The 55,402-nt window shown below is 66.9% G+C and carries 57 protein-coding genes (2 of these 57 running past the window's edge); 30 read left to right on the top strand and 27 right to left on the bottom strand.

Features of this window, described 5'->3' with window-relative positions; all coding sequences use genetic code 11:
- Both ACZYZE_RS05210 and proC read left to right on the top strand, forming a co-directional pair.
- On the top strand, positions 1 to 786 hold the 3' portion of the coding sequence (locus tag ACZYZE_RS05210; RefSeq protein WP_459317420.1) for a Ppx/GppA phosphatase family protein. Its footprint begins 282 nt before the window's first position; 786 of the gene's 1,068 nt are visible here — the last part of the coding sequence; its start codon lies off the left edge, out of view; its stop codon occupies positions 784 to 786.
- Positions 787 to 1,248: 462 nt separating this feature from the next.
- On the top strand, positions 1,249 to 2,082 hold the full coding sequence (gene proC / locus ACZYZE_RS05205; protein WP_463906620.1) for a pyrroline-5-carboxylate reductase: 834 nt from the start codon (positions 1,249 to 1,251) through the stop codon (positions 2,080 to 2,082).
- Positions 2,083 to 2,103: 21 nt separating this feature from the next.
- On the opposite strand, the gene ACZYZE_RS05200 is transcribed toward proC, so the two are convergent.
- Both ACZYZE_RS05200 and ACZYZE_RS05195 read right to left on the bottom strand, forming a co-directional pair.
- Positions 2,104 to 2,742: a potassium channel family protein gene (locus ACZYZE_RS05200; RefSeq protein ID WP_028277721.1), complete on the bottom strand. Its 639-nt coding sequence runs from the start codon at positions 2,740 to 2,742 to the stop codon at positions 2,104 to 2,106.
- A gap of 40 nt (positions 2,743 to 2,782) precedes the next feature.
- Entirely contained in the window at positions 2,783 to 4,213 is a 1,431-nt protein-coding gene (locus tag ACZYZE_RS05195) for a TrkH family potassium uptake protein (RefSeq protein WP_459317422.1), read from the bottom strand.
- A gap of 103 nt (positions 4,214 to 4,316) precedes the next feature.
- Between ACZYZE_RS05195 and ACZYZE_RS05190 the strand changes: the two genes are divergently transcribed.
- Positions 4,317 to 5,540: an acetoin utilization protein AcuC gene (locus ACZYZE_RS05190; protein ID WP_463906618.1), complete on the top strand. Its 1,224-nt coding sequence runs from the start codon at positions 4,317 to 4,319 to the stop codon at positions 5,538 to 5,540.
- Between the two features lie 58 nt (positions 5,541 to 5,598).
- Positions 5,599 to 6,147 carry an ArsR/SmtB family transcription factor gene (locus ACZYZE_RS05185; protein ID WP_463906615.1) on the top strand — a complete coding sequence of 183 codons (549 nt, stop codon included), beginning with the start codon at positions 5,599 to 5,601 and terminating at the stop codon, positions 6,145 to 6,147.
- Positions 6,148 to 6,232: 85 nt separating this feature from the next.
- On the opposite strand, the gene ACZYZE_RS05180 is transcribed toward ACZYZE_RS05185, so the two are convergent.
- The gene (locus tag ACZYZE_RS05180; protein WP_463906613.1) at positions 6,233 to 7,561 is read right to left on the bottom strand and encodes an alpha-hydroxy acid oxidase; all 1,329 of its coding nucleotides are present in this window, start codon (positions 7,559 to 7,561) and stop codon (positions 6,233 to 6,235) included.
- A 121-nt stretch (positions 7,562 to 7,682) separates the two neighbouring features.
- On the opposite strand from ACZYZE_RS05180, the gene ACZYZE_RS05175 reads away from it, so the two are divergent.
- From ACZYZE_RS05175 to ACZYZE_RS05160, 4 genes are all read left to right on the top strand, one after another.
- A complete protein-coding gene (locus ACZYZE_RS05175; protein WP_459317426.1) occupies positions 7,683 to 8,372 on the top strand; it encodes a FadR/GntR family transcriptional regulator in 690 nt (229 codons plus the stop codon).
- Positions 8,373 to 8,631: 259 nt separating this feature from the next.
- Complete coding sequence (locus tag ACZYZE_RS05170; protein ID WP_459317427.1) at positions 8,632 to 9,744, top strand: 3-deoxy-7-phosphoheptulonate synthase; 1,113 nt, start codon at positions 8,632 to 8,634, stop codon at positions 9,742 to 9,744.
- A 182-nt stretch (positions 9,745 to 9,926) separates the two neighbouring features.
- A complete protein-coding gene (locus ACZYZE_RS05165) occupies positions 9,927 to 10,139 on the top strand; it encodes a helix-turn-helix domain-containing protein (protein ID WP_138768374.1) in 213 nt (70 codons plus the stop codon).
- Between the two features lie 205 nt (positions 10,140 to 10,344).
- The gene (locus ACZYZE_RS05160; protein WP_003792170.1) at positions 10,345 to 10,443 is read left to right on the top strand and encodes a 30S ribosomal protein bS22; all 99 of its coding nucleotides are present in this window, start codon (positions 10,345 to 10,347) and stop codon (positions 10,441 to 10,443) included.
- Between the two features lie 260 nt (positions 10,444 to 10,703).
- Here ACZYZE_RS05160 and ACZYZE_RS05155 read toward each other — a convergent pair whose 3' ends face one another.
- Positions 10,704 to 11,522: an HAD family hydrolase gene (locus ACZYZE_RS05155; protein ID WP_459317428.1), complete on the bottom strand. Its 819-nt coding sequence runs from the start codon at positions 11,520 to 11,522 to the stop codon at positions 10,704 to 10,706.
- 110 nt (positions 11,523 to 11,632) lie between these two features.
- On the opposite strand from ACZYZE_RS05155, the gene ACZYZE_RS05150 reads away from it, so the two are divergent.
- Positions 11,633 to 11,905 (top strand): glutaredoxin family protein, encoded by a 273-nt coding sequence (locus ACZYZE_RS05150; RefSeq protein WP_459317429.1) that lies wholly within the window; start codon positions 11,633 to 11,635, stop codon positions 11,903 to 11,905.
- Between the two features lie 90 nt (positions 11,906 to 11,995).
- Complete coding sequence (locus ACZYZE_RS05145) at positions 11,996 to 12,691, top strand: redox-sensing transcriptional repressor Rex (protein WP_459317430.1); 696 nt, start codon at positions 11,996 to 11,998, stop codon at positions 12,689 to 12,691.
- 51 nt (positions 12,692 to 12,742) lie between these two features.
- Here ACZYZE_RS05145 and ACZYZE_RS05140 read toward each other — a convergent pair whose 3' ends face one another.
- The 3 genes from ACZYZE_RS05140 to ACZYZE_RS05130 all read right to left on the bottom strand — a co-directional run bounded on the left by ACZYZE_RS05140 (position 12,743) and on the right by ACZYZE_RS05130 (position 15,296).
- Positions 12,743 to 13,417 carry a hypothetical protein gene (locus tag ACZYZE_RS05140; protein ID WP_463906611.1) on the bottom strand — a complete coding sequence of 225 codons (675 nt, stop codon included), beginning with the start codon at positions 13,415 to 13,417 and terminating at the stop codon, positions 12,743 to 12,745.
- Positions 13,418 to 13,654: 237 nt separating this feature from the next.
- Entirely contained in the window at positions 13,655 to 14,494 is an 840-nt protein-coding gene (locus tag ACZYZE_RS05135) for a hypothetical protein (RefSeq protein WP_463906610.1), read from the bottom strand.
- Positions 14,495 to 14,747: 253 nt separating this feature from the next.
- Positions 14,748 to 15,296 carry a YceI family protein gene (locus ACZYZE_RS05130; protein ID WP_463906608.1) on the bottom strand — a complete coding sequence of 183 codons (549 nt, stop codon included), beginning with the start codon at positions 15,294 to 15,296 and terminating at the stop codon, positions 14,748 to 14,750.
- 210 nt (positions 15,297 to 15,506) lie between these two features.
- Here ACZYZE_RS05130 and ACZYZE_RS05125 point away from each other — a divergent pair, with 210 nt between their 5' ends.
- The 5 genes from ACZYZE_RS05125 to ccsB are packed head-to-tail and all read left to right on the top strand — an operon-like array spanning position 15,507 to position 20,521.
- Positions 15,507 to 16,172, top strand: a complete 666-nt coding sequence (locus tag ACZYZE_RS05125) for a histidine phosphatase family protein (RefSeq protein WP_459317434.1) — start codon at positions 15,507 to 15,509, stop codon at positions 16,170 to 16,172.
- A 1-nt stretch (position 16,173) separates the two neighbouring features.
- A complete protein-coding gene (locus ACZYZE_RS05120; RefSeq protein ID WP_463906607.1) occupies positions 16,174 to 16,800 on the top strand; it encodes a TlpA family protein disulfide reductase in 627 nt (208 codons plus the stop codon).
- A gap of 15 nt (positions 16,801 to 16,815) precedes the next feature.
- A complete protein-coding gene (locus ACZYZE_RS05115) occupies positions 16,816 to 17,571 on the top strand; it encodes a cytochrome c biogenesis CcdA family protein (RefSeq protein ID WP_463906605.1) in 756 nt (251 codons plus the stop codon).
- Positions 17,571 to 19,415, top strand: a complete 1,845-nt coding sequence (gene resB / locus ACZYZE_RS05110) for a cytochrome c biogenesis protein ResB (protein ID WP_463906604.1) — start codon at positions 17,571 to 17,573, stop codon at positions 19,413 to 19,415. Before ACZYZE_RS05115 ends, resB begins: the two co-directional genes overlap by 1 nt.
- Positions 19,415 to 20,521, top strand: coding sequence for a c-type cytochrome biogenesis protein CcsB (gene ccsB, locus ACZYZE_RS05105; RefSeq protein WP_463906603.1), 1,107 nt, complete (start codon positions 19,415 to 19,417; stop codon positions 20,519 to 20,521). Before resB ends, ccsB begins: the two co-directional genes overlap by 1 nt.
- 50 nt (positions 20,522 to 20,571) lie before the next feature.
- Here the strand turns inward: ccsB and ACZYZE_RS05100 are convergent, their stop codons facing one another.
- Positions 20,572 to 21,561, bottom strand: a complete 990-nt coding sequence (locus tag ACZYZE_RS05100; RefSeq protein WP_463906601.1) for a hypothetical protein — start codon at positions 21,559 to 21,561, stop codon at positions 20,572 to 20,574.
- A 134-nt stretch (positions 21,562 to 21,695) separates the two neighbouring features.
- Here ACZYZE_RS05100 and ACZYZE_RS05095 point away from each other — a divergent pair, with 134 nt between their 5' ends.
- The gene (locus tag ACZYZE_RS05095; protein WP_463906600.1) at positions 21,696 to 22,535 is read left to right on the top strand and encodes a DUF4158 domain-containing protein; all 840 of its coding nucleotides are present in this window, start codon (positions 21,696 to 21,698) and stop codon (positions 22,533 to 22,535) included.
- 477 nt (positions 22,536 to 23,012) lie between these two features.
- On the opposite strand, the gene ACZYZE_RS05090 is transcribed toward ACZYZE_RS05095, so the two are convergent.
- The 3 genes from ACZYZE_RS05090 to ACZYZE_RS05080 all read right to left on the bottom strand — a co-directional run bounded on the left by ACZYZE_RS05090 (position 23,013) and on the right by ACZYZE_RS05080 (position 24,632).
- Positions 23,013 to 23,582 (bottom strand): sulfocyanin-like copper-binding protein, encoded by a 570-nt coding sequence (locus ACZYZE_RS05090; protein WP_463906597.1) that lies wholly within the window; start codon positions 23,580 to 23,582, stop codon positions 23,013 to 23,015.
- A complete protein-coding gene (locus ACZYZE_RS05085; protein WP_463906595.1) occupies positions 23,579 to 23,830 on the bottom strand; it encodes an SHOCT domain-containing protein in 252 nt (83 codons plus the stop codon). The genes ACZYZE_RS05090 and ACZYZE_RS05085 overlap by 4 nt, the downstream gene beginning before the upstream one ends.
- Positions 23,831 to 23,939: 109 nt before the next feature.
- On the bottom strand, positions 23,940 to 24,632 hold the full coding sequence (locus tag ACZYZE_RS05080) for an ArsR/SmtB family transcription factor (protein ID WP_463906593.1): 693 nt from the start codon (positions 24,630 to 24,632) through the stop codon (positions 23,940 to 23,942).
- A gap of 95 nt (positions 24,633 to 24,727) precedes the next feature.
- Here ACZYZE_RS05080 and ACZYZE_RS05075 point away from each other — a divergent pair, with 95 nt between their 5' ends.
- Both ACZYZE_RS05075 and ACZYZE_RS05070 read left to right on the top strand, forming a co-directional pair.
- A complete protein-coding gene (locus ACZYZE_RS05075) occupies positions 24,728 to 26,122 on the top strand; it encodes an MBL fold metallo-hydrolase (protein WP_463906591.1) in 1,395 nt (464 codons plus the stop codon).
- Positions 26,119 to 27,408: an MFS transporter gene (locus ACZYZE_RS05070; protein ID WP_463906590.1), complete on the top strand. Its 1,290-nt coding sequence runs from the start codon at positions 26,119 to 26,121 to the stop codon at positions 27,406 to 27,408. Before ACZYZE_RS05075 ends, ACZYZE_RS05070 begins: the two co-directional genes overlap by 4 nt.
- Before the next feature lie 91 nt (positions 27,409 to 27,499).
- Here ACZYZE_RS05070 and ACZYZE_RS05065 read toward each other — a convergent pair whose 3' ends face one another.
- The 5 genes from ACZYZE_RS05065 to ACZYZE_RS05045 all read right to left on the bottom strand — a co-directional run bounded on the left by ACZYZE_RS05065 (position 27,500) and on the right by ACZYZE_RS05045 (position 32,616).
- Positions 27,500 to 28,681 carry a cysteine desulfurase family protein gene (locus ACZYZE_RS05065; RefSeq protein ID WP_463906586.1) on the bottom strand — a complete coding sequence of 394 codons (1,182 nt, stop codon included), beginning with the start codon at positions 28,679 to 28,681 and terminating at the stop codon, positions 27,500 to 27,502.
- The gene (locus ACZYZE_RS05060; RefSeq protein ID WP_463906583.1) at positions 28,678 to 29,130 is read right to left on the bottom strand and encodes a hypothetical protein; all 453 of its coding nucleotides are present in this window, start codon (positions 29,128 to 29,130) and stop codon (positions 28,678 to 28,680) included. Before ACZYZE_RS05060 ends, ACZYZE_RS05065 begins: the two co-directional genes overlap by 4 nt.
- The gene (locus tag ACZYZE_RS05055) at positions 29,130 to 29,480 is read right to left on the bottom strand and encodes a DsrE/DsrF/TusD sulfur relay family protein (protein ID WP_463906580.1); all 351 of its coding nucleotides are present in this window, start codon (positions 29,478 to 29,480) and stop codon (positions 29,130 to 29,132) included. Before ACZYZE_RS05055 ends, ACZYZE_RS05060 begins: the two co-directional genes overlap by 1 nt.
- A 311-nt stretch (positions 29,481 to 29,791) precedes the next feature.
- The gene (locus tag ACZYZE_RS05050; RefSeq protein ID WP_463906577.1) at positions 29,792 to 31,063 is read right to left on the bottom strand and encodes a coiled-coil domain-containing protein; all 1,272 of its coding nucleotides are present in this window, start codon (positions 31,061 to 31,063) and stop codon (positions 29,792 to 29,794) included.
- Between the two features lie 1,124 nt (positions 31,064 to 32,187).
- A complete protein-coding gene (locus ACZYZE_RS05045) occupies positions 32,188 to 32,616 on the bottom strand; it encodes a PLD nuclease N-terminal domain-containing protein (protein WP_459317440.1) in 429 nt (142 codons plus the stop codon).
- Positions 32,617 to 32,748: 132 nt separating this feature from the next.
- Here ACZYZE_RS05045 and ACZYZE_RS05040 point away from each other — a divergent pair, with 132 nt between their 5' ends.
- Positions 32,749 to 33,057: a DUF4229 domain-containing protein gene (locus ACZYZE_RS05040; RefSeq protein WP_459317441.1), complete on the top strand. Its 309-nt coding sequence runs from the start codon at positions 32,749 to 32,751 to the stop codon at positions 33,055 to 33,057.
- Here the strand turns inward: ACZYZE_RS05040 and ACZYZE_RS05035 are convergent.
- From ACZYZE_RS05035 to ACZYZE_RS05015, 5 genes are all read right to left on the bottom strand, one after another.
- The gene (locus tag ACZYZE_RS05035) at positions 33,054 to 33,935 is read right to left on the bottom strand and encodes a 1,4-dihydroxy-2-naphthoate polyprenyltransferase (RefSeq protein WP_459317442.1); all 882 of its coding nucleotides are present in this window, start codon (positions 33,933 to 33,935) and stop codon (positions 33,054 to 33,056) included. The two genes, ACZYZE_RS05040 and ACZYZE_RS05035, sit on opposite strands and share 4 nt — an antisense overlap.
- A 48-nt stretch (positions 33,936 to 33,983) precedes the next feature.
- On the bottom strand, positions 33,984 to 35,123 hold the full coding sequence (locus tag ACZYZE_RS05030; RefSeq protein WP_463906574.1) for an AMP-binding protein: 1,140 nt from the start codon (positions 35,121 to 35,123) through the stop codon (positions 33,984 to 33,986).
- Between the two features lie 25 nt (positions 35,124 to 35,148).
- Positions 35,149 to 36,102, bottom strand: a complete 954-nt coding sequence (locus ACZYZE_RS05025) for a 1,4-dihydroxy-2-naphthoyl-CoA synthase (RefSeq protein WP_459317443.1) — start codon at positions 36,100 to 36,102, stop codon at positions 35,149 to 35,151.
- A gap of 21 nt (positions 36,103 to 36,123) precedes the next feature.
- A complete protein-coding gene (locus ACZYZE_RS05020) occupies positions 36,124 to 36,564 on the bottom strand; it encodes a VOC family protein (RefSeq protein WP_463906571.1) in 441 nt (146 codons plus the stop codon).
- 136 nt (positions 36,565 to 36,700) lie between these two features.
- Entirely contained in the window at positions 36,701 to 37,462 is a 762-nt protein-coding gene (locus tag ACZYZE_RS05015) for a CPBP family intramembrane glutamic endopeptidase (protein ID WP_463906569.1), read from the bottom strand.
- Between the two features lie 96 nt (positions 37,463 to 37,558).
- On the opposite strand from ACZYZE_RS05015, the gene ACZYZE_RS05010 reads away from it, so the two are divergent.
- Together ACZYZE_RS05010 and ACZYZE_RS05005 are read left to right on the top strand one after the other, a co-directional pair.
- Entirely contained in the window at positions 37,559 to 39,220 is a 1,662-nt protein-coding gene (locus tag ACZYZE_RS05010; protein ID WP_463906568.1) for an ABC-F family ATP-binding cassette domain-containing protein, read from the top strand.
- Positions 39,221 to 39,498: 278 nt separating this feature from the next.
- The gene (locus ACZYZE_RS05005) at positions 39,499 to 40,959 is read left to right on the top strand and encodes an amino acid permease (protein ID WP_463906566.1); all 1,461 of its coding nucleotides are present in this window, start codon (positions 39,499 to 39,501) and stop codon (positions 40,957 to 40,959) included.
- 302 nt (positions 40,960 to 41,261) lie between these two features.
- On the opposite strand, the gene ACZYZE_RS05000 is transcribed toward ACZYZE_RS05005, so the two are convergent.
- Positions 41,262 to 41,438, bottom strand: a complete 177-nt coding sequence (locus ACZYZE_RS05000; RefSeq protein ID WP_463906563.1) for a CsbD family protein — start codon at positions 41,436 to 41,438, stop codon at positions 41,262 to 41,264.
- Positions 41,439 to 41,573: 135 nt separating this feature from the next.
- Here ACZYZE_RS05000 and ACZYZE_RS04995 point away from each other — a divergent pair, with 135 nt between their 5' ends.
- From ACZYZE_RS04995 to ACZYZE_RS04975, 5 genes are all read left to right on the top strand, one after another.
- Positions 41,574 to 42,047, top strand: a complete 474-nt coding sequence (locus ACZYZE_RS04995) for an SRPBCC family protein (protein WP_459317449.1) — start codon at positions 41,574 to 41,576, stop codon at positions 42,045 to 42,047.
- Positions 42,047 to 42,721 (top strand): pentapeptide repeat-containing protein, encoded by a 675-nt coding sequence (locus ACZYZE_RS04990; RefSeq protein WP_463906560.1) that lies wholly within the window; start codon positions 42,047 to 42,049, stop codon positions 42,719 to 42,721. The genes ACZYZE_RS04995 and ACZYZE_RS04990 overlap by 1 nt, the downstream gene beginning before the upstream one ends.
- 135 nt (positions 42,722 to 42,856) lie before the next feature.
- Positions 42,857 to 44,086 (top strand): thiolase family protein, encoded by a 1,230-nt coding sequence (locus tag ACZYZE_RS04985; protein ID WP_459317451.1) that lies wholly within the window; start codon positions 42,857 to 42,859, stop codon positions 44,084 to 44,086.
- Positions 44,086 to 44,898, top strand: coding sequence for an enoyl-CoA hydratase/isomerase family protein (locus ACZYZE_RS04980; protein WP_463906556.1), 813 nt, complete (start codon positions 44,086 to 44,088; stop codon positions 44,896 to 44,898). Before ACZYZE_RS04985 ends, ACZYZE_RS04980 begins: the two co-directional genes overlap by 1 nt.
- Positions 44,899 to 44,903: 5 nt before the next feature.
- A complete protein-coding gene (locus ACZYZE_RS04975) occupies positions 44,904 to 45,776 on the top strand; it encodes a 3-hydroxyacyl-CoA dehydrogenase family protein (RefSeq protein WP_463906554.1) in 873 nt (290 codons plus the stop codon).
- A gap of 72 nt (positions 45,777 to 45,848) precedes the next feature.
- Here the strand turns inward: ACZYZE_RS04975 and ACZYZE_RS04970 are convergent, their stop codons facing one another.
- The gene (locus ACZYZE_RS04970; protein WP_463906551.1) at positions 45,849 to 46,289 is read right to left on the bottom strand and encodes an SRPBCC family protein; all 441 of its coding nucleotides are present in this window, start codon (positions 46,287 to 46,289) and stop codon (positions 45,849 to 45,851) included.
- A 78-nt stretch (positions 46,290 to 46,367) separates the two neighbouring features.
- Here ACZYZE_RS04970 and ACZYZE_RS04965 point away from each other — a divergent pair, with 78 nt between their 5' ends.
- Positions 46,368 to 46,976 (top strand): GNAT family N-acetyltransferase, encoded by a 609-nt coding sequence (locus tag ACZYZE_RS04965; protein WP_463906548.1) that lies wholly within the window; start codon positions 46,368 to 46,370, stop codon positions 46,974 to 46,976.
- Positions 46,977 to 47,015: 39 nt separating this feature from the next.
- On the opposite strand, the gene ACZYZE_RS04960 is transcribed toward ACZYZE_RS04965, so the two are convergent.
- Complete coding sequence (locus ACZYZE_RS04960; protein ID WP_463906546.1) at positions 47,016 to 47,861, bottom strand: SGNH/GDSL hydrolase family protein; 846 nt, start codon at positions 47,859 to 47,861, stop codon at positions 47,016 to 47,018.
- A 293-nt stretch (positions 47,862 to 48,154) separates the two neighbouring features.
- Between ACZYZE_RS04960 and ACZYZE_RS04955 the strand changes: the two genes are divergently transcribed.
- Positions 48,155 to 48,835, top strand: a complete 681-nt coding sequence (locus ACZYZE_RS04955) for a tyrosine-protein phosphatase (protein WP_459317520.1) — start codon at positions 48,155 to 48,157, stop codon at positions 48,833 to 48,835.
- Positions 48,836 to 48,844: 9 nt separating this feature from the next.
- On the top strand, positions 48,845 to 51,538 hold the full coding sequence (locus ACZYZE_RS04950; protein ID WP_463906544.1) for a S1 family peptidase: 2,694 nt from the start codon (positions 48,845 to 48,847) through the stop codon (positions 51,536 to 51,538).
- Between the two features lie 9 nt (positions 51,539 to 51,547).
- Here ACZYZE_RS04950 and ACZYZE_RS04945 read toward each other — a convergent pair whose 3' ends face one another.
- The 3 genes from ACZYZE_RS04945 to ACZYZE_RS04935 all read right to left on the bottom strand — a co-directional run bounded on the left by ACZYZE_RS04945 (position 51,548) and on the right by ACZYZE_RS04935 (position 54,266).
- On the bottom strand, positions 51,548 to 52,750 hold the full coding sequence (locus tag ACZYZE_RS04945) for a globin domain-containing protein (RefSeq protein WP_463906541.1): 1,203 nt from the start codon (positions 52,748 to 52,750) through the stop codon (positions 51,548 to 51,550).
- A 187-nt stretch (positions 52,751 to 52,937) separates the two neighbouring features.
- A complete protein-coding gene (locus ACZYZE_RS04940; protein WP_463906539.1) occupies positions 52,938 to 53,660 on the bottom strand; it encodes a DUF4397 domain-containing protein in 723 nt (240 codons plus the stop codon).
- Between the two features lie 189 nt (positions 53,661 to 53,849).
- The gene (locus ACZYZE_RS04935) at positions 53,850 to 54,266 is read right to left on the bottom strand and encodes a PaaI family thioesterase (RefSeq protein WP_459317460.1); all 417 of its coding nucleotides are present in this window, start codon (positions 54,264 to 54,266) and stop codon (positions 53,850 to 53,852) included.
- Positions 54,267 to 54,428: 162 nt separating this feature from the next.
- Here ACZYZE_RS04935 and paaZ point away from each other — a divergent pair, with 162 nt between their 5' ends.
- Positions 54,429 to 55,402, top strand: partial view of a phenylacetic acid degradation bifunctional protein PaaZ gene (gene paaZ, locus ACZYZE_RS04930; RefSeq protein ID WP_463906536.1) — the beginning only. It continues 1,138 nt past the right edge of the window; only the first 974 of its 2,112 coding nucleotides appear in the window; the start codon lies at positions 54,429 to 54,431; the stop codon falls past the right edge of the window.

The following is a 55,402-nucleotide window of genomic DNA, read 5'->3' as shown; positions in this document are numbered from 1 at the left end:
CGCGTCAAGCACGAAACCACGGTCACGCTTCGGGAACTCAGCGGCAGCGAAGAAGCCTCCATGACTTTCTTCGCCGTCCGCCGCTGGTACGGCTGGGGCGCCGGAGCCATCCTGAACCTGGACATCGGCGGCGGATCCTTCGAGATGGCCTACGGGGAGGACGAACTCCCCGAACTCGCGACGTCCGTCCCGCTCGGAGCGAGCCGGCTCACCCGGGACTGGCTGGCCGAGGACCCGCCCTCGGCCAAGAGTGTCAAGGAGCTGCGCCGCTATATCAGGGCCACGCTCAAGCCGGTGGTGCGGGACTTCGAGAAGCTGGGCAAGGCGAACCATGTGGCGGGCACCTCCAAGACCTTCCGCTCGCTGGCCCGCATCGCGGGGGCCGCACCCAGCGGCGCCGGCCCCTATGTGAAGCGCGAACTCTTCGCCGCGGACGTGGGGCTCTGGGCCCAGCGCATCTCGGCGATGGAGGTGGAGGACCGGCTGCACCTCCCCGGTGTCTCTGAAGCCCGTGCCCCGCAACTGCTGGCTGGTGCCCTGGTGGCCGAAGCCGCCCTTGAGCTGTTCGAATTCCCGAGCATGGAGATCTGCCCCTGGGCATTGCGTGAAGGGCTCATTCTCCGACGCCTGGACCAACTGGTCTTCGAGGGCCCGCTGGAGCCCGTGCTGCACGTCGTTGAGGGGCCTCCCGCTGTGCTTCATGGACCGGACGCAGAGGCACCGGACGCGTCGTCAACCAAAGCCCAGTCAGCCGCCAGTCGGTGGGCGGGTCCTGGGATGTCGTGATTTCTGGCAAGGAAACCTGAATGGCGAGTTAAAAAGAGTAAGCGCCGGGCGGCTTCGCAGAAGGAATTGGGGGAACTCCTCTGCTGCCACCCGGCGCCGCGCCGGTCCCGGAGGGCCGACTATCATCACTCGCACCTTGGTTGAGGCACTTTCAACGGTAGGCGCCGATCTTGGGTGTTCCAGCAGATTTGCCTGTGCGTTGGCTGGAAATGCGTCGGGACGGGTTCAAAGCCACCGGCCCCACCAATGCTGCCGTTAAACAGTGAAGGCACCGGCCGCCCGCTGCGGGAAAATGGGGGAAAACCCGCTGCAGACCACCGGTACCGGGCGGACATCCGCATGTCCGCCGTATCACTCGCACCCTCAATGAGGTAGCCACCACGTTAGTTCCGGAGTTTGTGAACAGGCTGCGCCGAGCATGTGCGCTGGCTGTGAATCGGGACGGACTGCAATGATGGGGGCATGAGCAAACGAATCGCATTCCTGGGCTGTGGGTCAATGAACGAGGCAATTATGGGTGGACTGATCGAGGGCGGCACCGACCCCTCGGACATCGTCGCCACCGTCCGCCGCGCCGAACGCGCCGCCGAACTTGCCGAACGGCACCACGGCATCACGGCCATCGCTGGTGAGGAAGAGCCTGAGAACAACAAACAGGCAGCCACCGGTTCGGACGTCGTTATCCTGGGCGTCAAGCCCGTGGGCATCGCGGACCTGGCCTGGGAAATCAGTGATTCGTTGGCACCGGACACCATCGTCATCAGCGTCGCCGCCGCCGTCTCGATCGAGCAGCTGGAAGCGGCACTCCCGGCCGGCCAGCCCGTGATCCGCACCATGCCCAACACACCCGCGAAACTGGGCCGCGGCGTCGTCTCGGTGTCGCCGGGGACCAGCTGCTCCGCCGAGCAGCTCCAGCGGGCCAAGGACATCCTCTCCGCGGTCGGAACCGTCGTCGAGATCCGCGAAGAGCAGGTGGACGCCCTGTCCGCGATCAGCGGTTCGGGCCCTGCGTACGCGTTCTATCTGGCCGAAGCGATGGCTGCGGCCGGCGTCGAACTGGGCCTCGACCCGGAGCTGTCGCTGCTGCTGGCGCGGGAAACGGTCGCCGGAGCCGGCCTGATGCTGGCCGAGCCGGGCGCGGACCCGACGGCGCTGCGCAAGGCGGTCACGAGCCCGAACGGCACCACCGAACGCGCCATCGCCACCTTTGACGAGCGCGGACTGCCGGCGATCATTGCCGACGGCGCCCGCGCCGCCGCCGCCCGCGCCGGGGAGATCACGAAGCAGCTCGCCTAGCCGCCGGCAGTCGAGGAGACGCTACGGCCGCGCGGCGAACCGTTCCAGCAGATCCACGTGCCCGGACACAATGAGCATGTCCCGTGAGGACACCTTCGTCTCCGGCCGGGCATAGGTGAAGTCCTCCCCCGGGGATTTCACGCCCACAATCGTGACGCCGTACTTGGAGCGGACCTTGGATTCGTCCAGGGTGAAGCCCACGGTTTCGCGCGGCGGGTACATCTTCACGATCGCGAAATCGTCGTCGAACTCGATGAAATCCAGCATGCGGCCGGAAACCAGGTGCGCGGCGCGGACGCCGGCGTCGGCCTCCGGGTAGATCACGTGGTTGGCGCCGATCCGGGTGAGGATCTTGCCGTGCGAGGGCGTGATGGCCTTGACCCAGAGGTGCTCGATGCCGAGGTCCACGAGGTTCACCGTGATCAGCACCGAGGACTCGATCGAGGTGCCCACGCCCACGACGGCGGAGCTGAACTCCTGCGCGCCCAGCTGGCGGAGGGCATCGATGTTGGTGGCATCGGCCTCCACCACGTGCGTCAGGACGCTGGCCCACTTCTGCACCAGGGACCGGTCGCGTTCGATCGCGAGCACCTCGCGGCCCTGCTTGACGAGCTGCTCGGCGGTGGATGCGCCGAAGCGGCCAAGCCCGATCACCAGCACCGGGGAATTGTGGGCGGGGCGGTTAACGGCGCCTGAGGAATTAGCCAATTATCGGTCTCTCTTCCGGGTAGTGGTACAGCTGGCTGCGCTGGCGCAGGGCCAGGGCGGCGGCAAGGGTAACGGTCCCGACGCGCCCGGCAAACATCAGGGCGGCGAGGACGTAGACCCCCGACGGCGGCAGCTCGGCACTGAGGTTCGTGCTGAGGCCCACCGTGGCGAAGGCGGAAATGGTCTCAAAAAGCACACGGTCCAGGGACGCGCCGCTGATGTGAAGCAGCAGCAGGGCCGAGACCGAGACGAGCGTGGCACCCGCGACGATCACGGAAATGGCGACCCGCATGGTGCCCTCCGGGATCGTTCGGCCGTAAATCTTCACGTCCGAGTCGCCGCGGGCCTCAGCCACGATGGCCAGGAACATCACGGCAATGGTGGTCACCTTGATGCCGCCGGCCGTCGACGCCGAGCCGCCGCCGGCGAACATCAGGGCGTCGGTCAGCAGCATCGTCGTGGAATCCATCTGGTTCTGATCCACCAGGTTGAAGCCGCCGGAGCGCGTCATCACGGACGCGAACAGCGAATGTGTGATCTTGTCGCCCACGTTCATGTCGCCGATGGTGCGTATGTTCTCCCATTCCAACAGCCCCCAAAACACGGTGCCGACGGCGAGGAGGATGAGGGACACCTGGATGGTCAGCTTGGTGTGCAGGTTCCATTTCTTCCAGTTCAGGCCGTTCTGCTGGAGCACCATCACCACGGGGAAACCCAGGCTGCCGAGGAAAACGCCGACCATAAGCGGGACGAGGATCCACAGATCGGTCTCATACGGGACGATGCCGTCCGAGTGCGGAGTGAAGCCGGCGTTGTTGAACGCGGAAATTGAATAGAACACGCCGTGCCAGACCGACTGACCGAAGCTTTCCCCGAGGGCCAGGAAACGGGGAATCAGCGCCACTGCCAGGGCGGCCTCGATGACCACGGACGTCACGATGACGATCCGCAACAGGGTGCCGACCTCGCCGAGGCGGCCGGCGTTCATGGCCTCCTGGGCGATCAGCTTGCCCCGGACTCCCAGTTTCTTGCTCACCATGAGGGCCAGCAGCGAGGCCAGCGTCAGGGTGCCAAGGCCGCCCACGAAAATACCGATGAGGATGACGAGCTGGCCGAAGAAGGACCAGTGCACCGCCGTGGACACCACGGTCAGGCCCGTGACACAGACGGCGGACACCGCGGTGAAGAGGGCCTGGTGCAGGGGAGTGGGACCTCCCGTGGCGGAGGACACCGGCAGGGAGAGCAGGACGGTGAAGACCAGGATCACGACGCCGAACGCGGTCAATGCCAGCCGGGCCGGGGAGGTGTTGGCGATATTGTCGATGAAGTCGCGAAGGCGTGTGAAGATCCACAGGCCTTCCCGCTCCGGAGCGCCGGGGTGCCAGCTTGCCGGGCTTGTGGACCTCGACTGGCTTTGCGTCATGTGTGGCATATCCTCGCTTGAAACTGTTTCCTTCAGTAGTAAACCACTAAACCCCGCGCAATGACTGGGGAGCAGGGCACAACGCTCGGGTAGCCTGTGATTGATGACATACCTGCCCGGGCTCGCTCAGACCGCACTGCCAACGACGGTGGTGTGGGACCCAGCCATGACCGCCTACAACTTCGGACACAGCCACCCGATGGCGCCGGAGCGGATGGAACTCACGGCACGGCTGGCCCGCAGCCTGGGGCTGCTGGACCTGGACCATGTGACAGTGTCGGCCCCGGACGTGGCCAGCGACGCCGAGCTGTGCACGGTCCACAGCCCGGAATTCGTCGCGGCCGTCCGGCGCGTCAGTGCTGACCCGGACACCCCGGACGAAGCGCGGGGGCTGGGTACCGAGGACGATCCGGCGTTTACCGGCATGCACGAAGCCAGCGCCCGGCTGGCCGGCGGCTCCCTGCTGGCCGCCGCCGCGATCCTGGACGGCAGCGCGGTCCGTGCGGTGAACTTCGGCGGGGGCATGCACCACGCGGCCCGCGAACGTGCCAGCGGCTTCTGCATCTACAACGACGCTGCCCTTGCGATCCAGCGGCTGCTCGACGGCGGTCTGCAGCGTGTCGTGTACATCGACATCGATGCCCACCACGGCGACGGCACCCAGAGCATCTTTTGGGACGATCCGCGGGTGCTGACCATTTCCCTGCACGAATCCGGGCTGACGCTGTTCCCGGGCACGGGCTACGCCAATGAGATCGGCGGCCCCAACGCCCAGGGCAGCGCCGTGAACGTGGCACTGCCGGCCGGAACGGGCGACGGCGGCTGGCTCCGGGCCTTCCATGCCGTTGTGCCGCAGCTCGTCGGCGCCTTCGAACCCGAGGTCATCGTCAGCCAACACGGCTGCGACTCCCACCGGCTGGATCCGCTGACCCACCTCAACATCAGCGTCGACGGCCAGCGCGAGGCCGCCGCCGCGATCGGCAACCTCGCCGCCCGCTATTGCGACAACCGCTGGATCTCCACGGGCGGTGGCGGCTACAACGTCATCACCGTTGTCCCGCGGTCCTGGAGCCACCTGATCGGGATCGCGGCCGGCCGTCCCGTCCCGCTCCGCACCCCGGTCCCGGCGGACTGGCGTGCGTATGTGAAGGACAAGTACGGGGCCAAGTACGGCGTGGAACCGCCCGGGATGATGGGCGACGACGTCGACCTCTGGTGGCGCTCCTGGGAAGTCGGCTTCGACCCCAACGACGAAGTGGACCGCACCGTGATGGCCACCCGCAAGGAAGTCTTCCCGCTGTACGGCCTGGACCCCTGGTTCGACTAGCTTCTTCGAGGCGCAATTAGTGGATGCCATCCGGCGTATATGTCGCTAGTGTGGAGGCATGGTGACAGACGACGTATTTGCCGTCATTGCTGAGGCAACCCGGCGTGACATTCTGGTATCCCTCCGCAAGGGGGACAAAGCAGTGGGGGAACTGGTCCAGGAGCTCGACGCAAGCCAGCCCACCATTTCCAAACATCTCAAGGTCCTCCGCGAAGCGGACCTCGTCAGCATGCGCGCGCAGGGACAGAAGCGCTACTACACGCTGAACACGAAGCCCCTTGCCGGCATCGCCAGCTGGCTGGAGACGTTCGACGTCGGGCATGCGGCGGCCGCCGCCGCCCCGGCCCGGATTCCGGACACCCGGCCCCAGCCGGTCGCGGAGACCCTGGCCGGGGCCGCCGCCGCTGTCCTGGCTGTTCCACAGCCTCCGGACGGGGCGCTGGCCGGACGTCCCGCGGGCAGCCCGCTGAGCCCCGCCGTCGTGATCCCGGTCGGCACGGGCGGGGAGGACAAGATGCCGCAGCAGATCGGCCGCACGGTGGGCCGCGCCGCCACCAAAGCCGCGGACCTGCTGGCCAGCCTGCCCAAATTCGGCCGCAAGAAATAGCCCAACTAATACGCAGCAGGGGCCGTTATGGGCGCTCAGAACAGCCCCTGCTGCCAGTCACTTGGGTGAGCCGTTCGGAACCGGGTCAGCGGGGGAGGAGCCGCACGTGGTCGGGGGTCAGTTCGGAGATCCGGCTGACGCCGAGCAGGGCCATGGTGCGGAGCATATCGGTTTCCAGGATCTGGATCGCCCGGTCCACGCCCGCCCGGCCGCCGGCCATCAGCCCGTAGAGGTAGGCGCGGCCGATCAGGGTGAAGTCGGCGCCCAGGGCCAGGGCCGCGATGATGTCCGCGCCGCTCATGATGCCGGTGTCCAGGATGATCGCGGCGTCGCTGTTGTCGGCCCGGAGCGCGGCGGAGACCTCCGGGATCAGGTGGAACGGGATCGGCGCCCTGTCCAGTTGGCGTCCGCCGTGGTTGGAGAGCACCACGCCGTCCGCACCATGGTCCACCACCCTGCGGGCGTCGTCGACGGTCTGGATGCCTTTGACCACGAGCTTGCCTTTCCAGGTCTCGCGCAGCCAGTCGAGGTCCGCGAAGGTCAGCGTGGGATCGAACATGGAGTTGATCAGGTCCGCGACCGTTCCCGTGTAGCGCGAGAGCGAGGCGAAGGCCAGCGGCTCGTGGGTGAGGAAGTTGAACCACCAGGCCGGGCGGTAGGAGGCATCCAGCACGGTCTTGAGCGTCAGCGCGGGCGGGATGGTCATGCCGTTGCGCACGTCGCGGAGCCTGGCCCCGGCGACGGCAGTATCCACCGTGACCATGAGGGTGTCGTTGCCGGCCTTGGCGGCGCGCTCGATGAGATCGAGCGAGCGGTCCCGGTCCGTCCACAGGTAGAGCTGGAACCAGTTCCGGCCGTCCGGCGCTGCCGCGGCCACGTCCTCGATCGATGCGGTGCCCATGGTGGAGAGCGTGTACGGGATGCCGGCGGCCGCAGCCGCCCGGGAACCCGCGTACTCGCCCTCGGACTGCATCATCCGGGTGAAGCCCGTCGGGGCGATTCCCATGGGCAGGCGGGACTGCTTGCCCAGGATTTCGGTGCCGAGGTCCACGCGGGAGACATCGCGCAGGATGCCGGGCCGGAACTCGATGTCCAGGAATGCCTGGCGGGCCCGGCGCAGGGTGATCTCGGCTTCGGCGGCGCCGTCGGTGTAGTCGAAGGGGGCCCGGGGAGTGCGGCGCTTGGCCATGTCCCGGAGGTCCCAGATGGTGCTCGCCCGGCGCAGCCTGGCGGCCCGGCTGAACTCGGGTTTCTTGAACTGCATGAGCGGCGCGAGGTCCGAGTACTTGGGGACGCGGCGCTTGAGGGCGGCGGGAACAATCCCTGCCGCGGCACCGGCCGGGTGGCCGTCGGGTGTGGTGGCCGCGGGAGTGGTGGGCGCCTCGGGGTTGCCGGGCTCGATCGTCTGCGTCATGGCTGCCTCCGGGCAGGTCTCGTGTTCCTGGGTGTTCTGCGAGCCCGGTGAAACTCCACCAGGCCTGTGGTCCAACCACAGTCTAGGGGTGTGGTCCAACCACATCAAGTAGGATGGGGCCATGCGCACGCACCAGCTTGTCCTGAAATGGATCGAGGGGCAGCTGTCCAGCGGTCAGCTGGTCCTCGGCGGACGGCTGCCGGCGGAGCGGTCCCTAGCCGGGCAACTCCAGGTCTCCCGCACCTCCGTCCGTGAGGCCATCCGGGTCCTTGAAGCCATGGGGGTGCTTCGGGCCGGGGTGGGTTCGGGCCCCGACGCGGGCACCGTGGTGATTGCCGACCCCACCGCGGCCCTGGGCTCCGCGCTCCGGCTGCACGTGGCCACCTCGCACCTGCCCGTCAAGGACATTGTGGAGACCCGGGTGCTGCTGGAATCCTGGGCCGCATCCCGGGCGCGCCCGGAGTCGCCGGCCCTCGCCGAGGCGGCGCGGCTGCTGGAACAGATGGAAAGCTGCGAGGGCACGGCGGCGTTCCTGGCCCTCGATGTCCGGTTCCATCTGGCGCTCGCGGATGCCGCAGGCAACGCCGTCGTCAGCGCCATGATGGGCTCCCTGCGTGAAGCCATCCAGGACTACGCGGGCCGGCTCACCGGAAACCTGCCGGACTGGAACGCCACCGCGGCCCGGCTCCGCGCGGAACACCGGGGAATTCTGGCGGCCATCAGCGTCCGCGACGGCGGCCGCGCGGCGCAGTTGGTCGCGGACCACATCGAGGGCTTCTACGCAGAAGCCGGGCTGGGCCCACGGGACTGACCTGCCGCCTGATCCGCCAGCCAAGGCAGGAATATTACGCGGCGGGTTTTGCCGCGGAGGCAACACCGGGGCTATCGTCGTGGCATGACAAACCGTTGGTATGCGTATTTTTCGTTGGCTCTGGAGGGGCCCGCGTCTAACTGACACGCATCCAACCTTCCTTCAGAGCCAACAGGGCAGAGATCATTCTCTGCCCTTCGCCATTTCCCGGCGGGCTCTGATCAGGGCCCGCTCCGCACCCCGGAACAGGACCCCGCACATGAGCATCGAAGCAGCCCCCGAATCCCGGCAGTCCACCTCAAACCTGCGCGTCAGTGAGTTCACCCCGCTGCCCACCCCGCAGGACATGGTGGCGGAACTGCCGCTGGATCCCCGCCTGGCCGACGTCGTTGCGAGGGGCCGGGACGAGGTCCGCGCCATCATGGACGGCGTCGATGACCGCCTGCTGGTGATTGTGGGACCGTGCTCCATCCACGACCCCAAGGCCGGGCTGGAATACGCACGCCGGCTGGTCAGCCAGGCGGAGAAGCACAAGGAGGACCTGCTGATCGTCATGCGTGCCTACTTCGAAAAGCCCCGCACTACGGTGGGCTGGAAGGGTCTGATCAATGATCCGCGGCTCGACGGCAGCCACGACATCGCCGGCGGGTTGCGCGCCGCCCGCCGGTTCCTGCGGCAGGTCACCGCTCTCGGCCTGCCCACCGGCACCGAGTTCCTCGAACCGATCAGCCCGCAGTACATGGCAGACCTGGTCTCCTGGGGCGCCATCGGTGCCCGCACCACCGAAAGCCAGATCCACCGCCAGCTGGCGTCCGGGCTGTCAATGCCGATCGGGTTCAAGAACGGGACCGACGGCGGCCTCCAGGTGGCGCTCGACGCGTGCAGCGCCGCCGGCGCCGGCCAGGCTTTCCTCGGGATCGACGGCGAGGGCCGGGCGGCGCTGGTGTCCACTGCCGGCAATCCGGACACCCACATTATCCTCCGGGGCGGACACAAGGGCCCCAACTACTCAGCGGCCGACGTCGAGCTCGCCACTGCCAAGCTGGCCGCCAAGCAGCTGAACCCGCGGCTGATCGTGGATGCAAGCCACGCCAACAGCGGCAAGAACCACCACCGCCAGGCGGAGGTCGCCCTCGAAATCGGTTCCCGGCTCGAGAATGGCGGTCCGGCGGCAGCCGCCGTCGCCGGCGTCATGCTGGAGAGTTTCCTCGTCGGCGGGGCACAGAATCTTGATGTCACGGACCACGCCGCCGGCCGGGACGAGCTTGTCTACGGCCAGAGTGTCACGGACGCGTGCATGGACTGGGATGTGACGGCATCGGTACTTGGCCAGCTCGCTGCCTCGGCACGCACTCGGCGGACCCGGGGCTGACACGGGGCTGGACAGGTGCAGGATTTCTGCGGAAAGCCCTGCGGATTACTGCGGAGGCCTTTCACATTGGCACCATCAGCCCCTAGAGTATCTAACACATGGTTATTTGATGGCTCAGCATCGGCACACCGCCATGTCAGTCAAATGGGGTTGCCGTTCGCTTGAGTAAAGGAATAGGGAAAATGTCTTCGGAGGCTAATTTCTCCAACGCACGATTCTTGACTGTGGCTGAGGTCGCGGACGTCATGCGCGTGTCCAAGATGACCGTGTACCGTCTCGTCCATTCCGGCGAGATGCCGGCTGTCCGCTTCGGCCGCTCGTACCGGGTGCCGGAGAACGCCGTCGAGCAGTACCTCAAGGGTGCTGTCGTCGACGGGCACACGGAAACAGCCTGAGTCCGGCCGCAGCATCTGCCGCGGCCGGAATTGTCAACTGCAGGCGCCGGGAGTGCCTGCGGTCGTGGTGTGCCCCCGAGAGGCGGTACCCTGTTAAGGAACGTTTTACGTCATTGTAAGAACCTGTCCGTTGTTTCAGTCTGCTGCTTAGCCCGCGGACCCTTCCCAACAGGCAGGTACTGCATCTAGCCGGTAAGGAACTTTCGTGGGTTCAGTTATTAAGAAGCGTCGCAAGCGTATGGCCAAGAAGAAGCACCGCAAGCTGCTTCGCAAGACGCGCCACCAGCGTCGCAATAAGAAGTAGAGATACTTCGCAGAGTGTGAATGCCCGTTGCCTTCCAGGCGGCGGGCATTTTCTTTGGGGTTTTCGCGCCCGGTTCGGGCCTGGTTCGCGCGTGCGACGCGGGTTCGGGCGGGCGACGCGCATTCCTTCGAGCGCTGCGGGTTCGCGCGAGCGACGCTGTGATCCGCGTAGCGCTCGGCCGGAAACGTAGCGCGTGGATGAAAGCGCAGCGAAAAGCGGCCCTGCGGCGGGGCGAATCCGCAGGAGGAAAGGCCCGGAAGCTACAGGGTGGGGCCGCGGAAGCGGGAGAAGCCCCGCCAGAGGCCGTAGATGACCCCGCCGGCAGTGGCCGCCTTGAGGCCCAGGGTCGCGGCGCGGCGACCGGAGCGGAAGTCGTAGACCGGCCAGTTGTGCTCCCGGGCGTGCCGGCGCAGCCGCGAATCCGGGTTGATGGCCACGGGATGCCCCACCATACTCAGCAGCGGGATGTCGTTGTGCGAGTCGCTGTAGGCCCAGCAGCGGTCGAGGTCCAGGCCCTCGGCCTCGGCGATCCCGCGGACGGCGATTGCCTTGGCGGGGCCGTGCAGGATGTCGCCCACCAGCCTGCCGGTGTACCGCCCGTCCACGATCTCGCCCACCGTGCCGAGGGCGCCGGTGAGGCCCAGTCGCGTGGAGATCACGGTAGCCACCTCGATCGGCGTCGCCGTCACGAGCCAGACCTTGCGGCCCACCCGGAGATGCTGCTCGGCGAGGGCCTTTGCACCCGGCCAGATCCGGGACTCGATCATCTCGTCATAGACCTCTTCACCCAGCGCCTCGACGTCCTCCACCGTGATGCCGGCGGCCAGGGTCAGGGCGGAGTCGCGGACGGCGTGCACATCATCCATGTTCTCGCCGCGCAGCACGAACATGAGCTGCTTCCACGCGAAACCGGCGGCCTCCCGGACGGTGAAGGCCCCGCGCTGGTGCATCTTGCGCGCCACATGGAACAGGCTGGCGCCCCGCATGAGGGTGTTATCGACGTCGAAGAACGCGGCCTCGCCTTGCTGCGGCGGAGCAACAGGCTGTCCGGCCACAGCGACGTACTTCTCCTCGGGCATTCCTCGAGTCTAGCCAATGCGGGAGCCGGTTCCCGTCGGCCGGGCCGCGGAGACGGGACCGGATGTGCCGCGCGTCGACGCCGGACGGTCCGCCGGGCTACCGTGGAACCATGCCCACTCCCGCGCCCCTCCCCGAAGTCGTTCTGATCACCAAAGCCGACTGCCACCTCTGCGCCGCCGCGCGCGCCGCAGTCGGCCGTGTCACAGAAGCCCTCGGGATCGGCTGGAGCGAACAATCGGTTGACGACGACGCGGCGTTGCGTGAGCGCTATGCCGAGGAGATCCCGGTGGTGCTGGTGGATGGAGTCCAGCGGGATTTCTGGAAGATCGACGAAGCCCGGCTGGACCGGACCCTGCGGCGGGCCCTTCAACAAGGGACCTGACTCACCGCGGTCCCAAAAGCCCCCGGCTTTGTTGGCCGAACTGCAGTGGCTCTAGAGTGGAAGGCACAACGCGACGCAATGGAGCAGATAGTGACTTCGCTGGATTCATCTCCCGAGGCGGTACCCGGGGGAACAGGGACTGCAGCCAAACAGATTCCCCCCGCGGCCGTATCCCGGCTGACCATTTACCTGCGCGCCCTGACCACCTTGCTGGCCGAAGGTGTGGACCGCGTCTCCTCCGAATCACTGGCCGAAGCCTCGGGTGTCAGTTCCTCGACGCTCCGCAAGGACCTCTCCTTCGTCGGGTCCTACGGCACTCGCGGTGTCGGCTACGAAGTCCAGTACCTCAACCGGCACATTGCCGCCGCCCTCGGCCTGACACATGACTGGAAGGTCGCGATTGTCGGTGCGGGCAACCTCGGCAAGGCCCTCGCGCGGTACGGCGGCTTCGAATCCCGGGGCTTCGATATCGTCGCGATCTTCGACGCCGACCAGATGGTGGTGGGCAGTGAGGTCGGCTGGCTTCGGGTCAGCGACGCAGCCGATCTTCAGCCGGTGCTACAGCGCACCGGTACCAACATGGTGGTGCTGGCACTGCCGGCCGCGGCGGCGCAGAGCGTCTGCGACCGCGTGATTGCTGCCGGCGTCCGCAGCATCCTCAGCTTTGCCCCGGTGATGCTCCAGGTGCCGCCGGGGGTCAACCTGCGCAAGGTGGATATGGCCACCGAACTCCAGATTCTCGCGTACCACGCACAAAGGGCGCAGAATCCGGAGGATGCCGACTAGCTTTAGTCAGACCGTCCGGCTCCTGCGCCCTCTGCGCTGGTGCCTGCCTGTTTAGTAAGGTCCGCCCGGCTGTCCGTACGGATTGGCGAACGGCTGCCGCTTGCTGAAGTAGGGCGAGTTCGCCGGCAGGTACAACATCACAATGCCGGCAATGCCGAGCACGGCCGCCAGGGTTGCGAGGCTCAGCGGAAAGAGGCTGAAAACCGACAAGGCAGCGAAAACCGTGCCAAGGATCCGTGCCCAGTTCTTGCCCTTGCGGATGTTTAAAGCAACGAGCGCGTAGAGTCCGGCGCCGATTGCGGCGAAGACGAGTATGGTGCCGGTCAGGAACGGCTTGATGTCATTGAACGTCACGTCGGCGCCGCCGGCAGCCGCCATCTGCTGCTCGAACATGTCCCGCATGTCGGCGCTCTCCAACGCCCCGAGTGAGACGAGCAGGGAGATTACCCACACCACGCCGGAGGCGACGATGAGCCAAAATGCGGTGTTGACCTGCTTTGGCGCGGCTGAGGGACCCTGCGGCTGGCCGGACGGGTACTGGGCGTAGGGGGACTGGCCGTATTCGGACTTCCCGTACTGGGGCGGGACCTGGCCGTACTGGGGGGCGGCAGGGGCGTTCTGGCCGTACTGGGGGGCGGCCGGCGCGTTCTGGCCGTACTGGGGCGTCGGCTTTTCGCCCGGCGCGGGGCCGTCCGGGTTGGCCGGCGGGACGGGAGGGATACTCATGGCGGTCCTTTGCATGTCGGTCTGGAGCGGCTGCCGGGACCAGCATCCTGCCCTGCCCCCAGCATGGTTTATCTCCACCGTACCGCGGGCCGGCTGCTGCGCGGATCATTCCCGAGAGGTATTCTCAGCCCGCGCACAACCCTTCCGACGTAGCATATGCAGGGAGGCCGCTGCGGGGCTTGACGCCCTGCAGCGGCCTCTCATATACGCTTTTGTCGGCTTCTGCCCGACCTCGGATCAGGCGCGGCCCCGGATGGAAGCGAACCAGGCCTGGGAATTCGGCAGCCACATCAACACGGTTGCCGCGAGGCTGACGATGAAGCCTGGCCAGCTGGTGCCCCGTCCGTCCACGGCATTGGCGCTGATGATGGTCAGCACGAGGGAGATGCCGGCCACGATCGTGAGGGCGAACCGGGCCCATTCACGGCCTTCCTTCATCTTCATGGCCAGGATGATCTGGGCGGCGGCCAGCGCGAGTGCAACGAGCACCAGCAGCAGGACCACCAGTCCCACGCCAGGCGCGAACGCGAAGAGCACAAATGATCCGAACAGGCCGATGATGCCGCCCAGCAGGCCCAGGAGCCCGCCGATAAGCCAGACCCAGTAGGAAACCTTGAGTTCGGTCGGCATCCCGGTGACGGTGAACATGCCGGAGAAGCCGCCCCGGGGCATTACGTCGTTGAAGTTTTTAGGACGGTCAGTCGGCATCTCGAAGCGGAATCCGCCCGCAGGCGCAGGCTGGCCTTGCGGGTACCCCTGCTGGCCGGGAGCCTGATAGCCCTGCGGAGCCTGATAGCCCTGCGGAGCCTGGCCGTAGCCCTGCGGTGCCTGGCCGTAGCCCTGCGGCGGCTGGTAGCCCTGCTGCTGAGCCTGGCCGTACCCCGGCGGAGCCTGGTAGCCCTGTTGCGGTGCCTGGCCGTACCCCGGCGGAGCCTGGTACCCCTGCGGCGGCTGGTAGCCCTCGGGGACCTTCGGTGTTACCTGGGGCGGCTCGGAGCCGGCGGGCGGAACATTGTTGTCCTGCGGCGGCTGGGCACCCGGCTGCTGCGGCGGAGGTACATCACTAGGGTTGCTCATGGCTCTCACTGTAGACCGCGAATGTGCCGATATCTAGGAATCTGAGCCGATGGCGGACGATGTCGGGACAACCGGAAAGACGGGGCCCGAGACAGTCCAGCCCCACCTCCAGCACCACCCCCGGCGGCAGCCGCGGTGGCCAAGCCTGCTTGAACACAGCAGCCCGCTCCATCACGGGGATGGAGCGGGCTGCCGGCGGGTTCAAGCCGCGGAGCCGGCCTGCGTGAATCCCAGGCCGGCCTAAGGTTCCTGGCTAGGCTGCGGGAGCGATGAAGGCCAGTTCGAGGCTGACGGCAACCTTGTCGCTGACGAGCACTCCGCCGGCTTCGAGGACTGCGTTCCAGGTGAGGCCGAAGTCCTTGCGGCTGATGGTGGTCTCGGCGGACAGGCCGGCGCGGGTGTTGCCGAACGGGTCGACAGCAACGCCGTTGAACTCGGTCTCAAGGGCCACCGGGCGGGTAACACCCTTGATGGTGAGCTCACCCTGGAGTTCGTAGGCGTCACCCTTGGGGACGATGCTGTTGGAGACAAAGGAGATTTCCGGGAACTGCTCGACGTCGAAGAAGTCTTCGCCGCGGACGTGGCCGTCGCGGTTGACGTCGCCGGAGTCGAAGCTCGCGGCCTTGATGGTGGCGCTGACCTTCGAGTCGGCGACGTTCTCGGCGAGGTCCAGGGTGGCTTCGGCATCCTTGAACTGGCCGCGTACCTTGCTGATGCCTGCGTGGCGGACGGTGAAGGCAATCTCGCTGTGCGAGTTGTCGAGGGTCCAGGTGCCGGTGGTGACGTTGACGGGAAGTGCCATGGTGTTTCTCCTTGAGTCGGGTGGGTGGTGCGGTAGGTCTGATCGTTGGTTGAAACCTCATTTGTTGAAGTCTCAACTAACTGCTTCACCCAGTATAAACATGCATTTGCATCTTTTATTCCGTCCGGGGGGAACATTTCTCCAAACTCGTCAGTTCTACCTGTCGTAGAAGATTTCAAATCGCCCGACATCTTTGCGAAACTGGTACACATGCCCCAAGCCACTGTTCATTTGCTCCGCCACGGCGAGGTCCACAATCCCGACGGTGTCCTGTACGGAAGGCTGCCGGAGTTCCACCTCTCCGAGCTCGGCCGGGAAATGGCCCGGACGCTGGCGGAGCACTTCAGTGAGCGGGCCGCGCAGGGTGCGAAGATCGTCCACCTCGCCGCCTCCCCACTGACCCGCGCGCAGGAGACGGCACAGCCCATCTCCGAGGCGCTCAACCTCGGGATCACCACCGAGGACCGGATTATCGAGGCCGCCAATTACTTCGAGGGAGTCCACGTCACCAAGGCCGAACTCCTCAAGCCGAAGCACTGGCCGATGCTGCGCAACCCGCTCCGGCCCTCCTGGGGGGAGCCCTACAAGGAACAGGCGGCCCGGGTGATCGCCGCCGTCCAGGATGCGCGCCTTCGGGCAATCGAACTCGGCGGACCGGACGCCGAGGCCATCCTCGTCAGCCACCAGTTGCCCATCTGGGCCACCCGGCTCAGCGCCGAGGGCAAGCCCCTGTGGCATGACCCGCGCAAACGCGCATGCACGCTCACCTCGCTCACCTCGCTGGTGTTCGACGACGCCGGGAACCTCGTGCGCGTCGACTACAGCGAGCCGGCTGCCGCCCTTCTTCCCGGTGCCTCGAGCACCCCGGGGGCCTAGGGTGGGCGGCACGAGTTCTCCCGTCACCAACCCGGCGCTGTCCCGCCGCAGCGTCCTGACAGCAGGAGGCGCGGCGCTCGCCGTCGTGCTGGGGCTCTCCGGCTGCGCGCAGGAGGATGCGCTGGCCAAGCAGGCCAAGGCCGGCGACAACAAGAATTACGTGGCCGGCGACGGCTCGGTGACGGAGTTTGCCGTGGCGGACCGCAAGACGCCCATTGCCATCAAGGGCTCGCTCTTCGATGGCACCGCCGTGACGCCGGATGCCTTCCAGGGCAAGGTCACCGTGCTCAACTTCTGGTTCGCCGCGTGTGCCCCCTGCCGGGTCGAGGCGCCCTCGCTGGAGGCCCTGCACCAGGAGTTCAAGGGCCAGGGCGTGCAGTTCTTCGGCGTGAACCTCCGCGATGAGAAGGCCACCGCGGATGCATTCGACAAGTCCTTCAACCTCACCTACCCGAGCTTCAACGACAAGGACGGTGCGGTGCTGCTGGCTGTCTCCGGCCTCGTTCCGCCGGGCGCCGTCCCCACCACCCTCGTGCTGGACAAACAGGGCCGGGTAGCGTCCCGCGTCCTCGGCGAGATCCAGAAGGGCACCCTCAAGTCCCTCATCGCCGCAGCCGTGGCCGAGTAGCGGACGGCCCAGACCGTGAACAGCCCCTTCGCCGAAGCCATCCTGAGCGGATCGCTCCTGCTGGCCATCCCCGTGGCGCTCCTGGCCGGATTCGTCTCCTTCCTCTCGCCCTGCGTGCTGCCCCTTGTGCCGGGATACCTGGGCTACGTCACCGGCCTGACCGGCGTCGACCTCCAGAAGCAGAAGCGCGGCCGCATGCTCGCCGGAATCGGGCTCTTTGTCCTGGGCTTCTCGGTGATCTTCGTGCTGCTCGGCGGGGCATTTGGCCAGCTGGGCACGCTGATCACCGGCTCGCAGAACAAGTGGATCACCCAGGTGCTGGGTGTCCTGGTGATCATCATGGGCGTCGTCTTTATGGGCGGATTCGGCTGGCTCCAGCGTGATGCCAAGATCCAGGCGAAGCCGCCGGCCGGGCTGTGGGGCGCGCCCCTGCTGGGCATCACCTTCGGGCTGGGCTGGGCGCCGTGCATCGGCCCGACCTACTCGGCCGTGCAGTTGCTGAGCCTCTCCGGCGGATCCTCGGCGGCCAAGGGCGCGTTCTTGGCATTCGTGTATAGCCTTGGCCTGGGCATTCCCTTCCTGCTGATTGCCCTGGCCGTGCGCCGCGGAATCGGCGTGATGTCCTTCTTCCGCAAGCACCGGCTCGCCATCCAGCGCACCGGCGGCGGCATCCTGATTGTGCTGGGCCTGCTGATGGCCAGCGGTGTGTGGGGAACCTGGGTTTCCGAGTTGCAGTACTGGTTCCAAAACGATGTGAAATTGCCGATCTGATGAGCGAGCGAGTGAACGTAAAGAAGAAGTCCCCGGCCCCCGGCAGCACGCCTGACGGCAGCACGCCTGACAGTGCAAAGCCTGACGGCGCCGGCCCTGTGGCCGCCGCGAAGGCGGAAGCTGTCCTGCCGACTCTCGGCCCGCTGAGCATGCTCCGCTGGGCCTGGACCCAGCTGACTAGCATGCGCACTGCGCTGTTCCTGCTGCTGATGCTTGCCGTGGCCGCCGTGCCCGGTTCGCTCTTCCCGCAGCGGCCCGCCAACCCGTCGATCGTCACGCAGTACATCAAGGACCACCCGGACTACGGCAGGATCCTGGACTCGCTCCAGCTCTACGACGTGTACTCCTCGGCGTGGTTCTCGGCCATCTACATCCTGCTGTTTATCTCGCTGATCGGCTGCGTCGTTCCCCGCGCCATCGCGCACTACAAGGCGATGCGCTCCCAGCCCCCGCGCACCCCCGCACGCCTCTCGCGGCTGCCCGAATATGGAACGCTCGTGATCCCCGCCGACGCCGGGATCCCGGCGTCGCGCGCCATCTCCGACGCCGCCGCGCTGCTGAAGAAGCGCGGCTACCGCATCGACGTCCGGGACCGCGACGGCGCCCGGCCGTCCCTGGGTGCCGAGCGCGGCTTCCTGCGCGAAGTCGGCAACCTCCTCTTCCACACCTCACTGATCGGAGTACTGGTCTCCATCGCAGTCGGCGGCCTGTTCGGCTACAGCGGGCAGCGGATCCTGGTGGAGGGCGACACCTTCGTGAACACCCTCGTGGGCTACGACCAATTCACCCCGGGCACCAACTTCCAGAGCGGTCAACTGCAGCCCTATTCGGTCCAGCTGGACAAGTTCCAGGTCACGTTCGACCGGGAATCGAAGGGTAAGTTCGGCCAGCCCATCGACTTCAAGGCCGATGTGACCACCAAGGAAACCCCGGACGCACCCGCCAAGAAGGACGTGCTGAAAGTCAATGACCCGCTGACCCTGGGCGGCACCAGCATGTACCTCACCGGCAACGGCTACGCACCCGTAGTTACCATCCGCGACGGCGCCGGCAACGTCGCCATGCAGGGCCCCGTCGTGGCCAAGCTGCAGGGCGACAACTACTACTCCTCAGCGGTCATCAAGGTCCCGGACGCCAAACCGGAGCAGCTCGCCTTCGCCGGCTTCTTCCTGCCCACCGCGTTTGTCACCGAGGAAGGCGTGTCCTTCAGCGGTGATCCCGAGCTGTTCAACCCCCAATTGACCCTGAACTCGTACTACGGCGACCTCGGGCTGGACGACGGCGCCCCGCAGAACGTCTTCGAGCTCGACGTCAAGAAGCTCACACCGCTCAACGCCCGCAACCTCGACGCCGGCGGCATCACCCTTTCGCCTGGCGCCAGCTACACCCTGCCGGACGGCAAGGGCTCCATCAGCTTCGACGGCGTCAAGCGCTACGTCGGCGTCGACATCCACCACAATCCGGGCCAGCTCTACGCCCTAATCTTCGCGCTCCTGGCGGTCGCCGGCCTGGTCACCTCGCTGTACGTGAACCGCCGCCGCGTCTGGGTCCGGACCGGATCCCACGAGGATGGCCGCACCATGGTCGAATACGGGCTCCTGGCCCGCGGCGAAGACCACCGGCTTGCCGGGGAGTCCGCCACGATCCGCAGGATGCTGGCCGGCGCCTGGGATCTTGACGGCGCGGCCACCGGTTCCCAGTCAGCTCCCAGCGGGAAGGCGGATAATGGCCGGGCGGAATCGGATATGTCCGGTGCCGGCCAGGAGCCGCCCTCCCCGGACCATCCCGCAGCAGGCTTCATCCCGTCATCAGCCGGCCCGCCCGAGTCAAAGAAGGACCAGTAATGCTCCCCATCAACGAAACCATGGGCCAGTACAGCGAGCTGTTTGTGCTCCTCGCGGCGGGCACCTACACGGTGGCGTTCATCGCCTTTGCCTGGGACCTGGCCAAGAGCAGCAACGTGTTGCGCGCGGTGGACCTCAAGGCTGCCGGGCTCTCCGGTGCTGAGGCTGCCCGCGTTCCGGTCGCGGCCGGCGTCGGTGCCTCACCGGGTGCCGCGGACCGCGCCGACTCGGATGTGGCCGGGCCCGTCGGACGGGCCGAGCGCCCGTCGTCGTCCGTTTCGCGCACTGCGGCGGGTAACGCCGGGATCGGCCAGACCGCCGACGGCGCCATGCGCTACGCCGCCGAACGACGCGTCCCCGCCCGGGTCGCCGTCGCCCTGACCGTGCTGGGTGCGGCGATTCACGCCGCGGGCGTCATCACGCGGGCCATCGGCGCGGGCCGGGTGCCGTGGGGCAACATGTACGAGTTCCTGACCACCGGCGCGTTTGTGGCGGTGGCCGTCTTCCTGATGGTGCTGATCCGGCGCGACCTGCGCTTCCTTGGCACCTTCGTCATTGGCTTGGCCATCATCATGCTCGTCGCGGCGTCCGTGGCCTTCTGGACGCCGGTGGGGCACCTCGTTCCCGCGCTGCAGAGCTACTGGCTGATCATCCACGTCTCCATTGCCGTGATGTCCTCCGCGCTGTTCACCCTGACGTTCGCCATGTCCGCCCTCCAACTCGTGCAGTCGCACCGGCAGAAGACCATCGCGGCCGGCGGTGCGGACAAGCTGGGCTTCATGCGGCTTGTGCCGTCCGCGCTGAGCCTGGAGAACCTGTCCTACCGGATCAACGCGATCGCCTTCGTCGGCTGGACCTTCACGCTCATGTTCGGTGCCATCTGGGCCGAGAAGGCCTGGGGCCGCTTCTGGGGCTGGGACACCAAGGAAGTCTGGACCTTCGTAATCTGGGTGGTCTACGCCGGCTACCTGCACGCCCGGGCCACCCGCGGCTGGACCGGAACCCGTGCCGCATGGCTGTCGATTGTCGGCTACCTGTGTGTGGTCTTCAACTTCACTATCGTGAACCAGTTCTTCAACGGCCTGCACTCCTACTCCGGGCTGTAGCCCAATCCCCGGCCCGCGATTCGCCACAGATGGCCGCTATGGAATCCCGTTTAGCGGCCATCTGCGTCGGATGGGCGCGGGGCGTGGCGGGCATTCCGGCTCACTCTTGGCCCCGGACCAGTGGCACCCGTCCAGCCGCGCTCGGTCAGCGCGGCGCGCACGCGGATAACTGCAGTCGGCTCCATGCCCGGGGAGAACGGGGTCAAATCCCACTGGGTCAATACGACAACGTGCCACCCGGCATCCCTAGCGTTCTCATCCCGGAAGATATCGCTGCGACGCTGCGCCGGATTGGCATGGTGCGCGCCGTCGTACTGGATTGCTATCTTTTCTTGCTCATAGGACAGGTCCGGGTCCTGGATCCAGCCGCCGGTCGCGTCGAACATCGGGACGTTAATTCCCGGTTCGGGCAGGCCGTAGCGGATCAGAAGTAGCCGGAGCTCTGTCTCTTTAGGGGAGTCCGTGCCGGCGCGCATCAGGGCGCGGGCACGAATTGCGCGCCGGTAGCCCGGCCTGGCTTTCTTCCCGGCGAGGAATTCGTCCAGTGCATCGATTGTGGCCGGCGGGTTCCTCCGCCGCAACAGGAAGTCCCCGGCAATCACCAAATCATCGAGGTTCAGTATGCCGGCGAGGTCGAACCACGTCCGCAGCGGGGACGTGCAACTCACCCTGACGCCGGCCACGACCTCCGCCGGTTCCAGTGACAGCTCATGGCCAACAACGTTCCGACGCCGCACAGCTCGCTTGCCCGGCGGGCTGGTCAGATGGACGGCTGTCAGGTTCTCCAAGGACTGCGGCAGGGGGAATCCCCACAACGCTGCCGCAGACAGATGGCTCACAACTGCCCCGGTGACAGCAGCCAGGGAATGCAGGCGTTCCAGCAAGTTGTCAGGGGTGACGGCCGTGGCCCGCACTCCGTAGCACGGGCTGAGCAGATCTTGAGCCCGGGTCCGACGTCGGCTCAGCCCGGCGGTTCGGGCCTGGGCCACGGTGAAGGGCTGGTTTCGAAGATGCGGGGGAAGCTCGCTGGGATGGTGCATATGAGCATTCTGCTCCCGCCTGACGGGGTGCCAGGGGTTTATCCACAGGGCGGGGGTCGAGGACCACTCCGCGGAAAAGTAGCGCTAAGGATCAACCGATCGCAACGATTGCTAGCGTCGATCGTTGAGAGAGCATGGCTGGTGAATATTTATCGGCTGCCGAAGAGGCGGCGTACGGGCGGTATGCGCATGAAGCTCCGGAACAGTCGGTGCTGGAGCGGTTTTTCTTCCTCGATGACTTGGATCGCGAGTTGGTGGCGAAGCGGAGGGGCGACCACAACCGGCTCGGTTTCGGACTCCAACTTGTGACCGTTCGTCATCTGGGTGCTTTCCTGGATGATCCCGTCGATATTCCGACCGCTGTCGTCGATTTTGTTGCGGTGCAGGTCGGCGTGGCCGATCCGTCGTGTGTGAAGCGGTACGTGGAACGGAAGCAGACTCGGTTCGAGCACCAGTGGGAGATCGCCGAGGTATACGGTTTCGTCACCTACGCCTCGATGGAGACGGAGCTATTGGAATGGGTGGACCGGCAGGCGTGGACCAGTGACGCGGGGCCGAAGACGCTGTTTTTCGCGGCGGCGGCCTGGCTACGCGGGCGCCGCGTGCTATTGCCGGGAGTAAGCACCCTCCGAGACCAAGTGGCCGGCGTCAGGAAGAAGGCCGAATCCCGGCTACATGATGCTCTCGCCGCGGTGGTGACAAGTGATCAGGCTGCGGCTCTCGATAGGGTGCTTCTGGCTCCCGGACAGGGGCGGCGGTCCCAATTGGATTTGTGGCGTCACCCGCCACGCAGAGATCCATCGGGTCGGTCGATGGTGAAGGCGCTTGACCGGGTGTCCGAAATCGCGGCCCTGCGTCTGGGCGAGGTCGATATCGCGGGCACGGGTGTTTCCAAGCGGCGAATGCTGCAGTTGGCCCGGTCCGGAATGAACGAAAAAGCGCCGAAACTTGCCCGGCATCCGGACAGCCGGTAGAACGTTACATAGGCGAGTACACGGCAAGTATTACAAAATGAGCTCCGTGTTTCCGCGCCTTTTCGAACATGCCCTGGAGTGTCTTGCGAACGAACGATTCAGAGACACGTCTATCTGTTGTTCGGTCGGGTGACCGTGACCGGTTTAGATGGCCCCGGTAGGACGTGGTGGTTTCCCCGCGGGGCGGACTAAGGACGCCGATTAGGCCGCGAATTCCTCTCCGGCCCGAAGGGGGCGGCGGAGGTATCGTAGAATCCATTTGACGATATCGTGTTTCGATATCCATCTTCGATGGCGATACGCCACTGAAGTCCTCAAAGGCTTTCGGGAGCTCAGCAGAGTATTCGGCGTGCGTGTCATCTCCGAGGTTGGGTCGGGGTCTGTTGTTGAGTGGCCCGGCGGTCCGTGCTGGACTAGCTCGCCGGCTGGACCTTGGGGGCGGAGAATGTGCTCGTCTTCTGATGCGTTCCGGCCGGTTTAGGTCACGGTGAGCTGGGTGTACATCCCTGCCCAGTAGTGGCCGGGCAGGTTGCAGAACAGCTCATATCGCCCGGGCGGCAGGTCAAGTGTGATCCATCCGGCCGCAAATGGGAGGATCCCGTCGCCCTCGCCTTCGGCGCAGGTAGCGGCGGCCTCGGCCAGGCTGCCGGCCTCGTCGATTTTTCCGTCCCGGCCCACCGGGCGGGTTCCTGCGGTCCGGGTGTCCGCCAGCGGGAGGATCATCATCTCATGACCGGTGTTGCCGGCGTTGGTTACCAGGAATGACACCTCGCCGCGTGCCACGGTGACCCGGCCGGCGGTCAGTTGCATGCTGCCGCGCAGCATCCCGGAGCCGCCCATCATGAACCCTCCCATGTCACTGGCCGTGACATTGACGACAGTGCCGGCGAGGCTCGGCGCCGTGCACCGGGCGGCCCCGGGAAACCCGGAGCCTCCCGGATTCGTTCCACCGTTCATCAGAACTATGGCCGTCATGGACAACGCGGTCAGAACAAGGGTCGCGATGACACCGAGCAGGACCTGCGCTTTGCGGGACAGTGTTTTCACGGCTTGCTTCTGAGAGCGGCTCGGCGTTCATTGAACTCGGTTGCGTCGATTTCCCCGCGTGCGAAGCGTTCGTTGAGGATCCGCTCAGGGTCATCGTGAGGGGTCCCGTAGGATCCCCAGCCGCCGGGCTGTCCGCCGCGGATCAGGAGGATCACCACTGTCGCCACACCTCCCCAGAACAGCAGCATCATCAGCGCCATGACCACCCAGCCGCCGATGCCCCAGTCGCCATACCATCCGGACATCATGCCCGGACCTCCTTTTTCTGCAGTTGTGACCGCTGCTTGCTTACACCTTTGCCTGATGAGCATCGAGCGAACAGGGTCCTTGGTCACGGAATCGTCGGCCGTCCCCTTGCTAGGCGGCCGTGCCGGATTCGACCGGCAGGCCGCCGAGGCGCCATTCCAGCATTCCTTCGTTCAGCCGCATGGCTCTCCGGCCGGTGGAGTGCAGCAGGTCCACGGCCTCGTAGGCCAGGACGCAGTAGGCGCCGCGGCAATAGGCAACGATCTCCCGGTCCTCGGGCAGTTCGGAGAGCCTGTCGCGGAGTTGCTCGAGCGGGATGGAGAGGGCGCCGGGGATGTGGGCGGCCTGGTATTCCTCGTCGGGGCGCACATCGAGCACCGTCACTGTTCCCGCGCCGGCCCGGGCCAGGAGGTCCTCGCGTGTGACTTCCTCGTCGCCGGCCCGTGCGCCCTCCAGTCCCAGGTACGCGACGCGCTTGGATTCGACGCCGGTCACGTGCTCCTGTGCAACAGAACGGAGCAGGCTGTAGAGCTGGAGGATATCGGGGCCGGCGAGGTCGTAGTGGATCCGGTTGCCGTCCCGCCGGGTGGTAACCAGTCCGGCCTGCCGGAGGGCCTGCAGGTGGGCGGAGGCGGTGCTTAACCCCAGCCCGGCGGCGGCCGCAAGGGTTTCCACGCTCCGTTCCCCCTGGCTGAGCAGGTCCAGCAGTTCCAGCCGCTTGCCGTTGGCCAGGGCCTTGCCGACCCTGGCGAACTCCTCGAAGAGTTCCGATTTCCTGGCCTTGTCTCCCACTTGCTCCTCCAAAGATCCATGTAATACTGGAACAAATACTATTCCATGTATATCTGGAATGCCACTCTACCGCCGGGGCACGCCCCGGTGCGGAAGGAATGAGAACCATGGGCTCCTTAAATCTGATCCCCGTCGTAGACGAGGGACTGGGCAACTCGACATACCTGCTCGACCTCGGTGACGGCCGCGCTCTAGTCATGGACCCGGAGCGAGACCTGCGCCAGGTGCGCGCCGAGGCCTCCTCGCGCGGATTGAGTATCGCCTACGCGGTGGAAACCCACCTGCACGCAGACTTCATCTCCGGCGTCGTTGAACTTGCTGAGATTGACGGCGCCACCGTGTTGGCCCCCGGGGTCGGCCCCCGTGGCTTCGCCCACACCGGACTCACCGACGGTCAGGCCGTCGAGATGGGCCGTTTTACCCTGCAGGCTCTGCACACCCCCGGGCACTCCCCGGAGCACCTGTCCTACCTGCTGTTCGACGACGGGGATCTGGCCGGGATCTTCACCGGAGGCTCGCTGATGGTCGGCACGGCCGGGCGCACCGATCTGGTCAGCCCGGACATGACAGTACCCCTGGCCCGGGCCCAGTACCGGTCCCTGCAGAAGCTGATGGAGTTCCCCGACGCCACGCCGGTCTGGCCCACCCACGGGGCCGGCTCCTTCTGCTCCGCCGGCGGCAGCGGCGACCGGATTACGACCATCGGCGCCGAGCGCGCCACCAACCCGCTCCTGCAGGTCGACGGCGAAGACGCCTTCGTCGATGCACTACTGGGTACGCTGGGGACCTTTCCCGACTATTTCCTTCGCCTGGGCGAGATTAACAAGCGCGGCCCTGCCGTCCTGCGGGAAGCGCCACGCCTCACGCCGCTGTCGGCTACAACCGTTGGAACGCTCATCCGCGACGGCGCGCAGGTAATCGACGCCCGGCAGCCCGCCGACTACGCCGCCGGCCACGTCCCCGGCTCGCTCTCGATCCCGTTCCGCCCCGTCTTCGCCACGTGGCTTGGATGGCTCGCCACCCCGGACCGACCCGTGGTCATCGTCCGCGGCCCGGAACAGGACCCCGCCGACATTGCCACCGCCGCGGCGAAGGTCGGCTTCGACACCCTCGCCGGTGAACTGGACGGGGGCTACCCCGCCTGGGCGCAGGGACACCCGGGTGCAGACGCGGTGTCCCTGATCGAGCCCGGGCAAATGATTGACCGGCTGCAGGCCGGGGCCACCGTGCTCGACATCCGCCAGACCGGCGAGTACGCGGCAGGGCATGTCCCCGGCGCGGTGAACATCGAACTCGGCCACCTCGCCGAGAATCTCGCCGGCGCACCCGCAGGCCCGGTCATCGTGATGTGCGGCCATGGTGAACGCGCCATGGGCGGAGCAAGCATCCTCGCCGCGTCCGGCCGCACCGGCATTGGGGTATTCAACGGCGGACCCGAAGACTGGGCGTCAGCCGCCGGCCGCGACGTCGAAACCGGCACGGGCATGGCGGTCTCCAAATGAGCAGCCACGACACCACTACCGCGAAAAACGGCACAGGCACCCGGCCACCCATCACCCTGGGCCTCCGCCAGAACCTTGCCCAGTTCATGCTCCTGGTCGCCGTCAATGCGCTCGTCGGCGGCACCCTCGGCCAGGAACGCACCGTGCTCCCGCTGCTGGCCGGACAGGTCTTCCACCTGGATCTCTACACGTCCGCCCTGACCTACATCCTGGCCTTCGGACTCGCCAAGGCCGGCACCAACTACTTCGCCGGGACCCTCTCGGACCGCTACGGCCGCAAACCCGTGCTGATCGCCGGATGGCTGATCGCCCTGCCCGTGCCGTTGCTGCTGATCTTCGGACCGTCCTGGGGCTGGATCGTGGCCGCCAACGTGATTCTCGGCATCAGCCAGGGACTGACCTGGTCCACCACTGTGGTCATGAAGATGGACCTCGTCGGCCCGTCCAAGCGGGGCCTGGCCATGGGCCTGAACGAGGCCGCCGGCTACCTCGGCGTCGCCGGAACCGCCCTCGCCACCGGCTACATCGCGGCCAACTATGGGCTGCGCCCCGGACCGTTCCTGCTCGGCGCCGCCTACATCGCGCTGGGACTCGGCCTCTCCGTCTTCGCCGTGAAGGAAACCCGGGGCCACGCCCGGCTCGAAGCCGTAAACCATACGGCCGCCCACGCCGGCGCCCACGGACACCTGAGCAACCGGGAAATTTTCACCCTCACCAGCTTCCGGGACAGGTCCCTCTCCTCGGTCAGCCAGGCCGGCATGGTCAACAACCTCAACGACGGCCTCGCCTGGGGCCTCTTCCCCGTCCTGTTCGCCGCCGCCGGCCTGACGATCGAAAAGATCGGTATCCTCGCCGCCGTCTATCCTGCGGTCTGGGGCGCCGGGCAGCTCGTCACCGGGGCGCTGTCGGACAAATACGGGCGGAAATGGCTGATCGTCGGCGGCATGCTCGTCCAGGCCGCCGCGCTGGCGATGGTGGCCGTCGGCCAGGACTTCGGGATCTGGCTCGCCGCCGCCGTCCTGCTTGGCCTCGGCACGGCAATGGTCTACCCCACGCTCCTGGCGGCCATCGGCGACGTTGCCCACCCGGCGTGGCGGGCCAGGTCCGTGGGAATCTACCGGCTGTGGCGCGACGGCGGGTTCGCCGTCGGCGCGCTGCTCGCCGGCATCCTCGCCGATGCCTACGGGATCCCGGCAGCCGTCGCCGTCGTCGCCGCCCTCACCGGGGCATCCGGCGTCCTGGTCGCGGTCCGGATGCGCGCCACCGATCATCACCGGCAGGCCTAAATGAAGCACTTGCGTCATGGTGTTCGTCCTCCGTGGCCGCTGCCCGGGACAGGAGAATCCCCGCCGGGGCAACGCAGCGACTGGTGGAGGCTCAGCGGCGTGCGTCGATGTTTCTGACCGCACGGGCGATGGCGTCGGCGGCGCCCGCGACGTCCTGCTCATGCGTCCAGCGGCCGAGGGAAAGGCGGATGGCGCCGAGTGCGCCGCCGGGGTCGATGCCCATCGCCAGCAGGACAGGGGAAGGCTCGTGCGCGCCGGAGTGACAGGCTGACCCGGTGGACGCAGCGATCTGCGGCGCGGCGGCGAGGACCTCGTGCCCGGCGACGTCGTCGATGCGCAGGTTGGCAGTGTTGGGCAGCCGCTGGCCCGGGTGGCCGTGGAGGTGGACCCGGCCCGGCAGCAGGGATTCCAGTTGCGCGACCAGAAGGTCCCGGAGCGTGGCGAGCCGTTGTAATTCCCCGGCGGCCAGGGCCGTACCGGCGAGCTCGGCGGCGGCGCCGAGCGCGGCGGCGAAGGCGACGTTCTCGGTACCGGCCCGCAGCCCGCGTTCCTGACCCCCGCCGCCGATCAGCGCGGTGACCCGCACGCCGCTGCGCACGTACAGGGCCGCGATGCCTTTCGGGGCGTACATCTTGTGCCCGACCACAGTAAGCAGGTCAACGCCGAGCGCCCCGACGTCGACGGCGATTTTCCCGGTGCTCTGGGCGGCGTCGGTGTGCAGGAGGACGCCGTGTGCGTGGGCCACGTCGGCGATCTCCCGGAGGGGCTGGACGGTGCCGGTCTCGTTGTTCGCGTGCATGATCGTGACTAGGACGGTGTCCGGGGTGATGGCTGCTGCGACGTCGCCCGGGTCGAGGAGCCCGTGGCCGTCGACCGGCAGGTAGGTCACCTCGACCCCGTGCCAGTCCTGCAGTGCCCGGCACGCGGCGAGGACGGCGGGGTGCTCGGTGTCCTGCGTGATGACGTGCGCGGTCCGCCCGTTCATTTTCGTGGCGGCGGCCATTACGGGTCCCCGGATCGCCAGGGCGTCGGCTTCCGAGCCGCTGCCGGCGAAGATGATCTCCTGGGCGCCACACCCGAGGAGCGCGGCGACGCGGCCGCGGGCGAGGCGCAGCGCGGCCTTCGGCGCCTCACCGAAGAAATGGTCGCTGGAGGGATTACCGAAGTCTGCTCCGAGCAGTGGCAGCAGGGCCTCCAGGACGCGCGGGTCCACGGGGGTGGTGGCGTTGTAGTCCAGGTACGTCGGGGTAAGTGCCGGAATGGGGGTGTTCATAGCCACCTTCGCAGGACGTTGTACTCGAACAGGACCTTGCCCAGGTGCCGGTGGCGGCTCGGTGGCCGGACCTTGACCGCCGGGTCGGGCTGGGCGTAGAAGTCGCCCGACCCGTAGGCGGCCTTGCCGTAGCCGGTTTCGATGAAGCAGCAGCTGTGTCCGGCGAACCTTTTCGTGCCGGGGTCGATGGCCTCGATGTCGCCGATGACCACCTCGATGCCCCGCCGCCGTAGCAGGTGTAGCGGTCCCGTGACCTGTTCGGAACGGCGATCACCGGACATCACCCGCAGATAGGAGGCCGCGAAGGTAAAGTCCGGGTCCTGGTTGACCAGGACGAACCGGTGCCGTTGGTCCAGACGGCGTCTGAGCCGGTTAGCCGCAGCCACGCCGCCGATGCCCCCGCCCAGCACCAGCACGGTCTGATCGGGGCCTTGGCCCTGGCCGCCCACTAGAACACCAGCACCTTGTCGGCGGCCAGGGTCCAGTCGGTGAGTGCGTTCAGCGTGGACCGCTGGGCGTTCTCGGTCAGCATGGCCTCGGTGATGCCGCGGGCATCCATGCAGGTGCCGCAGCAGCCGATTTGTCCGCCGTTGCGGGCCACGACCGACAGCATCCGGTCGAGCTTGTAGTAGCCCTCGGGTGTCTTCTGCCCTGACATGGCGACGGTCACGCCGTCGCCGAGCAGGAAGACCTGCATGCTCACGTCCTCGCGTTTGGCCATCGATGCGGCCAGACGAAGCGCGTTATAGGTTGCGTCCTGACCGTAGGCGGCACCGTTAATGATCATCAGAACTTTCATGGGGCCCGCGTATCCTTATTCTGCTCGAGGCGAGGGGGCGGTGGTGACAGAAACCGCAAGTACTGGCCAAGCGGGTCCAGCCGGCGCCGCAGAACGCTGCCGGGTCAGCGTTGGCCGGGGTGACAGGAGACGGCCTTTCGGGCGGCCAGCCCGAAGATCGACTGCTTTGCCATGGTGTGTTGCCTATATCTTCTGCCTTTCAAGGACTGTTACTGCCGTTTGCGGAATCTTTCTGCTACCCCGACCCGACACGAGGTCGATCGGGGGAACTGATGACATCGACAGACCGAAATGAACCAACACGTGACGGATCAGAAGCTGTCGCTGCCCCCGGAATCACTGCCGCGGCCGCCGCGCAGGATCGAATCGATCAGAATCCCGCCCAGAACGGCTCCGCCGAGACCCCCTCCACAGCCGCGGCCCCCGAACATGCCGCCGCCGTACCCCCGGTTGTCCAGGCCGCCGAAGCCCTGCACATCGTTCTGGGCGAGCTCTGCCGCCCGGGACGCCAGAGCGCCGGCCTGCTGCGCGTAGCTCAGCGCCGTTACAGGATCCGTCTGCTGGTTGAAGAGCGCGGTGTCCAAATTGCGTTGCGCCTCGGCCAGGCGTGTCCTGGCCCCGGGTCCCACACCGCCGCGGCGGGCGGCGATGTAGTCCGAGGCTGCCGAGATCCGGGCCTGTGCATTCATGATGGCCTGCTGGAGTGCCTGCCCGGCGCGCCGCGCCTGGTCCTGTTGGTTCCGGATCCCGGAGAGGGCCTGATCCAGGCCTTGGCGCGCCGCTTCCATGCGCTGCAGCGCGGCGATCGGGTCGATCCTTCCGGATTGCAGCTGCTGTTGCACCTGGCTCAGGACCGCCTCGGCGCCTGCGACGGGGCCGGCGAGGTCGGTGTGCTGGCCGGCCGCCATGGTGGCCTTGGCCTGGGCGAGGTCCTGTGCGGCATCCTCCACCGCGCGGTCGAGATTGGTCCGGGCGGCGTCAAGGTCGCGCGAGACCTTGACGATGGCCTCAACCAGGACGTTGGTCTGATGCAGGCTTTCTTCGGCAGCGCGGACAGCGACAGCCGCGGCCCCCGAGTCAGCCTCAGTGAGCTTCTGCTGTGCAGTCCGCGCGGCGGTGTCCAGAAATTTCAACCGTTCCCGGGCCTGGACGATGTTGTCCGAGACCGGTGCGACCGCCGCATCGGAGTACCGTACGCGCAGCCCGGTCATGCTGTGCTCCGCGCCCTCTACCGTGGCCGCTGCCTCAGCGCTGCCGGCCCGGAGCCGTTCGAGGGCCCGTTGCGCGTTCTTTTCCAGTTCCCGCAGGGAATCGAAGGAGGCTTTCTGTTCGGCCAAGGCTTGGTCGGCCGACTCACAGCGCCTGATGATCTCCGTGTACCACGCCCGCTGCTGTTCCTCGGTGTCCGGGACAGCATCGTCGAGCTGCTGCTGGAGTTTAAAGGACTCGCTCAGGTTCCCTTTGGCATCGGCAAGGGCCTTCACAAAGGGCGCAACCGAGACGTCCCCGTACTGGGCCTGCGCGAATCCGGCTTCCTGCTCGCTGGAGCGCACGGCGTCGTCGGCTGCTATCAGCAGTGACACGGCCCGTTGCTTCAGCTCCGGAAGACTCAGCACCGCTGGCTGATCTCGCCGGCCGCCGTTGCGCGGATGTACCCCCGGCTCTTCTGGTGGTGTCCCCCGGTCGGTAAGTAGCACCAACCGAGCCCGGTATTCCTGCGTGCCCAGCTCGCCGCCAGCATACCGTTCGTCGAGGATCCTTCGTGCGTTGCTCCTGCCCGCGGCGGCGTTGCGGTCCTGCCCCGGTGTCGGTCCGGGTCCTCTTCGGCGGGTGCCACCGGATAAAGCCCGGGCCGCGAGAGCCGCCACTAAAACGGCGACTGCGACCGGGAGCAGCCAGAATAACCAGGACCAGTCCGCCCCTGGCCCGTACCCGCCCATCATCGCGTGCCTCCTTCGGCCAACCGCACTCCAAAGCGGTCCGGCTCCAGCCTACGCCCCCTACCTCCAGGGATGTGACCCGAACTCTGCCCCCGTGCGGCCCCCTGTTCAGATCAGCTTGGATACGTGGCTGCCGCGCACCTCCGGCCATTCCGCCGCTCCCCGGGATGATTCCCGACGCTATGTTCAGGCCAGGGACGAGAGCAATGATCAGGGCATCCACCCCCTGCCAGAGCGCACTCGAAGGCAATGGTGGTCCCGCGGCAGCCACGAGGGGGTAAGCCGATCGCCAGACCACAGCGTCAGCGCTGCGGCGTTTGGAGCCAATCAAAAGCCGGCCACATGCCACTTCCCCGAACAGCTCACCCACAGCCCGCCCTCCGTGCCGGTGTTCGCGGCCCGTGGAAGGTGGGACCAGTGCCGCGGACGCTAAAACCGCGCGCCCATCACCGCGGGGATCCAAAAGAGTCTGCCAGAACCCATACGCGCCCCGTGAACGTCTTGGTCATTTTGATGCCTAGCGCTACTTTTCCGCGCAGTGGTCCTCGACCCCCAGGGCGGGCAAGGGGTGGGGAAAGAGTAGGAAATTGCGGGCGGCATGCATGGGTGCGGTTAGGTGATGGCCGTTCGGCGGAGATGGCCGCTATGAGGGCTGGCATAGCGGCCATGTGTGGCGAACGGGTGACGTCTCGACCCGAGATGGGGCATCGCACGCAACCCTGTTTGGGTCCAGGAGAAGGGAACAGCGGCAGGGGGCCGGAGAAGCCCTATTTGACCTCGTCGGTGCCCTGAGCGCCGGCGTCGCCGGAACCGTGGGCGTCGCCGGCCTCGCCGGATCCAGGGGCTCCGCCGGTGCCGCCGTCGAGCTTAGGCTCCTTGGCATCGAGTTCGTCCTTGAGCCTTTTGAGCCGGTCGGCCTCGGCCTGGTTGCGGCGGCGGATTTCGAGCCGGCGCAGGAAATCCGGGTCGTCGTCGGGTGCGATGGTGTGGCTGTAAGTGGCGGGGGCCGGGGCCATGCCGCGCGGGCGGCCGATCAGGAACCACAGGACGGCGCCGATCACCGGAAGGACAATCTGGACCACGATCCATGCCGGCTTGGAAATGCCTTTGGTCTGGCGTGCATCAGTGCGGATCACATCGATGAGTCCGTAGACAAATACGACAAGAACGGCGACGATAACGACTACACGGAGCATATGTCCAGTCTAGCCTCCGGGGGAGTCTCCGGCTTCGTCAGGCCCCTGGGCCGGCGACGCAGACCGGGGAAGAATCAGCCATCGGACCACGCCCGTGGGGTGGGACACCTGCCGGGCGGCTAAACTTGAACTGTGGCATTCCTGAAATACTCCCTGATCCGTCTGGCGCTCTTCGCGCCGCTTTTCGCGCTGTTCGTCTACCTGCGGCTCGGATGGCTCCTCGCAGTCCTGTGCGCCGGCATGATGGCCTTCGCCATCAGCTACTTGTTCTTCCAGAAACAGCGCGACGAGGCGGCAGCATCGCTCCGCCAGCGCTTCTCGGGGAAAGCCAAGCCGCTGCGCAGCTCCGGTGAAGTAGCCGACGCCGACGCCGAAGACCGCCTCGTCGACGCCCACCCGGACGTCACCGTCCGTTCGGAGAACCGCCCGAAGGACTCCTAGAACCCGCGGCTCAGCACCAGGCCCAGCGAGAACAGCACGGCGTAGCCGAGGTTGATCAGTCCGGTCTGCTTGAGGACCGGAATCAGGCTCTTGCGCCGCCGCCCGGCGATCATCAGCCAGGACGGCATCAGGCAGGCCGGGATCAGCAGCAGCACAATCAGCATCCACGGCCGTCCCGGCGCGAGCACGATCGGCAGCAGGACCGCGACGGCGAGCATCAGGACGTAGCTTTCCCTGGCATGCTTGTCGCCGAGCCGCACCGCCAGCGTCTTCTTCCCGGCTTTCCGGTCGGTGGGGATGTCGCGGACGTTGTTGGCCATCAGCAGGGCGCAGGCAATGAGGCCGGTGCCAATCGCACCGATAATGGCGGCGAGGCTCAGCTGGCCGGCCTGCGTGTAGGTGGTGCCGAGCGTGGCCACGAGCCCGAAGAACACAAAGACGAACACATCGCCCAGGCCGAGATAGCCGTAGGGGTTCTTGCCGCCCGTGTAGCCCCAGGCCGCGAGGACACAGCCGATGCCCACGAGGATCAGCCACCACGCCTGCGTGATGATGACGAGCGTCAGGCCGAACACCATCGCCAGCGCGAACGCAGCGAAGGCAGCGTATTTGACCTGCTCGGGCTTCGCGGCGCCCGAGCCGACCAGCCGCAGCGGGCCCACCCGGTCCTCGTCGGTGCCGCGGATGCCGTCCGAGTAGTCGTTGGCGTAGTTCACGCCGATCTGCAGCAGCAGGGCCACAAGAGCGGCCAGGGCGGCGTTGAGCGGACGGAACGCGTCCATCTCGTACGCGGCCGCGGTGCCGATCAGGACGGGCGCGATCGCGGCCGGCAGGGTGCGCAGTCGGGCGCCTTGGATCCATTGAGCGGCTGTTGCCACGGTCAGTACCTCGCGTTGATTTGGCTAAACCGGGAGTGCCCGGCCTGTCTATTTTCCCTGATGCAGCTCGTGGAGCCGAACAATCATGCCCAGCCGGTCCGGTTTCCCGTTGGGCAGCATCAGCAGTTCACCCGCGACAAGCATGGTTTTTGGGGCGAGCCGGCCCAGGATCGGCGCCCAGGGGGCACCGGCGGTGAAGCCCTCGATGCCCTCCGGGGAGCTGTCCGCCACCGCAACGTACGCGGCGAGGGCCTGGCCCCACTCGGCGGAGGCGACGCCGGCGACAAAGGCGGCCAGCACGCCGTCGAGCTTCTCCAGCTCCGTCTGTACATGCGCGGCGGAGACTTTCACGCCGCCCGTGATGACGACGTCGTCGGCCCGCCCCAGGACCGTGAGCTTCCCGTCAGCAGCCAGCTCGCCGAGATCGTTCGTGCGGTACCAGCGGACTCCGCCCTCCTTGACGAACGCACCAGCCGTGAGTTCAGGGGAGTCCAGGTAGCCGGCAGCGATGGTGGCGCCGCCGAGCAGGATGCGCCCGTCGTCGGCAAGCTCCACCAAGACGCCGTCGAGCGGGACGCCGTCGTACACGCAGCCGCCGCAGGTTTCGGCGGAACCGTAGGTGGTCACCACGCGCACGCCGGCCTCGCGCGCAGCGGCTAGCAGCCGCGGTGGCGCCGGGGCGCCGCCGAGCAGGATGCCATTGAAGCGCCTGAGCACCGCGAGGGTTTCGGCGGAGGGGGAGTCCAGCAGCCGCTGCAGCTGGGTGGGGACGAGCGAGGTGAACCGGATCTTGTCCGTGAGCTCAAGCGCCGCGGCGGTGAAGGCTTTCGGTGTGAAGCCGCCGCTGAGGTCCATGACCCACGGCCGGGTGCCGGCGAAGAGTGAGCGGACCAGCACCTGCAGGCCGGCGACGTACTGGACCGGGAGTGCCAGCAGCCACTGGCCTTCGCCCCTGAGCGCCAGAGCGGTGGCCATCGACGAGGCCGCCAGCGCCTCAAGCGTCAGGACGGGCGCCTTGGGCATGCCGGTGGACCCGGAGGTCCGCACCACGGCGGCGGCGTCCTCAAAACCGGGTGTCTCGACCAGTTCGACGATCGTCGAACCGTCGGGTCCGGCGGAGAGCTCGACGGCGGGGCCCTCGCCGCGGAGGGCAGCGGCCAGGGCGGTCAGGGCGGGCTCGATGTTCATGGCTCCAGAAGTCACAGCGGCCGCCCTAGAAGTAGTACGGGAACTTGGACCAGTCCGGATCGCGTTTCTCCAGGAAGGCTTCCTTGCCTTCCACCGCCTCGTCCGTCATGTACGCCAGGCGCGTGGCTTCGCCGGCGAAGACCTGCTGGCCGGCGAGCCCGTCGTCGGCGAGGTTGAAGGCGAACTTGAGCATCCGGAGGGCCTGCGGTGACTGCCGGGCGATGTCCGCGGCGTATTCCAGCGCCACGTCCTCGAGCCGGGCGTGGTCCACGGCCTCGTTCACGGCGCCCAGCCGGACCATGTCCTCGGCCGAATATTCGCGGGCCAGGAAGAAGATCGCGCGGGCGGATTTCTGGCCGATCTGGCGGGCCAACAGCGCCGAGCCGTAGCCGGCGTCGAAGCTGCCCACTGTGGCGTCGGTCTGCTTGAACTTGCCGTGCTCGCGGGAGGCGATGGTGAGGTCGGAGACGACGTGCAGGGAGTGCCCGCCGCCGGCGGCCCAGCCGTTGACGACGGCGATGACCACCTTGGGCATGGTGCGCATGAGCCGCTGGACCTCAAGGATGTGCAGCCGGCCGGCGCGGGCGGGGTCGATGGTCTCCTGCGTTTCACCCTCTGCGTACCGGTACCCGTCACGGCCGCGGATCCGCTGGTCGCCGCCGGAGCAGAAGGAGTGGCCGCCGTCCTTGGCGGAGGGGCCGTTGCCGGTGAGCAGCACTGTGGCCACGTCCGGGGTCATCCGGGCGTGGTCCATGGCGCGGTACAGCTCGTCCACCGTGCCGGGGCGGAAGGCGTTCCGCACCTCGGGCCGGTCGAACGCGATGCGGACGGTGGGCAGGTCCCGCACCACCGTGCCGTCCGCGGAACGCTCCACCTGCCGGTGGTATGTCATGTCCTGGAAATCGTCGAAACCGGACACGGTGCGCCACCGGGCGGGGTCAAAGACGTCGGATACCTTGGCGGGGATTTCGTAGCTCACAGTCCGAGTCTAGTAATTGCCTCAGCTGATGCAGAACTCGTTGCCCTCCGGGTCCGTCATGGTGTGCCAGGAATGCGGTCCCTGGCTGGCAGTCCAGAGGAAGGTGGCGCCGCGGGCTTCGAGGGCGGTGCGCGCCTGGTCCTTGTCGGCGCCGGCCAGGTTGACGTCCCAGTGGATCCGGTTCTTGATGGTCTTTTCCTCCGGGACGGCCTGGAAGAGAATGCGGCGGGTGGGCGGCGCGGCGTCGAGTTCCTCGGGCGGGCGGATGGCCGCCCCGGCACCCCACACGAGTTTGCCGTTGTGCCGCACCGTGTCCGCATCGGTGGCGAAGCCCTGCTCGATCATGGAGCGGATGAAGTCCTCGTCCTGCGGCTCCACGGCCCAGTCCAGGGTTTCGGCCCACCAGTCGGCGAGCTCATGCGGATTCCGGCAATCGACGGCGATCTGGATGTTCAGTGTCATGGAAAGAAACTACGACGCCGGCGCGTGCGGCGGTAGGGTTCCGCGGAAGTTCCCGTCCTGCACCAAACAACGCGGGGTCACTTACAGCCCATGCCGGGCACCGGAATGGGCCGTAAGTGACCCCGCGTTGGACGGCTCAGGGCTGGACGTTCTGGAGCTGCTCCATTAGATCCGGCGGGATGGCGTAGATGAAGATGACCGCCAGCAGGTTTTTCGAGGCGTGGACGAAGTAGGAGAACATCACGTTCTTGCCGGTCCAGACGTAGACGAACACCAGGACGGCGCCCATCGCGAGGTAGGGCATCAGCACCGGCAGGGTCAGGTCCTCCTGGCCGACGATGTGGAGGGCGGCGAACAACACCACGGACAAGGCACAACACACCCAGACGTTGACCCGTCTGCTGAGCTTGCCGATCAGCAGGTGCCGGAAAATGTACTCCTCCACAAAGGGACCCACGATCACCAACAGCGGCACCATCAGCCAGGCCGGCACCTGCTGCATAAGCGCCTGCAGGCCGGCCTGGTTGGCGGACGTCTGCACCGGCCCGGTCAGCGCGACCAGGACCGCGGTGAGGATCATCATGGCCACAACGGCGAGGGGGACCATCAGCATGGTGAACCAGGGTCTGGTGGCGAGGACCCTGAGGTCCCGGGCGGCGACCTGCCGGACGGCGGCCAGGGCCAGGATGCCGATGCTGCCGTAGAAAATCAGGTTGACGGAGTAGGACGCCACGGCCGGATTCGGCGACAGCCGGAGCATCAGCGGGACCAGCAGCCCGCCGGCCACAGCGAAAAAGGCGGCCACTGCCACGTACAGGCCTGCCGTGACGAAATCGAGCCGCGAGAACCGGTAGAGTTCCGGCCGCGGTGCGGGTGGTGTGCGGAGAGCGGTGCCCATGCCACCAGCCTAGCGCCCCAGCAATTGGCCCACGGTGTCATACTTGACGACGCAAGCCGCCGCCGGGCAGGCTCGCCAACTACTTGCGAGGACTCCTTGAGCGAACATCTCCGCCTTTCGGGCGTATCCCATGGCTACGGGGACCGCCAGCTCTTTGACGGCGTCGAAATCGCCATCACAGCCGGTGAACATGTGGCGATCGTCGGCGAAAACGGGGCGGGCAAGTCCACGCTGCTCCGGATCTTGGCGGGGCTCGAGGCCCCGGACGAGGGCACCGCCGTCAGCCAGGGCCGTGTGGGTTATCTTGCCCAGACCCTGGGCCTGCCTGAGGCGTTCACCGTGAGCAACGCGATCGACGCCGCCATGGAATCCCTCCGCGAGATGGAAGCTGAGCTGGACCATCTGGAAGACGGGCTCGCCGGCGCGGAAGCGGACGAACTGGAGCGCTACGGAAACCTGCAGACGCAGTACCAGCTCAGGGAGGGCTACGCCGCGGAATCCCGGGTGGAAGCGGCCCTGGACCGGCTTGGCCTGGGCGGGCTGGACCGGATGCGTACCCTGGGCTCGCTCTCGGGCGGGGAACAGGAACGCGTGGCACTGGCCTGCGTACTGGCCGATCCCGCGGACATCCTCCTCCTGGACGAACCCACCAACCATCTTGACGCCAGCGGCACGGCCTGGCTGGAGGCTCGGCTGGCCGCGCACCGCGGAACCGTGGTGGTGGTCTCCCACGACCGCGTCCTGTTGCGCAAAGTGGCCTCAACCGTGATTGAGGTGGACGCGGAACGCCTTTCGGTCAACCGCTATGGCAACGGCTATGAAGGCTACCTGCGGGAGAAGGCTGCCGAACGCCAGCGCTGGGCGCAGCAATACCACGGGTGGCTGGACGCGATGGCTGCCGAACGGCTCCAGGCGGACACCGTCGCGGGGAAGATGGGGTACGCCCGCCAACGCGACGGCGACAAAATGGGATTCGACTTCAAGGCCGGCACATGGCAAAAGGCGGCCACCAGCAAGGTCCGCAATGCCCAGGAACGTCTCCGCCGGCTGGAGGAAAACCCCATTGACCGTCCGCAGGTGCCCCTGAAGCTGGCAACGGACCTGCGGGCCGACGGTGCAGCGGGCCCAGCCCTTGAAGCGAAGGGAGTGATGGTGCCCGGCCGCCTGGAACCAACGGACTTCCGGGTGGAGGCGGGCCAGAAGATCCTCATCACGGGTCCCAACGGGGCAGGCAAATCGACACTGCTCGCCGTCCTCGCGGGCACGCTGGAACCGGCCATAGGCACCGTGGTGCGGCACGGCCGGATCGGATACCTGCAGCAGGAGCTGGAACTCCCGCAGCGCCCGGGGCTGCGTCTTTTGCCCGCTTTCGCCGCGGGCCTGGGCGGCAACATCGATGAGCACGCCGAGGCCCTGCTGCGCCTGGGGCTCTTCCGGACCACCGAATTCCATGTCCCGGTGGGAAGCCTCTCCGCAGGGCAACAACGCAGGCTGGCGCTCGCCCGGCTCCTGCTGGGCGGTTTCGGGACAATGCTCGTGGATGAGCCCACCAACCATCTGGCGCCCGTCCTGGTGGAACAGCTTGAAGCTGCCCTTTCGGACTTCGCAGGGACGCTGGTCATGGTCAGCCACGACCGCGCGCTGGGGGACTGGTTCAGCACGTGCGCTGGTGAAAACGGCACCGGGAACCGCACCGGGCGCCGCGCCGGCACCGGGAACTGGCTCCGGTATGCGATGCGGGATGGAGCCCTGGCCTAACAGTAGGATTCGCCGGGACGCACAGGTCCGGGCACAACACCGAACATCATTCGGCAAAATCACCAGAACAGCGTCAATAGTTAGGGATAGTACCCGCTGGATGTTGCCCGCGTCACGGTGGGGGTCGGAATGCTAGTACTATGGGTGAGCCGCGCGAACTTCGACACTTGTGAGGTTCGGTACATGTCTGCGCTCCCGCAAGGGGCCTGGATCCGAATTTTGTGTACCTGAATCCACGGTCCTGTCCCGGCAACACCCCGACCTACAAGGAAACAGCTGTGCCATCACCTACCCCCACAGAACTTAAGAGCCCGACGGCGCCATCCGCCGTCGTCGACTCGGCTCTCAGCGCCGAGGGCTACGCAAAGACCCTGACCGGACGCCAGGTCACCATGATCGCGATGGGCGGCGCCATCGGCGTCGGCCTCTTCATGGGTGCCGGCGGACGCCTGGCCTCCACCGGCCCCGCGCTCATCTTCTCCTACGCCATTGCCGGCGTCATCGCTTACCTGCTGATGCGCGCACTCGGTGAACTCATCATGTACCGCCAGACGTCGGGCTCCTTCGTCAGCTACGCCGGCGAAATGTTCGGCAAGAAGGGCGCGTACCTGTCCGGCTGGATGTACTTCATCAACTGGGCCATGACCGGCATCGCCGAGCTCATTGCGATCGGACTGTACTTCCAGTTCTTCTTCCCCAACGTCCCGGTTGAACTGTCCGCCATCGCAGCGCTGCTGTTGCTTGTGGGCGTCAACCTCCTGAGCGTCAAGGCGTTCGGCGAATTCGAATTCTGGGCGTCCTGCCTCAAGGTCGGCGCCATCCTCATCTTCCTGGCCGTGGGCACCTTCATGGTGGTCACCAACGCCCAGGTGGGCGACGGCAACGCTTCGGTCAACAACCTCTTCGCGGCCGAAGGAGGCATGTTCCCCAAGGGTGCGCTCGTTATGATCCTGGTCCTGAACGCCGTGATCTTCGCGTACAACGGGATTGAGCTCGTTGGCATCACCGCCGGTGAAATGCAGGACCCGGCCAAGGAAGTACCCAAGGCCATCCGCGCCGTCGTCTTCCGCATCGTGGTGTTCTACGTCGGTTCCGTGACGCTCCTGGCCATGCTGCTGCCCTCGGACCAGTACGTGGCCGGCACCTCGCCGTTCGTCACCGTGTTCGGCCAGATGGGCCTCGGCTGGATGGGCGATGTTATGAACATGATCGTCATCACCGCCGCGCTGTCCTCCTGCAACTCGGGCCTGTACTCGATTGGCCGGATCTTCCGCACCATGGCCAACAATGGACATGCTCCCAAGTGGCTGACCAAGATGTCCAAGAGCCACGTGCCGTACGCCGCCATCCTGGCCATCGGCGGCGTCTACCTCGTGGGCATCCTGCTCAACATCTGGCTCGGCGGCTCGCACGCCTTCGACCTCGCGCTGAACTCCGCATCGATCGGCGTGATCTTCACCTGGGGTGCCATCTTTGCCAGCCAGATCGCGCTGCGCAAGACCAAGGGCAAGGTCTCATCACTGCCCGCGCCCGGCGGACCCTGGACCAGCTGGGCCGGCCTGATTGCCCTGCTGGCCATCACGGTGCTGATCGGCTTCGACACCATGACCAGCAAGAGCGGCGAGGTATTCCACCTCGGCCTCTGGACCCTGGCGACGATCCCGTTCTTCGCGCTCGTGCTGTGGCTTGGCTGGCAGAAGGTCAAGAACAACGAACCCAACAACGCGCTCTTCAGCTAACCGCTGCAGGCAAGCAGACACACGACGACGGCGGGCCCTTCAGCGAGGAGGCCCGCCGTCGTCGGCTTAATCTGCGGATACGCCGCACCGTGCCGCGCCGCACCCGCACCGCGCCGAATGGACGAAGATGGCCGCTATCCGGGGTGGCATAGCGGCCATCTGTGGCGAATCGCTGCACTTGACGTGCCTGTACCGCATCCGGGGGACAACAACCGACAGGCCACAAAGAACTACCGCCCAGGCCACAAAAAACGGCGCCGGACATCCCCCAAAGGAATGTCCGGCGCCGCCGTTTGGAAGGACTAATCCTTCTTGAAGGCGTCCTTGACGTTTTCGCCGACCTTCTTGGCATCCGCGGCGACCTGGTCCTTCTGGCCCTCAGCGCGAAGTTGGTCGTTATTCGTGGCGTTTCCGGTAGCTTCCTTGGCCTTGCCGCCGAGGTGCTCTGCTGCGTTCTGAATCTTGTCTCCGATGCCCATGATGTGAACCACCTCTCGTTTCCGGTTGAAAATCAACGTAGATTCACCATAACACAAAGCATGCTTACTAATTCAAGGGGGTATCCGGTGCCGGAGGGATGAAATCTGGGGAGGAGCCGGGCTAGGCTCGATGCCATGGATAACAAAACCAGCCTGACCCAGCATGTTAACGCCCCGGCGGACAAGGTCTGGGCGGTCATCTCCGACATCCCGGGATCGGCCGCGACGCTGTCCAGTATCGATTCGATCCAGCTGCTCAGCGAGGGGCCCTACGCCGAGGGCACCCGGTGGAAGGAGACCCGCACCATGATGGGGCGCGCGGAGACCGTGGAACTGTGGGTCTCCCAGTGCGAGCCGCCGTCCCCCGGACGGGCCGGCAGCACCACTGTCAAGGCGCTCCAGGGCGGCGCCGACTACACCACCCGTTTCGCCCTGGCGGAGCGCGACGGCGGCACTGACCTCACAGTGACCTTCGGCGCCGAGGTCCTCAAGCCGACCCGGAAAAGCAAGCTGATGATGGCCGTCTTGGGTCCAATCGGGATGCGCATCACCCGCAAGGTCCTCGCCAAGGACCTGAGGGAAATCTCGGCCAAGGCCGAATCGCTCTGATGGTGCGGGGTATCGCCGCCAAGACGCCCAAGATTACGGCCCCGCGCCTTGCAGAGGTCCGGCTGGCGGACCTGCGGGACGATCCCTCCCCGGACTTCCGGCGCGGGGAACGGTACGACGGCGCCCGGTACAGCCGGGCGGCGGCCGACGGCCTGGAACTCAGCGGCACGGACTTTGCCGAATGCGAGTTCCAGGGCGTCTCCTTCAACGAAACTCAGCTGCGCGGCGCCACCTTCCGGGACTGCATCCTGGCGGAAATGTACGCCCCGGTGTTCAAGGCGGCCCGGAGCACCCTGCGCGACGTCCAGATCGTCAACCCCCGCTGGGGCTCCGCGGAACTCTGTGAAGGCGGCTGGCAATCGGTGCGGATCGACGGCGGCAAGCTCGACTACGTGAATCTGCGCGGCTCCAAGGTGGCCGACGTCCAGATCAGCGACTGCATCATCGGCGAACTCGACCTCGGCTCCTGCACCGTGACCCGGGTGGCACTCAAGAACTGCACCATCGGCACCCTGGACCTGGGTGGCGCGAAGCTGAAGGACCTCGATCTCCGCGGTACGGACTTCCGGGTGATCAGCGGGCTGGACAGCCTGTCCGGCCTCGTGATCGACGACTACCAGCTCAGCCTCCTGGCCCCGCTGCTCGCTGCCCATCTCGGCGTCGTGGTGGCGTAATCCCGCGGGGTTTGTTGACCCCCTTGCGCCGCCGTGTAATCTTTATAGAACGAACGGTCGGTAAATTAGCGCTGCTAGTCGGCGGTAGGTGCCGCCGCGGATGACAGAGACGTTTAGCGCGTGAAGGGTGTACCCATGGCATCAGCAGTTGCAGGACCACAGGCATTTCTCGTAGGCGGTGCCCGCACTGCGGTGGGCCGTTACGGCGGCGCCCTCTCCGCGGTCCGGCCCGATGACCTTGCCGCCCTGGTGGTCCGCGAAGCCGTGGCCCGCGCCGGCCTGGACCCGGACAGCATTGACGAGGTCATCCTCGGAAACGCCAACGGCGCCGGCGAAGAAAACCGAAACGTCGCCCGGATGGCCACCATCCTGGCCGGCCTGCCGCTGCACATCCCCGGCATTACCGTGAACCGCCTTTGCGCCTCCGGCCTGAGCGCCATCATCATGGCGAGCCACATGATCAAGTCCGGCGCCGCGGACATCGTGATCGCCGGCGGCGTCGAATCCATGAGCCGCGCCCCCTGGGTCCAGGAGAAGCCGCAGACCGCCTTCGCCAAGCCCGGACAGATCTTTGACACCTCCATCGGCTGGCGCTTCGTCAACCCGCTGTTCCAAAAGGGCGGTCTCTCCCGGGACGGCAAGATGACGTACTCCATGCCGGAAACGGCGGAGGAAGTCGCCCGCGTGGACGGCATCTCCCGGGAGGACGCCGACGCGTTCGCCGTCCGCTCGCACGAACGCTCCCTCGCCGCCATCGCCGCCGGCCGCTTCGCCGAGGAGATCGTCCCCGTCACGGTCAAGACCCGCAAGGGCGAGACCGTCGTCGACACCGATGAAGGCCCCCGCGCCGGCACCACCATGGACGTGCTCGCCGGGCTCCGCCCCGTCGTCGCCGGCGGATCGGTGGTCACGGCCGGCAACTCCTCCACCCTCAACGACGGCGCCTCAGCCATCATTGTGGCCTCCGAGGCCGCGATCAAGCGCCTCGGCCTCACGCCCCGGGCCCGGATCATCGACGGCGCCTCCGCCGGCTGTGAACCGGAGATCATGGGAATCGGCCCCGTCCCGGCAACCCGGAAGGTGCTGGCCCGGACCGGACTCAGCGTCGGCGACCTCGGGGCCGTCGAACTCAACGAGGCGTTCGCAACCCAGTCGCTCGCGACCATGCGCCGGCTGGGCCTGGATCCGGAGATTGTGAACCGCGACGGCGGCGCAATCTCCCTGGGCCACCCGCTGGGTTCATCGGGCTCACGGCTCGCCATCACACTGCTGGGCCGGATGGAACGCGAAGACGCGCCCATCGGCCTCGCGACGATGTGCATCGGCGTCGGCCAGGGCACCGCGATGCTGCTGGAGCGCGTTTAGTGGCGGCCACCGGTTCCGGGCTCAACCCGGCGGATTTCGTCACCCTCAAGGTCGAGGAGCGCGAGGACCGGCTGGTGGTGCTGCTCAACCGCCCCGAGGTCCGCAACGCCATCGACCAGCAGATGGTCGACGAACTCCACATGGTCTGCGCGGCGCTGGAGCGGACGCCCAAGGTGCTCATCATCGCCGGCACGGAGGGTGTCTTCGCCTCCGGGGCGGACATCGGCCAGCTGCGCGATCGCCGCCGTGACGATGCGCTGCAGGGCATCAACTCCACGATCTTCGTGCGGATTGCGAAGCTGCCCATGCCAGTCATCGCGGCCCTCGACGGCTTCTGCCTCGGCGGCGGCGCCGAACTGGCGTACGCGGCCGACTTCCGGATCGGCACGCCCAGCGTGCGGATCGGCAACCCGGAAACGGGACTCGGCATCCTCGCCGCCGCCGGTGCAAGCTGGCGCCTCAAGGAGCTCGTGGGGGAGCCGGTGGCCAAGGAAATCCTGCTGGCCGGGCACGTGCTGCGCGCCGAGCGTGCCCTCGCCGTTAACCTCATTACCGAGATCCACGAGGCCGCCGAGCTGATGGACGCGGCGCATGCGCTGGCCGACCGGATCGCGAGGCAGGATCCCCTCGCGGTGCGGATCACGAAGTCCGTGTTCCACGCCCCGGCCGAATCACATCCGCTGATCGACCAGCTGGCGCAGGGCATCCTCTTCGAATCCCAAGCCAAATTCGACCGCATGCAGGCTTTCCTGGATAAGAAGGCCGGCAAGAAGTCGGATAAGACGTCCGATATGAATTCAGACCGGAAGTAGTAGACATGAGCAACTCCGTACTCCCCACCAACCTTCCCGCCACCGTCGGCGTCCTCGGCGGCGGCCGCATGGGCGCCGGTATCGCCCACGCCTTCCTGATCAACGGCGCGAACGTCCTCGTCGTCGAGCGCGACGGGGAATCGGCCGAGGCCGCCCGGGAACGGGTGGAATCCGCAGCGGCCAAGAGCATCGAACGAGGTGCCACGGACGGAAACCTGGACGAAATGGTCTCCAGGCTCTCAGTAACGGTGGATTACGACGACTTCAAGGACCGCCAGCTGGTCATCGAAGCCGTCCCCGAAGACTGGGACCTGAAGGTCACCTCGCTGAAGGGGATCGAGGAGCGCCTCGCCGACGGGGCCTACCTCGCCTCCAACACCTCGTCCATCTCCGTCGATGCCTTGGCCCGCGAGCTGAAGCGGCCGCAGAACTTCCTTGGCCTGCACTTCTTCAATCCGGTCCCCGCGTCAACCCTCATCGAGGTCGTCGTCGGAGAGCAGACCTCCGAGCCGCTGGTCCGGGCCGCACGCGGCTGGGTCGAGGCGCTCGGCAAGACCGCCGTCGTCGTCAACGACGCCCCCGGCTTCGCCTCCTCGCGGCTGGGAGTTGCCATTGCCCTGGAAGCGATGCGCATGGTGGAAGAGGGCGTGGCCTCCGCCGAGGACATCGACAATGCCATGGTCCTTGGCTACAAGCACCCCACCGGCCCGCTTCGGACCACCGACATCGTCGGCCTGGACGTCCGCCTGGGCATCGCCGAATACCTCGCTTCCACCCTGGGCGAGCGCTTCGCCCCGCCGCAGATCCTGCGCGACAAGGTGGCCCGCGGGGAACTCGGACGCAAGACGGGCAAGGGCTTCTTCGACTGGACCGAGTGAGTTCGGGGGTCTGGCCCGGGGCGAACGCTCATTGGGGGCTTGATGGAGTTCTCTTGGTCCAGATTGGCGTCGCTACTGCGGTGCCTGCGAGTCGAGGGCCTTCTTCATTCCGGCCATGGCAGGGTCTGCCAGGGACCGGAAGGCCGGCTTCGCGAACGGTTCGGCGATCTTGAGCCACCCCTTGAGCGAAAACTCGGCCATATACCTGACCTCGCAGCCGGTGCCCGTGGGCGTCACCTCGATTGTGTCAACGGAAACGACGGTCTTGTTTTCTCCGCGCAGTTTAACGCGGCTTCCGGTCAGCTCCAGCACCTCGTAGATGAGCGTCTGGCGCTTGCCCCGGAACTGAGCTTCGGCGTGGTACGTGTGGCCAATCGCGACCGGGCCCTCAGAGAGTTTTTTCACCACAGGGGTTCCCGGATCCCATTCCGGGGTGTGTTCAAAAGCCGACAGATAGGCGAGAGCCATTTCGGCCCCCAGGGACGAGCGGACAGTGCCTTCGATGGTGATCATGACCTCAGCCTAGCCAGAACGTCGTGAGTTTTTCAGGGGAACAGGGCCATGCCGCCAGCGCGCCCCTAGGATTGTGCCGTGACTTCCTTCGAACCCATCACTTTGACCGGCTCCTGCGTGGTCCTCGAGCCGCTGCGCCAGGACCACCACGATGGCCTGGTGGCGGCGGTCCGTGACGGCGAACTCTGGAAGCTTTGGTACACCGGAGTCCCGTCGCCGGAACAGATGGCAGCCGAGATCGACCGCCGCCTTTCCCTCCAGGCCCAGGGCTCGATGCTGCCGTTCACAACGCGGCTGATTGATCCGGCCACCGGCGGGCCGGGGAAGGTGATCGGCATGACCACGTATATGAACATCGATGCCGCCACACCCCGCCTGGAGATCGGCTCCACCTGGAACGCGGCGTCGTCCCACGGCAGCGGCAGCAACCCGGACTCCAAGCTGCTGCTGCTGACGCACGCCTTCGAAGCGCTGGGCTGCCCCGCCGTCGAGTTCCGGACGCACTGGCTGAACCACCAGTCCCGCGAGGCGATCGCCCGGCTCGGCGCCAAGCAGGACGGCGTGCTGCGCAGCCATACCCGCACCAGCGACGGCGCGCTCCGGGACACCGTGGTGTTCTCGATCCTCGAGCATGAGTGGCCGATGGTCCGCAACGCCCTGGAGTTCAGGCTCGCCAAACAGCGTTAGCCGGCGGAGCCGCCGCAGCGGTGCCGCCTGCGACCCGCGTTACGGGACCCGGGCGGACTGCAGTGCCGCCGCGTAGCCACCGGAATAGCCGGCAGCGGTGGGGTGGAAGGCATCGAACGGGCTCGGGCTGCAGTTGATCGCCAGGTTGCAAAGACCCGTCGGTGCCACGATCCAAGGATCCGCGGAACCGATGCCGTGGCCGTTGAACTTCTCGGAGACGCTGACGTACCTGGCCCTGTTGACGAGGGCCGAGTAGGCGATCGTGGCGTTGAGCAGGTCAGCGGCCGAATTCATCGACTTCGCGGCCTGCTGCTGTTCGGCGGTCAGTCCGGCGCTGACGGTGAAGAGCCGGGGATAGCCGGTCAGCACGATCCTGGCGGCCGGGGCCTTGTCCTTGATGGTTGCCACCATCGCCTTGATCTTGGCCGGTAACTGGCGGAGCTTTACCACCAGTGAGTTGTAGAGCGCCGCGCTGCAGGCCGGCGAGCTGGCCGAGGCGGTGCAGGCGAGGGCCACCTGGCCGGAGTCGACGTCGTTCCCTCCCACTGTCACCGTCACCACAGTGGCACCCGCCAGAACCCCGGAGTAGCCGTTAGCCACGTCGATCACGTCGGTGGTCTTGGCGCCGAAGCAGCCCAGGTTCAAGGAGGCGCCCCGCACTGCCGGGTAGGATTCCGCGGTCTGCAGGCAGGTGGCGGGAAGTCCGGCCGGGGGAGCGGTGTATTGGCCGCCGCCGGTGCCGGCGGCATAAGAGTCGCCCAGGGCGATGTAGACGGGGGCCGGAGGCGGTGGGGCCGCGGTCGCGGGAGCGGCGGTAAAGCCGGCGGCGAGGGCGATGACGGCCACGGCACCCGCCAGCCGTCCGGACCAGCGTCTGATCGTCACATTGTTCATGGTGGAGTCCCCTTTTGGTTCGATGCGGCGGGAGAAGCCTGCAGGCGCACCGGTCGGTGGCGGCCAGCGAAGCCTCCCGGGACTCCGGCTGACGGACAAACTGTGCGGGGCGGTAGCCTCCGCCCGGGACAGTCATGGGGTAACCGTACGCGCGGCCCTTCGCGCCGGACACTGTAGCCACTACCCGTTTGTCCGGGCGGGGAAGCGCCGGAGCTACCTTGATTTCCCGGCTGCGGACTACCCGGACCTCGTGGTTAGCTGGCGGGGTGGAAGATTCGAAACTCATGGACTGGGACGGCGCGGTCAACGCGTGGCACATCGCCGGCGGCGTCTTCCGGATGGGGCGGCGGGAATGGCTCACCGAGGCGGGCTGGCAGCAGGCGTACGACGGCGGCATCCGGACCGTCGTCGACCTCCGCAACCCGGCGGAGAGGCGGCGGCGCGACAGCGATCCTGTGGTGGGCGAGGAGACCCTGGCAGCGTTCGACGTTGTGCTGGCACCCACCGAAGACCCGGACAACGCCGAGTTCCGCCGCCTGTGTGTTCCCTACCTGAACGATCCGGCGTCCTATCCGGACAACGCCCGGATCTTCCCGGAGAAGCTGGCCGGGGTCTTCAAAGCCGTGGCGGCCGCGCGGGGCGGCGTCGTGATCCACTGTTCCGCCGGCAGGGACCGCAGCGGAATGATCGCCGCGATGCTCCAGGACCTCGCCGGAGCGGGGGAGGACAGCATTGTGCGAGGCTATGAGCGTGCCATGCGGGGCATCAACGACCATCACCGGGTGTCGGGCGTCCCGCATCCGCACGAGCGCTATCTGCCCGAGGAAGTGCTGGTGCCCTTGCTCGAGGCGCGGGGTGAAAGCCTGCTGCGGTTTGTGCGCAGCGTGAAGACCAGAGAGTTCCTGGGCCACAATGGGGTAACGGAACCGGAAGTCTCCGCCATTCTGGCTAAATTGGGGCGCTAAAGTAACCGGGTGAGTACTCCGAAGTTTCAGCTGGTGATGCGTGGGGTGGCGGCTGTCGCCGTCGCGCTGGCAGGATCGTTCTGTGCCGTTCCTGCGCTCGCCGAAGCCGGCGGAGCGGAACCCGCACCAGCTTCTCCGTCCCCGTCCGAAGTGTCCGGCCCGGCCGAGACTCCTCCGGAGCCGGATTCGACGCCGTCGGCAGCGCCGACGGCGGCGGCGACAGCGGCGCCGACGTCGCCCGCTGCGGTAGCCCCGGAGGCCCCGCCTGCGGCGGCACCCGCTGCCCCGGTGGTCAGCGACGCCGGACTCGCGGACGCCGTCCGGCGCGACCTCGGCCTGACGCTCGAGGAATTCAACGCCGCGGGCCAGCTGGCCAAGCGCGCCGCCGACGCCGTTCCCTCCCTGCGCGTTCTCCCCGGCTATGTGGGGATCAGCCTGAAAGACGGCCGGATCGCGGTCGAGGGCAGCGGAGCCGAGCTGCGGGCCCGGATTGAGCAGCTGAACCAGGCCGGGCCGTCGGCGGACTTCGTCCTCGTGGCGCCCGCCGCGGCTGTTCCCGGGAAGGTCCCTTCGGCGGCAGACCTGGTGGCGTCCAGTACGGAGCAGTTGTTCCAGGACTACGTCCGCGAGGTCGGCCCCGCCGGGCTGCAGGCCGTGGCCTACGCCGACGGCCGCTTCACCATCCGCACCGGCGGGACAAATATGTCCGAAGCCGGTCTGCCGGCCATCCTCGACCCGCAACTTCCTCCCCCGACGTTCGCGGCCCCGACACTGGCCCCGGCGTTCGCGGCCCCGACACCGGGCAAGATTTCGGCCGCCGACTTCGTGGCCCGCTACGCCAACGTCCGGCTGGAAAAGGGCGCCCCGGTCAAGACCGAAGCAGACGTTTACGGCGGGGAGGGCTACGTCATTGATGCACCTTTCTGGCGGACTATATGCTCCACCGGCTTTGGCGCGTACAGCGCGGCGGGACTGCCGGTCGTTCTGACGGCGGGGCACTGCGCCGAAGACGGTACCGCCGCAGTCTCCGGTCTTGAGCCCGCGACGTCTTCCCCCGCCGGGGGCTCCTTGCCACTCCCCGGCACCCTCGCCCCGCTCGGCAGCTTCGGATTCAGCCAGTTCGGCGGCCCCGGCAACTCAGCGATCACCGGTACCGAGGAGAACCCCGGCAACGTCGGGACAGACATATCAGTCATCAACGTCCTCGCACCCGGTCTCAGCGTTCAGGCCGCAGCGACGAAGTGGGACAACCTCACCAGCCCGGGTGCGTCCGCCGTCAAGATCATCGGAAAGACCGCGCCGTTCCAGGGCCAGGCCGTGTGCCGGTCGGGCCGCACAACCGGCTGGAAGTGCGGCACCGTCGATTCAGTCGGTATCTGGGTCATCCCGGGACCGAAAAGTCTGCCGCCGAACCTTGACAACGATCTCCGTGCCGTTCGTGCCTTCGATTCGACCTCGGTCAAGTCAGGTGGCGGCGACTCGGGCGGGCCTTGGATCAGCGGCAACTTCGCCGTGGGTACGCACACCGGGGCGGAAACCCAAGGCACAACACAACTCCGTGCCATCGCCACGACCCTTGAGGACGCACTTAGCCGTATTCCCGGCGTCGAGCTCCAGCTGTTCCTGAACACGCCTGAACTCGTGGCTCCGGAGAACCGGACTTTCAAGGTCGGGGAGGACATCCCCGGCCGGGTCCCGGCCGCCCCGGCGTCTGCCGTCGCAGCTGACTCGAAGGTGCGCATCACGGTTGACGGCCAGGCACCCTTGGAGGTGCCGGTCGACGCTGCCGGAAACTGGACGCTACCTGCACGTGTGAGCACCGGCCAGGTGAACTTCAGTGCGGAGACCGTGAACGGCTTCAGCCGATCCGACGCAGGGCGCTTCACGATCAACATCTCAGACCTCGACGCGCCGGTGATCACCACACCTGCAGAGGGCGCGGCACTGCCGTCTCTCGGCCGGATCGACGGCACAGGAACCCCCGGGTTGACGGTCAATCTTTCGGGCGACGTCAACGGATCCGCCGCGGTCGCGGCTGACGGTCACTGGAGCATTCCCGTCCTTGGGCCCGTGTACGGCCGCATCTCCGTGCACGCAGCACAGGGCAATCCTCTCCATGAGGACAGTCCCTCCGTGACCCGGAATTTCACGGTCACTCCGGTTGCGCCGGCCGTCGCTTCGATCGTGGACGGACTGCACTTCAGCCAGGACTCGCTGCCCGCGACGATTTCCGGGACGGGCATTGACGGCGCCGACGTAGCTGTCCTGATCGACGGGACCTCGGTGGGTGCCGCCCAGGCCGGTGCCGGCGGTGCCGGAGCCGGGGCCGGGGCCGGGGCCCGCGCCGTGGTCCGCTCCATGCTCCCGCACGTCCTGGTGGCGGGCGGACGCTGGAGCGTTCCGTTCCCCCCGGGCCTCGCCCCGGGCATGCACACCCTGTCCGTCGCCCAGTCCGTCGACTCAATCGCCTCCGACGCGCTGCTTGTCACTTTCATCATCGACGCGCCGGTCGTTGCACCGGTGGCGCCGGTGGCCCCGGCTGTCCTGCCCGTCGTGCTTCCGGCCGGCACCGGCGAACTTCCCAATACCGGCGCCGGTTGGCTCCTGCCGGCAGCGGGCCTGGCGGGCGCATCGCTGGCGCTCGGCGGAGCCCTACTGGCTGGTGTCAAGCTCGCCGGGGCACGGCGCCGGGCAGTCCGTTAGCCCAACCCACTACTGGAAGTCGGCCAGCCAGAGGTCCGGGCCGAACACCTCGTACTGGATGTCTTTGGCCGGTACCCCGCCGGCAAGAAGCGCGCCCCGGACCGATTTCAGGAACGGCAGTGGCCCGCAGAGGTAGTACTCGGCGTCGTCGGGGAGTTCCACGGCGCTGACGTCCATAAAGCCGGCGAACCCGGACGCTGTTCCGTCGGCGGCGGGATTGAGGAACCAGGTCTTCAACGTCCCGTCCGTCAACGTGGCCAGATCCTCCGTGACCTGCCCCCGGAGCGGGAAGGACGCCTCGCTGTCATCCGCATGCAGGAGCATCACCTGGCGCTGGGAGCCGGATTTGACGAGATGGGAGAGCATACCGGCCATCGGGGTGACCCCGATCCCCGCGCTGGCCAGGACCAGGGGCCGGTCCGTGTACTCCAGCACCACGTCGCCGAAGGGCGCCGAGAGCACCACCTCGTCGCCCACCTGGACCTCGTTGTGCAGCAGAGTGGACATCTCGCCATCAGGCGTCGCGAGCCCGTGGACCCGCTTCACCGCGAACTGCCGGTGCTGACCGTCGTCGGCCTTCGTCAGGCTGTATTGCCTTGGCTGGTGAACGCCGTCGTGCATGGCCATCTTGATGGTGACGTACTGCCCGGGCAGGGACGGCTTGACCTCGCGCTCATCAATCCGCTCCACAACGAACCTGGCCACGTCGTCCGTCTCCTGGATCTTCTCGGCCACCCGCCAGGTCCGCCAGATCGTCTCAGGGGTAAGGTGCACGGCGTTGTACAGCCCCCGTTCCTTGTTGATGAGCATGTTCGCCATCAGCCAGTAGACCTCGTCCCAGGCTGCGGCCACCTCGGGGGTGACAGCGTCCCCCAGCACATCCACGATGGCCCACATCAGGTGGTCGTGGACAACCTGGTACTGGTCCGGACTCAGCCCCAGCGAGACGTGCTTGTGGGCTACCCGGGACAGGAGATGGTCCGGTATCTGGTCCACGTTGTCCACGAGGAGCCCGGCGAAGGCCGCGATGGATCCGGCGAGTGCCTGCTGCTGGCGGCCGTCCGCCTGGTTCCCCCGGTTGAAAAGTCCGTCCAGCAGATCCGGACGTGCCTCGAACATATGTTTGTAGAAGCGCTTGGCGATCTCCTGGATGTGCTCGCCCACGACGGGCAGCGTTGCCTTGATGACGGGAAGCGAAGTGTCTGAGAGCATGGTGGATCCCTTCCGGTGCGACCGGCGATACCCGGCGGTGCCGGGTGACTCAGCACTTCCAAGCTAACAGGCCGGGGACAGGGCATTCCGGGTCTATCGGCCCTACATCCCCTTGGCCGATCGGTGTACGGCCGGCCGGCAGCGCGCTCGCGGCAAGCGGCGCGCTGCCAGCCGTCACCCGGGCGCCTCAGTCGTCGTCGCGGTCTCCGCCGCGCCACTTGGCGGAGTCGACCACCTGCACGGCGACGCCCAGATTGCCGTCCGCCAGGCTGCCCCAGGCATAGACGATGGTGTTCTTGCCTTTAGTGACCGGCACATCGGCCGGGCCGATCAGCGGATCGGTGGTTCCCGCTGCCGCAACCGAGGCGGACACCGTTCCGGCCTTCAGCATCAGCACTTTCTGCCCGGGATTCTCGAGCCCCTTGATCACCGCGGTCCCGCCGGCCAGGACGTCGACGGCGGGAGCGGCCGCTATGTGCCGGACGGTCAGCTTGCCCTGGCCCTTGGGGCTGGCCGAGGTGTTGTTCTTGAACAGGGTCGCGGTGGGTGCCCCGGAGGCATCCAGGTGCGCCACGGCGGTGTAGTTCCGGCCTTCCTTGAGATTGACCTTGACCGGCCCGATTACGGGGTTGTCCGCGCTCGTGGCATCCGCGGCTGTGATGGCGATCCTGTAGGTGCCGTCGTCGAGCTTCAACGGCCCGGCGAGGGTGCCGGGTTTGAAGTCGTCCAGGGTGAGCTTGCCGTTGACCCACACGTCCACGCTCAGGCCCGGGACGCCGTGCAAGACGGACAGCAGCGCGTCGTCGCCGTCGTGATGGTCGTCGTCCTTCCCCCCTGCCTGGGCGGGGGCGGCGAAGGCGAGGGCGGCCAGCAGTGTCAGGGCCCCGGCTGCAGAAACGGTTTTGCGCATTTCAAACTCCTCATTGAGTTGCCCGTATCCGGGCGGTGATTTGCTTACACCCCTACTACCGGCCGGGAGGGCCGTTTGGATGCACCCGGCTTAAGAGTTGGCTGCACCGAATTCGCCGGAGAGCTGCGGGGTAGCCGTAGGGCTACGGCGTCCACGCAGCATTCCGGCGAACCCGGCTCGAGGTTCGGCTCAGGACTTTCGATCCAGCAGCAGGTTGGTGATCCGCAGCGTACACAGCCGCTCGCCGGCCTCGTTGGTGATCAGCACCTCGTGGGTGGTCACCGTCCCGCCAAGATGGATGGGGGTGGCGGTGATCGTGATGAGCCCTTCGCGGGCCGATTTGTGGTGCGTTGCGGAGACGTCCACGCCGACGGCGGTCTTGCCCAGGGTGCTCGCATGGATGACGGCGGCCCAGGAGCCCACCGCCTCCCCGACAGCCAGCGAGGCGCCGCCGTGCAGCAGCCCGAAGGACTGCCGGTTGCCCTCCACCGGCATAGTGGCGACGACCCGCTGGACGGATTCCTCGACGATCTTGACGCCCATTTTTTCGTCGAGTTCGCCGAGGGTGATCTTCCACAGCTCGGTATTCCGGGGCTTGGGCGCCATAACGTCTCCTCTGTGGCCGGAAATCCAAGGGTTCAGGCCGGTCAGTGCTGCCGCAGCTAGTGTGCGGCAGGCCTCATTCATGTACTGTAGACATATTACCGAACGGACGGTCAGTAATGCTGGCCGTGTTGATCTTGCCCCTGTTGGAAGGACCCGTCAACGATGACCACCACTGCAACTGCTCCGGAACCCACAGTAGACACTGTCGAGATCGTTCCCAGCTTCATCCGGGATTCCTGGTGGACGCCCGACGCCGGCTCCGCAGCCGGCGCAGCCTCCGTCATGGACGCCAGCACCGGTGAACTCCTCGCCAGGGTGAGCACCGAGGGACTGGACCTCGCCGCCGTCGTGGACTACGGACGCACCGCCGGCCAGGCCGAACTCGGCAAGCTCACCTTCCACCAGCGTGCGCTCAAGCTCAAGGAGCTGGCACAGTACCTCAACGGCCGCCGCGACGAGTTCTACGCGCTCTCGGCCCAGACCGGCGCCACCAAGATCGACTCGATGGTCGACATCGACGGCGGCATCGGCGTGCTCTTCACCTTCGGCTCCAAGGGCCGCCGCGAACTCCCCAACGCCCAGGTGATCGTGGACGGACCCATGGAAGTCCTGTCCAAGGACGGGTCCTTCGCCGGTGAGCACATCTACACCCGCATCCCCGGCGTCGCCGTGCAGATCAACGCCTTCAACTTCCCGGTGTGGGGCATGCTCGAAAAACTCGCCCCCGCCTTCATCGCCGGCGTGCCCACAATCGTCAAGCCGGCCACCCCCACCGGCTACGTCACCGCCGCCGTCGTCAAGGCGATCATCGAATCCGGCATCCTGCCCCAGGGCTCGCTGCAGCTGATCTCCGGCTCGGTCCGCACCATCCTGGACCACCTCGACTACCGCGACATCGTGGCCTTCACCGGCTCCGCCTCCACCGCCAACACGCTCAAGTCCCACGTCAATGTGGTCAAGGGCGGGGTCCGCTTTACCTCGGAAACCGACTCCCTGAACGCCTCCATCCTGGGCCCGGACGCCGTCAAGGGCACCCCGGAATTCGACGCGTTCATCAAGTCCCTCGTCACCGAGATGACCGCCAAGGCCGGCCAGAAGTGCACCTCGATCCGCCGGGCTATCGTGCCGCAGGAGCT

It is taken from the genome of Pseudarthrobacter woesei (assembly GCF_055412745.1).
This window is presented reverse-complemented; position numbering and strand designations above follow the sequence as displayed.

Coding starts and splice junctions, on each gene's coding strand:
- proC (WP_463906620.1), top strand. CDS start 1,249: ATGAGCAAACGAATCGCATTCCTGGGCTGTGGGTCAATGAACGAGGCA.
- ACZYZE_RS05195 (WP_459317422.1), bottom strand. CDS start 4,213: ATGACGCAAAGCCAGTCGAGGTCCACAAGCCCGGCAAGCTGGCACCCC.
- ACZYZE_RS05190 (WP_463906618.1), top strand. CDS start 4,317: ATGACATACCTGCCCGGGCTCGCTCAGACCGCACTGCCAACGACGGTG.
- ACZYZE_RS05185 (WP_463906615.1), top strand. CDS start 5,599: ATGGTGACAGACGACGTATTTGCCGTCATTGCTGAGGCAACCCGGCGT.
- ACZYZE_RS05180 (WP_463906613.1), bottom strand. CDS start 7,561: ATGACGCAGACGATCGAGCCCGGCAACCCCGAGGCGCCCACCACTCCC.
- ACZYZE_RS05175 (WP_459317426.1), top strand. CDS start 7,683: ATGCGCACGCACCAGCTTGTCCTGAAATGGATCGAGGGGCAGCTGTCC.
- ACZYZE_RS05170 (WP_459317427.1), top strand. CDS start 8,632: ATGAGCATCGAAGCAGCCCCCGAATCCCGGCAGTCCACCTCAAACCTG.
- ACZYZE_RS05165 (WP_138768374.1), top strand. CDS start 9,927: ATGTCTTCGGAGGCTAATTTCTCCAACGCACGATTCTTGACTGTGGCT.
- ACZYZE_RS05155 (WP_459317428.1), bottom strand. CDS start 11,522: ATGCCCGAGGAGAAGTACGTCGCTGTGGCCGGACAGCCTGTTGCTCCG.
- ACZYZE_RS05150 (WP_459317429.1), top strand. CDS start 11,633: ATGCCCACTCCCGCGCCCCTCCCCGAAGTCGTTCTGATCACCAAAGCC.
- ACZYZE_RS05140 (WP_463906611.1), bottom strand. CDS start 13,417: ATGAGTATCCCTCCCGTCCCGCCGGCCAACCCGGACGGCCCCGCGCCG.
- ACZYZE_RS05135 (WP_463906610.1), bottom strand. CDS start 14,494: ATGAGCAACCCTAGTGATGTACCTCCGCCGCAGCAGCCGGGTGCCCAG.
- ACZYZE_RS05130 (WP_463906608.1), bottom strand. CDS start 15,296: ATGGCACTTCCCGTCAACGTCACCACCGGCACCTGGACCCTCGACAAC.
- ACZYZE_RS05125 (WP_459317434.1), top strand. CDS start 15,507: ATGCCCCAAGCCACTGTTCATTTGCTCCGCCACGGCGAGGTCCACAAT.
- resB (WP_463906604.1), top strand. CDS start 17,571: ATGAGCGAGCGAGTGAACGTAAAGAAGAAGTCCCCGGCCCCCGGCAGC.
- ccsB (WP_463906603.1), top strand. CDS start 19,415: ATGCTCCCCATCAACGAAACCATGGGCCAGTACAGCGAGCTGTTTGTG.
- ACZYZE_RS05100 (WP_463906601.1), bottom strand. CDS start 21,561: ATGCACCATCCCAGCGAGCTTCCCCCGCATCTTCGAAACCAGCCCTTC.
- ACZYZE_RS05095 (WP_463906600.1), top strand. CDS start 21,696: ATGGCTGGTGAATATTTATCGGCTGCCGAAGAGGCGGCGTACGGGCGG.
- ACZYZE_RS05085 (WP_463906595.1), bottom strand. CDS start 23,830: ATGATGTCCGGATGGTATGGCGACTGGGGCATCGGCGGCTGGGTGGTC.
- ACZYZE_RS05075 (WP_463906591.1), top strand. CDS start 24,728: ATGGGCTCCTTAAATCTGATCCCCGTCGTAGACGAGGGACTGGGCAAC.
- ACZYZE_RS05070 (WP_463906590.1), top strand. CDS start 26,119: ATGAGCAGCCACGACACCACTACCGCGAAAAACGGCACAGGCACCCGG.
- ACZYZE_RS05065 (WP_463906586.1), bottom strand. CDS start 28,681: ATGAACACCCCCATTCCGGCACTTACCCCGACGTACCTGGACTACAAC.
- ACZYZE_RS05055 (WP_463906580.1), bottom strand. CDS start 29,480: ATGAAAGTTCTGATGATCATTAACGGTGCCGCCTACGGTCAGGACGCA.
- ACZYZE_RS05045 (WP_459317440.1), bottom strand. CDS start 32,616: ATGCTCCGTGTAGTCGTTATCGTCGCCGTTCTTGTCGTATTTGTCTAC.
- ACZYZE_RS05030 (WP_463906574.1), bottom strand. CDS start 35,123: ATGAACATCGAGCCCGCCCTGACCGCCCTGGCCGCTGCCCTCCGCGGC.
- ACZYZE_RS05020 (WP_463906571.1), bottom strand. CDS start 36,564: ATGACACTGAACATCCAGATCGCCGTCGATTGCCGGAATCCGCATGAG.
- ACZYZE_RS05015 (WP_463906569.1), bottom strand. CDS start 37,462: ATGGGCACCGCTCTCCGCACACCACCCGCACCGCGGCCGGAACTCTAC.
- ACZYZE_RS05000 (WP_463906563.1), bottom strand. CDS start 41,438: ATGGGCATCGGAGACAAGATTCAGAACGCAGCAGAGCACCTCGGCGGC.
- ACZYZE_RS04995 (WP_459317449.1), top strand. CDS start 41,574: ATGGATAACAAAACCAGCCTGACCCAGCATGTTAACGCCCCGGCGGAC.
- ACZYZE_RS04990 (WP_463906560.1), top strand. CDS start 42,047: ATGGTGCGGGGTATCGCCGCCAAGACGCCCAAGATTACGGCCCCGCGC.
- ACZYZE_RS04985 (WP_459317451.1), top strand. CDS start 42,857: ATGGCATCAGCAGTTGCAGGACCACAGGCATTTCTCGTAGGCGGTGCC.
- ACZYZE_RS04975 (WP_463906554.1), top strand. CDS start 44,904: ATGAGCAACTCCGTACTCCCCACCAACCTTCCCGCCACCGTCGGCGTC.
- ACZYZE_RS04970 (WP_463906551.1), bottom strand. CDS start 46,289: ATGATCACCATCGAAGGCACTGTCCGCTCGTCCCTGGGGGCCGAAATG.
- ACZYZE_RS04955 (WP_459317520.1), top strand. CDS start 48,155: ATGGACTGGGACGGCGCGGTCAACGCGTGGCACATCGCCGGCGGCGTC.
- ACZYZE_RS04945 (WP_463906541.1), bottom strand. CDS start 52,750: ATGCTCTCAGACACTTCGCTTCCCGTCATCAAGGCAACGCTGCCCGTC.
- ACZYZE_RS04940 (WP_463906539.1), bottom strand. CDS start 53,660: ATGCGCAAAACCGTTTCTGCAGCCGGGGCCCTGACACTGCTGGCCGCC.
- ACZYZE_RS04935 (WP_459317460.1), bottom strand. CDS start 54,266: ATGGCGCCCAAGCCCCGGAATACCGAGCTGTGGAAGATCACCCTCGGC.